The sequence below is a fragment of the Bradyrhizobium sp. USDA3516 genome (assembly GCF_057651995.1).
In genome coordinates this window covers 1,074,514-1,131,267 of the sequence record NZ_JBYGYN010000001.1, presented here as the reverse complement: position 1 = coordinate 1,131,267, position 56,754 = coordinate 1,074,514, and the positions used below count along the sequence as shown (strand labels likewise).

Annotated in this window: 47 protein-coding genes and 1 pseudogene (1 of these 48 only partly in view); 17 read left to right on the top strand and 31 right to left on the bottom strand. The window is 65.7% G+C overall.

Annotated elements, in window-relative coordinates; genetic code table 11:
• Nucleotides 1-77: 77 nt before the first annotated feature.
• The 3 genes from AC24YW_RS05400 to AC24YW_RS05390 form a co-directional block, all read right to left on the bottom strand.
• Complete coding sequence (locus AC24YW_RS05400; protein ID WP_487481731.1) at nt 78-539, bottom strand: hypothetical protein; 462 nt, start codon at nt 537-539, stop codon at nt 78-80.
• 244 nt (nt 540-783) lie between these two features.
• Complete coding sequence (locus tag AC24YW_RS05395; RefSeq protein ID WP_487481730.1) at nt 784-1,665, bottom strand: alpha/beta fold hydrolase; 882 nt, start codon at nt 1,663-1,665, stop codon at nt 784-786.
• Between the two features lie 9 nt (nt 1,666-1,674).
• Nucleotides 1,675-3,294 carry a GMC family oxidoreductase gene (locus AC24YW_RS05390; RefSeq protein WP_487481729.1) on the bottom strand — a complete coding sequence of 540 codons (1,620 nt, stop codon included), beginning with the start codon at nt 3,292-3,294 and terminating at the stop codon, nt 1,675-1,677.
• Between the two features lie 172 nt (nt 3,295-3,466).
• Between AC24YW_RS05390 and AC24YW_RS05385 the strand changes: the two genes are divergently transcribed.
• Nucleotides 3,467-4,639 (top strand): M20 aminoacylase family protein, encoded by a 1,173-nt coding sequence (locus tag AC24YW_RS05385; RefSeq protein ID WP_487481728.1) that lies wholly within the window; start codon nt 3,467-3,469, stop codon nt 4,637-4,639.
• A 197-nt stretch (nt 4,640-4,836) separates the two neighbouring features.
• On the opposite strand, the gene AC24YW_RS05380 is transcribed toward AC24YW_RS05385, so the two are convergent.
• From AC24YW_RS05380 to AC24YW_RS05370, 3 genes are all read right to left on the bottom strand, one after another.
• The gene (locus AC24YW_RS05380) at nt 4,837-6,465 is read right to left on the bottom strand and encodes an inorganic phosphate transporter (RefSeq protein WP_487481727.1); all 1,629 of its coding nucleotides are present in this window, start codon (nt 6,463-6,465) and stop codon (nt 4,837-4,839) included.
• A gap of 117 nt (nt 6,466-6,582) precedes the next feature.
• On the bottom strand, nt 6,583-8,025 hold the full coding sequence (locus AC24YW_RS05375; protein WP_487481726.1) for a UdgX family uracil-DNA binding protein: 1,443 nt from the start codon (nt 8,023-8,025) through the stop codon (nt 6,583-6,585).
• Entirely contained in the window at nt 8,025-9,260 is a 1,236-nt protein-coding gene (locus AC24YW_RS05370) for a putative DNA modification/repair radical SAM protein (protein ID WP_487481725.1), read from the bottom strand. Before AC24YW_RS05370 ends, AC24YW_RS05375 begins: the two co-directional genes overlap by 1 nt.
• 161 nt (nt 9,261-9,421) lie before the next feature.
• Between AC24YW_RS05370 and AC24YW_RS05365 the strand changes: the two genes are divergently transcribed.
• Genes AC24YW_RS05365 through AC24YW_RS05355 form a run of 3 tightly spaced genes read left to right on the top strand, consistent with a single transcriptional unit; the run spans nt 9,422 to nt 15,175 of the window.
• Nucleotides 9,422-10,210 carry an ImuA family protein gene (locus tag AC24YW_RS05365; RefSeq protein ID WP_487481724.1) on the top strand — a complete coding sequence of 263 codons (789 nt, stop codon included), beginning with the start codon at nt 9,422-9,424 and terminating at the stop codon, nt 10,208-10,210.
• Nucleotides 10,107-11,702: a Y-family DNA polymerase gene (locus tag AC24YW_RS05360; RefSeq protein WP_487481723.1), complete on the top strand. Its 1,596-nt coding sequence runs from the start codon at nt 10,107-10,109 to the stop codon at nt 11,700-11,702. The genes AC24YW_RS05365 and AC24YW_RS05360 overlap by 104 nt, the downstream gene beginning before the upstream one ends.
• Entirely contained in the window at nt 11,699-15,175 is a 3,477-nt protein-coding gene (locus tag AC24YW_RS05355) for an error-prone DNA polymerase (protein WP_487481722.1), read from the top strand. Before AC24YW_RS05360 ends, AC24YW_RS05355 begins: the two co-directional genes overlap by 4 nt.
• Nucleotides 15,176-15,375: 200 nt before the next feature.
• On the opposite strand, the gene AC24YW_RS05350 is transcribed toward AC24YW_RS05355, so the two are convergent.
• A complete protein-coding gene (locus AC24YW_RS05350; RefSeq protein ID WP_487481721.1) occupies nt 15,376-16,146 on the bottom strand; it encodes an SDR family NAD(P)-dependent oxidoreductase in 771 nt (256 codons plus the stop codon).
• A gap of 199 nt (nt 16,147-16,345) precedes the next feature.
• Entirely contained in the window at nt 16,346-16,633 is a 288-nt protein-coding gene (locus AC24YW_RS05345) for a hypothetical protein (RefSeq protein ID WP_487481859.1), read from the bottom strand.
• A 90-nt stretch (nt 16,634-16,723) separates the two neighbouring features.
• Here AC24YW_RS05345 and AC24YW_RS05340 point away from each other — a divergent pair.
• The 3 genes and pseudogenes from AC24YW_RS05340 to AC24YW_RS05330 form a co-directional block, all read left to right on the top strand.
• Nucleotides 16,724-16,939 (top strand): annotated as a pseudogene (locus tag AC24YW_RS05340) (CoA transferase); the annotation flags it as partial.
• A 151-nt stretch (nt 16,940-17,090) separates the two neighbouring features.
• Nucleotides 17,091-18,341, top strand: a complete 1,251-nt coding sequence (locus AC24YW_RS05335; protein ID WP_487481720.1) for an efflux RND transporter periplasmic adaptor subunit — start codon at nt 17,091-17,093, stop codon at nt 18,339-18,341.
• 28 nt (nt 18,342-18,369) lie between these two features.
• Nucleotides 18,370-21,486 (top strand): efflux RND transporter permease subunit, encoded by a 3,117-nt coding sequence (locus AC24YW_RS05330; protein ID WP_487481719.1) that lies wholly within the window; start codon nt 18,370-18,372, stop codon nt 21,484-21,486.
• Nucleotides 21,487-21,489: 3 nt separating this feature from the next.
• Here AC24YW_RS05330 and AC24YW_RS05325 read toward each other — a convergent pair whose 3' ends face one another.
• The 5 genes from AC24YW_RS05325 to AC24YW_RS05305 form a co-directional block, all read right to left on the bottom strand.
• A complete protein-coding gene (locus AC24YW_RS05325) occupies nt 21,490-22,452 on the bottom strand; it encodes an amidohydrolase family protein (protein WP_487481718.1) in 963 nt (320 codons plus the stop codon).
• 51 nt (nt 22,453-22,503) lie between these two features.
• Nucleotides 22,504-23,061, bottom strand: a complete 558-nt coding sequence (locus tag AC24YW_RS05320) for a P-loop NTPase family protein (RefSeq protein WP_487481717.1) — start codon at nt 23,059-23,061, stop codon at nt 22,504-22,506.
• Nucleotides 23,062-23,086: 25 nt separating this feature from the next.
• Nucleotides 23,087-24,529 carry a TolC family outer membrane protein gene (locus AC24YW_RS05315; protein WP_487481716.1) on the bottom strand — a complete coding sequence of 481 codons (1,443 nt, stop codon included), beginning with the start codon at nt 24,527-24,529 and terminating at the stop codon, nt 23,087-23,089.
• Nucleotides 24,530-24,717: 188 nt separating this feature from the next.
• The gene (locus AC24YW_RS05310; RefSeq protein ID WP_487481715.1) at nt 24,718-25,497 is read right to left on the bottom strand and encodes an enoyl-CoA hydratase; all 780 of its coding nucleotides are present in this window, start codon (nt 25,495-25,497) and stop codon (nt 24,718-24,720) included.
• Nucleotides 25,498-25,604: 107 nt separating this feature from the next.
• Nucleotides 25,605-26,249 carry a hypothetical protein gene (locus AC24YW_RS05305; protein WP_487481714.1) on the bottom strand — a complete coding sequence of 215 codons (645 nt, stop codon included), beginning with the start codon at nt 26,247-26,249 and terminating at the stop codon, nt 25,605-25,607.
• A gap of 286 nt (nt 26,250-26,535) precedes the next feature.
• On the opposite strand from AC24YW_RS05305, the gene AC24YW_RS05300 reads away from it, so the two are divergent.
• Both AC24YW_RS05300 and AC24YW_RS05295 read left to right on the top strand, forming a co-directional pair.
• Entirely contained in the window at nt 26,536-27,081 is a 546-nt protein-coding gene (locus AC24YW_RS05300) for a sigma-70 family RNA polymerase sigma factor (protein WP_487481713.1), read from the top strand.
• 2 nt (nt 27,082-27,083) lie between these two features.
• Nucleotides 27,084-27,722 (top strand): NrsF family protein, encoded by a 639-nt coding sequence (locus AC24YW_RS05295; RefSeq protein WP_487481712.1) that lies wholly within the window; start codon nt 27,084-27,086, stop codon nt 27,720-27,722.
• 10 nt (nt 27,723-27,732) lie between these two features.
• On the opposite strand, the gene AC24YW_RS05290 is transcribed toward AC24YW_RS05295, so the two are convergent.
• Together AC24YW_RS05290 and AC24YW_RS05285 are read right to left on the bottom strand one after the other, a co-directional pair.
• Nucleotides 27,733-28,836 (bottom strand): DUF2336 domain-containing protein, encoded by a 1,104-nt coding sequence (locus tag AC24YW_RS05290; protein ID WP_487481711.1) that lies wholly within the window; start codon nt 28,834-28,836, stop codon nt 27,733-27,735.
• A gap of 63 nt (nt 28,837-28,899) precedes the next feature.
• On the bottom strand, nt 28,900-30,057 hold the full coding sequence (locus tag AC24YW_RS05285; protein WP_487481710.1) for a GGDEF domain-containing protein: 1,158 nt from the start codon (nt 30,055-30,057) through the stop codon (nt 28,900-28,902).
• Nucleotides 30,058-30,494: 437 nt separating this feature from the next.
• Between AC24YW_RS05285 and AC24YW_RS05280 the strand changes: the two genes are divergently transcribed.
• From AC24YW_RS05280 to AC24YW_RS05265, 4 genes are all read left to right on the top strand, one after another.
• Nucleotides 30,495-31,064 carry a sigma-70 family RNA polymerase sigma factor gene (locus AC24YW_RS05280; RefSeq protein ID WP_036006024.1) on the top strand — a complete coding sequence of 190 codons (570 nt, stop codon included), beginning with the start codon at nt 30,495-30,497 and terminating at the stop codon, nt 31,062-31,064.
• The gene (locus AC24YW_RS05275; RefSeq protein WP_487481709.1) at nt 31,061-31,756 is read left to right on the top strand and encodes a hypothetical protein; all 696 of its coding nucleotides are present in this window, start codon (nt 31,061-31,063) and stop codon (nt 31,754-31,756) included. The genes AC24YW_RS05280 and AC24YW_RS05275 overlap by 4 nt, the downstream gene beginning before the upstream one ends.
• A 16-nt stretch (nt 31,757-31,772) precedes the next feature.
• A complete protein-coding gene (locus AC24YW_RS05270) occupies nt 31,773-33,482 on the top strand; it encodes a S8 family serine peptidase (protein WP_487481708.1) in 1,710 nt (569 codons plus the stop codon).
• A 481-nt stretch (nt 33,483-33,963) separates the two neighbouring features.
• On the top strand, nt 33,964-34,737 hold the full coding sequence (locus AC24YW_RS05265; protein WP_487481707.1) for a TIGR03809 family protein: 774 nt from the start codon (nt 33,964-33,966) through the stop codon (nt 34,735-34,737).
• Here the strand turns inward: AC24YW_RS05265 and AC24YW_RS05260 are convergent.
• The 6 genes from AC24YW_RS05260 to AC24YW_RS05235 all read right to left on the bottom strand — a co-directional run bounded on the left by AC24YW_RS05260 (nt 34,734) and on the right by AC24YW_RS05235 (nt 41,145).
• Nucleotides 34,734-36,104 carry a TIGR03808 family TAT-translocated repetitive protein gene (locus tag AC24YW_RS05260; protein ID WP_487481706.1) on the bottom strand — a complete coding sequence of 457 codons (1,371 nt, stop codon included), beginning with the start codon at nt 36,102-36,104 and terminating at the stop codon, nt 34,734-34,736. The two genes, AC24YW_RS05265 and AC24YW_RS05260, sit on opposite strands and share 4 nt — an antisense overlap.
• 173 nt (nt 36,105-36,277) lie before the next feature.
• The gene (locus AC24YW_RS05255; protein WP_487481705.1) at nt 36,278-36,934 is read right to left on the bottom strand and encodes a pyroglutamyl-peptidase I; all 657 of its coding nucleotides are present in this window, start codon (nt 36,932-36,934) and stop codon (nt 36,278-36,280) included.
• Nucleotides 36,931-37,920 (bottom strand): methylmalonyl Co-A mutase-associated GTPase MeaB, encoded by a 990-nt coding sequence (meaB, locus tag AC24YW_RS05250; protein ID WP_487481704.1) that lies wholly within the window; start codon nt 37,918-37,920, stop codon nt 36,931-36,933. Before meaB ends, AC24YW_RS05255 begins: the two co-directional genes overlap by 4 nt.
• Nucleotides 37,921-37,972: 52 nt before the next feature.
• The gene (locus AC24YW_RS05245) at nt 37,973-39,484 is read right to left on the bottom strand and encodes a tripartite tricarboxylate transporter permease (protein ID WP_487481703.1); all 1,512 of its coding nucleotides are present in this window, start codon (nt 39,482-39,484) and stop codon (nt 37,973-37,975) included.
• A 3-nt stretch (nt 39,485-39,487) separates the two neighbouring features.
• Nucleotides 39,488-39,979 carry a tripartite tricarboxylate transporter TctB family protein gene (locus tag AC24YW_RS05240; RefSeq protein ID WP_487481702.1) on the bottom strand — a complete coding sequence of 164 codons (492 nt, stop codon included), beginning with the start codon at nt 39,977-39,979 and terminating at the stop codon, nt 39,488-39,490.
• Between the two features lie 173 nt (nt 39,980-40,152).
• Nucleotides 40,153-41,145: a tripartite tricarboxylate transporter substrate binding protein gene (locus AC24YW_RS05235; protein ID WP_487481701.1), complete on the bottom strand. Its 993-nt coding sequence runs from the start codon at nt 41,143-41,145 to the stop codon at nt 40,153-40,155.
• A 217-nt stretch (nt 41,146-41,362) separates the two neighbouring features.
• Between AC24YW_RS05235 and AC24YW_RS05230 the strand changes: the two genes are divergently transcribed.
• On the top strand, nt 41,363-41,842 hold the full coding sequence (locus AC24YW_RS05230) for an SRPBCC family protein (RefSeq protein WP_487481700.1): 480 nt from the start codon (nt 41,363-41,365) through the stop codon (nt 41,840-41,842).
• Between the two features lie 141 nt (nt 41,843-41,983).
• Here the strand turns inward: AC24YW_RS05230 and scpA are convergent, their stop codons facing one another.
• The 8 genes from scpA to AC24YW_RS05190 all read right to left on the bottom strand — a co-directional run bounded on the left by scpA (nt 41,984) and on the right by AC24YW_RS05190 (nt 49,305).
• On the bottom strand, nt 41,984-44,140 hold the full coding sequence (gene scpA / locus AC24YW_RS05225; RefSeq protein ID WP_487481858.1) for a methylmalonyl-CoA mutase: 2,157 nt from the start codon (nt 44,138-44,140) through the stop codon (nt 41,984-41,986).
• A gap of 23 nt (nt 44,141-44,163) precedes the next feature.
• Nucleotides 44,164-44,628: a GFA family protein gene (locus tag AC24YW_RS05220; RefSeq protein ID WP_057027174.1), complete on the bottom strand. Its 465-nt coding sequence runs from the start codon at nt 44,626-44,628 to the stop codon at nt 44,164-44,166.
• Nucleotides 44,625-46,496 (bottom strand): methylmalonyl-CoA mutase family protein, encoded by a 1,872-nt coding sequence (locus AC24YW_RS05215; RefSeq protein WP_487481699.1) that lies wholly within the window; start codon nt 46,494-46,496, stop codon nt 44,625-44,627. The genes AC24YW_RS05220 and AC24YW_RS05215 overlap by 4 nt, the downstream gene beginning before the upstream one ends.
• Nucleotides 46,497-46,577: 81 nt before the next feature.
• Nucleotides 46,578-47,069: a 2-amino-4-hydroxy-6-hydroxymethyldihydropteridine diphosphokinase gene (gene folK, locus AC24YW_RS05210; protein WP_487481698.1), complete on the bottom strand. Its 492-nt coding sequence runs from the start codon at nt 47,067-47,069 to the stop codon at nt 46,578-46,580.
• Between the two features lies 1 nt (nt 47,070).
• Nucleotides 47,071-47,439 carry a dihydroneopterin aldolase gene (gene folB, locus AC24YW_RS05205; RefSeq protein ID WP_487481697.1) on the bottom strand — a complete coding sequence of 123 codons (369 nt, stop codon included), beginning with the start codon at nt 47,437-47,439 and terminating at the stop codon, nt 47,071-47,073.
• The gene (gene folP / locus AC24YW_RS05200; protein WP_487481696.1) at nt 47,436-48,296 is read right to left on the bottom strand and encodes a dihydropteroate synthase; all 861 of its coding nucleotides are present in this window, start codon (nt 48,294-48,296) and stop codon (nt 47,436-47,438) included. Before folP ends, folB begins: the two co-directional genes overlap by 4 nt.
• 211 nt (nt 48,297-48,507) lie before the next feature.
• A complete protein-coding gene (locus AC24YW_RS05195) occupies nt 48,508-48,915 on the bottom strand; it encodes a DUF4332 domain-containing protein (protein WP_036005985.1) in 408 nt (135 codons plus the stop codon).
• 24 nt (nt 48,916-48,939) lie between these two features.
• Nucleotides 48,940-49,305: a DUF2267 domain-containing protein gene (locus tag AC24YW_RS05190; RefSeq protein WP_128262632.1), complete on the bottom strand. Its 366-nt coding sequence runs from the start codon at nt 49,303-49,305 to the stop codon at nt 48,940-48,942.
• Between the two features lie 350 nt (nt 49,306-49,655).
• Here AC24YW_RS05190 and AC24YW_RS05185 point away from each other — a divergent pair, with 350 nt between their 5' ends.
• From AC24YW_RS05185 to AC24YW_RS05175, 3 genes are all read left to right on the top strand, one after another.
• Entirely contained in the window at nt 49,656-51,275 is a 1,620-nt protein-coding gene (locus AC24YW_RS05185) for a helicase HerA-like domain-containing protein (protein ID WP_487481695.1), read from the top strand.
• A gap of 142 nt (nt 51,276-51,417) precedes the next feature.
• The gene (locus AC24YW_RS05180; RefSeq protein WP_487481694.1) at nt 51,418-52,746 is read left to right on the top strand and encodes a glycosyltransferase family 87 protein; all 1,329 of its coding nucleotides are present in this window, start codon (nt 51,418-51,420) and stop codon (nt 52,744-52,746) included.
• 26 nt (nt 52,747-52,772) lie between these two features.
• Complete coding sequence (locus AC24YW_RS05175; RefSeq protein ID WP_487481693.1) at nt 52,773-54,167, top strand: M20/M25/M40 family metallo-hydrolase; 1,395 nt, start codon at nt 52,773-52,775, stop codon at nt 54,165-54,167.
• 213 nt (nt 54,168-54,380) lie between these two features.
• Here the strand turns inward: AC24YW_RS05175 and AC24YW_RS05170 are convergent, their stop codons facing one another.
• Both AC24YW_RS05170 and AC24YW_RS05165 read right to left on the bottom strand, forming a co-directional pair.
• Nucleotides 54,381-55,160, bottom strand: coding sequence for a class II aldolase/adducin family protein (locus AC24YW_RS05170; protein WP_271545238.1), 780 nt, complete (start codon nt 55,158-55,160; stop codon nt 54,381-54,383).
• A 186-nt stretch (nt 55,161-55,346) separates the two neighbouring features.
• Nucleotides 55,347-56,754: the 3' portion of an ArnT family glycosyltransferase gene (locus AC24YW_RS05165; RefSeq protein WP_487481692.1), read on the bottom strand. The gene runs 242 nt beyond the window's last position; 1,408 of the gene's 1,650 nt are visible here — the last part of the coding sequence; the start codon falls outside the window, past its right edge; its stop codon occupies nt 55,347-55,349.

Genomic DNA, 56,754 nt, shown 5'->3' with positions numbered 1-56,754 from the left:
CGCGCGACGTTTCATCCGGGGTGGCCAGACTGCCGCGCGGGCGGCGTGATGGCGTAGCGCAGGACGCGTCCTGCGCGTCAGTCAGCAAACACGGTATTGAACATCGCTGCGGCATCGCCGTCCTTTGCGATAGCGAGGATTGCGCGGCGCTGCGTGCCGTAGAAGAGCGGAATATCGATCCAGTCCCTGCTTCTGATCAGGCGCCGGTTCGCCGATGCGTTCTGCACGACGCCGGACATGCCGATCAGAAAGTGTGTGTCGTCAATCTTTACGGATATTGCGTCGATCGGAACGCCTTTGGCCTGCTCACTTGTTTTCAGCATCAGGCCCATCACTTGCTCGATGCTGCCGCCCGCGAAGTCGACAGGAGGTTTGAAATCGACCTGAACTGTGTGGCTGGCGGAGAGTGATGAATCGAAGTTTCGACGAAAAGAGACCGTCATCCGCGCGCCTCGGGAAGGGATCACGATGTCGCCCCATATCGTGATGTCGTCGGGTGGCGCCGAAGGATCGGCCGTCCGCTCCGTCCGCCAGGTCACTTGGCCCTCAGCCTTATCGCCCTGTCCTACGCCTTCTTCGTATAGAACAGCTCGCCGCGCGACGTTCTGTGTCGCTCTTGCGCGAGCGCTGTAGCAGCCCAGGCAAGAGCTGCAGCAACAACGAGAATTTGCTTCATGACATTGCACTAGCAATGTGCATCGGCTGATGCAACCGGGAGCTGTGGTTTGCTCCTGCTGCGGGTCTGCTCAGCAGCCTTGCACGCTGCAGCGCGCGTCCGAGAACCTATTTTGCGAAATCCCGCACAGCCTGCACGACAACCCTCGGCCTTTCCTGCGCGACGCAGTGCCCGGAGTTCTCGAAGACCAGCGCACCGGCGCGCGGAATCAGCGACACAGCGCGTTTCGCCATCTCCCAGTAGATCGGGCCCGACTTCGCGGCTGTCGTGACGCGCACCGGGCAGTCGATTTCGCTGAGCATTCCAAACGGATTGCCGCGGGCATCGCCAGTGTAAACCTGCTCCATCGCCTCGTAGATGGGACGCAAGATCGCGGCTTCGATTTCGGGCGTGCAGCAGAGGCGGATACGGCCGTCATCCAGTGGCACGAAGCCGTGACGCACATACGCCCCTAGTGAGGTTTCGGTCCATTCCGCAAACGCCGGTGCTGCGCGGTAACGTTCCAATACTGCGTTGCGACTGTCGAAGTCGGCTCGCCGGCGCAGCGTGCCCTGCACGCGCGCGAGAGATTCTTCACTCAATCCGCCGGAGCGAGCCGCGCGCGGGTCCATGACGGTCGGCTCCATCACGAACAGGCGTGAGAAGCGACTGGGCAGAAGTCTCGCAGCAAGAAGGAGATCGGTCGCACCCGCGCTGTGGCCGATCCCGTAGATGTCGCGGAGATCGAGCGCATCGATTACCCGGCAGACGTCGGCGGCGTAATCGAGGAAGTGATAGGCGCCGGGCTTGTGGCTTGCGCCATGACCGCGGCGGTCGAGAGCATAGACGGTGTAGGTCGATGCAAGCTCGCGCGCGACCTCGTCCCAGACGGCGGCGACGAAGCCCGTGCCGTGGACGAGCAGGGCTGGTGGCCTGCCGCTGTCGCCCCATTGCAGCATGGCGATCTCTGCGCCGGCGGGGCCGATTGAGAAACGGTGCGGATTGATCATGAGCGATGGCTACTTCGCATCCTCCAAGATCATCGTCGCACCCTTCTCCGCGATCATCGCGGTCGGCGTGTTGGTGTTGCCCGAGGTGATCGTCGGCATGATCGAGGCATCGACGATGCGCAGATTGCCGAGGCCGTAGAACCGCAGGCGTTCGTCCACCACGGCCATCGGATCGTTCGCCGTGCCCATCTTCGCGGTGCCGACCGGATGGAAGATGGTGGTGCCGATGTCGCCGGCGGCCTTCGCCAGAGAAGCGTCGTCGTCGCCGACCGTCGGCCCCGGCAAATATTCGCTGGGCCGATATTTGGCCAGTGCCTTCTGCTGCATCAGGCGGCGCGTGGTGCGAATGGCGTCCGCGGCGACCTGGCGGTCATCGTCGGTCGACAGGTAGTTCGGCGCAATGACCGGCTTCTCCTCGGGGCTCGCCGAACGAAGCCGCACGTTGCCGCGCGAGGTCGGCTGCAGATTGCAGGCGCTGACGGTGATTGCGGGAAAGCGATGCAGGGGATCGCCGAACTTGTCGAGCGACAGCGGCTGCACGTGGAACTGGATGTTGGCGCGGGCGCGCGTCGCATCGGAGCGCGTGAAAATGCCGAGCTGCGACGGTGCCATGGTCAGCGGACCGCGGCGGCGGAAGGCGTAGTCGAGCCCCATCAGGCCGCGGCGCAACAGATTGTAATAGGTCTCGTTCAGCGTGCGCACGCCCTCGACCTTGTAGATTGCGCGCTGTTGCAGGTGGTCCTGCAGATTGCGCCCGACGCCGGGCTTGTCCATGACGATGTCGATGCCGAGCGGGGACAGCCAGTCGGCCGGTCCAATGCCGGAGCGATGCAGCACCTGCACCGAGCCGATGGAGCCTGCCGAGAGGATCACCTCGCGCTTCGCCCGCGCCTCGACGATCTCGCCGTTCCGGATGAAGCGCACGCCGACGGCGCGGCCCCGCTCGATGATGAGGCGGTCGACCAGCACGTGCTTCTCGAGCCGCAGATTGGGGCGCCTCAAGGCCGGCTTGAGGAAGCCGCGCGCCGACGACCAGCGCCGGCCGCGCTTCTGGTTGACGTGGAAATAGCTGGTGCCTTCGTTGTCGCCGGTGTTGAAATCCGGGATGCGCTTGATGCCCATCTCCTCGGCGGCGTCGCCGACCGCGTCGAGGATGTCCCACGCGAGCCGTGGCGCCTCGATGCGCCAGCCGCCGCCGGCGCCGTGATGTTCGCTCGCGCCGAGAAAGTGGTCTTCCAGCCGCTTGAACAGCGGTAGCACGTCGTCGTAGCCCCAGCCGGTCATGCCGAGCTGGCGCCAATGATCGTAGTCGGCGGCCTGTCCGCGCATCGAGATCATGGCGTTGATCGCCGAGCAGCCGCCGATCACCTTGCCGCGGGGGTAGGCCAGCGAACGGCCGTTCAGGCCGGGCTCGGCCTCGGTCTTGAACATCCAGTCCGAACGCGGATTGCCGATCGCGAAGAGATAGCCGACCGGGATATGGAACCAGATCCAGTTGTCGTCGCCACCCGCTTCAAGGATGAGAACGCGGTTGCCCGGGGCGGCCGACAGCCGGTTGGCGACGATGCAGCCCGCGGTGCCGGCTCCGACGACAATGTAGTCAAACTCACCTTCAAGTCGCCTCGGCATTCTGCTTCCACCCGGATGGTCTCTTTGCTTTCCGTTAATAGGCAGACGCAGCCGACCGGGACAAGCCCGGCCATGCCGGGTGAACAGGGCTAGGCCCCGATTGCCGGCGGTTGGGTGGACCGACGCTTGCATGGTAGACAGACCTTGCATTTCCAACAGCTCGAGACCTTCCATGCCCATCGTGAACCGCGTCGCCGACCTTCAACCCGATATCCAGGCCTGGCGGCGGGACATCCATCAGCATCCCGAGCTGCTGTACGATGTCCACCGCACCGCAGCATTCGTTGCGGACCGGTTGCGCGAGTTCGGCTGCGACGAAGTCGTGACCGGTCTCGGCCAGACCGGCGTCGTCGGCGTGATCAAGGGCAACAAGCCCGCCGGCGAAGGGCTCAAGGTGATCGGCATGCGTGCCGACATGGACGCGCTGCCGGTCGAGGAGCAGACCAATCTGCCTTACGCCTCCAAGATCCCCGGCAAGATGCACGCCTGCGGCCATGACGGCCATACCGCGATGCTGCTCGGGGCGGCCCGCTACCTCGCCGAGACGCGTAATTTCGCCGGCGATGCCGTGGTGATCTTCCAGCCCGCCGAGGAGGGCGGCGCCGGCGGCGCGGCCATGGTCAAGGACGGCCTGATGGAACGCTTCGGCATCGAGCAGGTCTACGGCATGCACAACGGCCCGGGCATCCCGGTCGGCTCGTTCGCGATCCGGCCGGGCCCCATCATGGCGGCGACCGACGAGGTCGACATCATGATCGAGGGCGTCGGCGGCCATGCCGCGCGGCCGCACAAATGCGTCGATTCCGTGCTGGTCGGCGCGCAGGTGATCACGGCCCTGCAGTCGATCGTCTCGCGCAGCGTCGATCCCCTGGAATCGGCGGTCGTATCGATTTGCGAATTCCACGCCGGCAACGCCCGCAACGTCATCCCGCAGACCGCGACGCTGAGAGGCACCATCCGCACGCTGTCGCCTGACGTGCGCAAGCTGGTCGAGAAGCGCGTGCATGAGGTCGTGGCGGGCGTGGCGCAGATCACCGGCGCCAAGATCGACTTGCACTACAAGCGCAATTATCCGGTCGTGAACAATCATGCGGCGGAGACCGAAGTGGCACGGCGCATCGCCACGCAGGTTGCGGGCGAGGCCCATGTCCACGACATGGCGCCGCTGATGGGCGGCGAGGATTTCGCCTACATGCTCGAAGCGCGGCCCGGCGCCTTCATCTTCTGCGGCAACGGCGACAGCGCCGGCCTGCATCACCCCGCCTACAATTTCAACGACGAGGCGATCGTCTACGGCACGTCCTATTGGGTGAAGCTGGTCGAGGAGCAGCTCGCGGCGTCGTAAGGGCGGTGCTTCACTTACCTCGCCCCGCTTGCGGGGAGAGGTCGGAATGCGCGCGTCGCGCGGATTCCGGGTGAGGGGACTCTCGGCGAGTGCCCCTCTCACCGTGATCGCCGAAGCAGCCCCTCACCCTAACCCTCTCAGCGCGAGCGAAGCTGGTCGCGGCCCCGTAAGAACGGGAGGGGGAGAAAGCAGCACCTTCAGAACATCTGCGAGAAGATCACGTAGAGCGTGGCCGACAGCATGATTGCGCAGGGCAGCGTCAGCACCCAGGCCATCAGCAGGTTGCGGATCGTCGACCATTGCAGACCCGAACCGTTCGCCGCCATGGTGCCGGCGACGCCAGACGACAGCACATGCGTGGTTGAGACCGGCAGGCCGAACACGTCGGCGGCGCCGATCGTGCCGGCGGCGACGAGCTCCGCGGACGCCCCTTGCGCGTAGGTGAGATGGCTCTTGCCGATCTTCTCGCCGACCGTGATGACGATGCGCCTCCAGCCGATCATGGTGCCGAGGCCGAGTGCGATCGCGACCGCGATCTTCACCCAGTTGGGGATGAACTTGGTGGCGGCGTCGAGCGATCCCTTGTAGGCGTTCAGGACTGCGATCTCCTCTTTGTTGAGATCGTTCTCCTTATCCTTCATCAGGAAGCGGATCGCTTCCGAGGTCATGTACATGTCGTTGCGGGTGTTGCCGACGGCTTCCGCAGGCAGCTTGTTCAGCGTGCCGTATTTGGCGACCTGATCACCGACCTCCTTCACCAGCACGGCGAGCGAGGGATAGGTGCCCTCGTTGATGTGGCGCAGCGTGATGTACTGCGTCACGGCGGGGCGGGGATCGCCGATGATGCTGTGGCCGGCGCCCTTGGCCGAGATCACCTTGGCGGCGGCATCGGAGGTCTTCTGGAACTGGACGACCTGCGATTCCGGCAGCGCGCGGTTGAGCGCATAGGCCGTCGGCACGGTGCCGATCAGGATCAGCATGATCAGGCCCATGCCCTTCTGGCCGTCGTTCGAGCCGTGTGCGAAGCTGACGCCGGTGCAGGTCGCGATCAAGATGCCACGGATCCACAGCGGCGGCGGCTTGTTGCCTTCCGGCGCGGAATAGAGCGCCGGGTTGCGCACGATGAACTTGAGCAGGAGCAACAGCGTGGCGGCACAGATGAAGCCGAACAGGGGCGACAGCAGCAGCGCGTAGCCGATCTCGGTCGCCTTGGTCCAGTCCACGCCCGAGGTGCCGTCGCGGCCGCGCATGACGGCGTTGGCGACGCCGACGCCGATGATCGATCCGATCAGCGTGTGCGAGGAAGAGGCGGGCAGGCCGAAGAACCAGGTGCCGAGGTTCCACAGAATCGCGGCGATCAACAGCGCGAACACCATGGCGAAGCCGGCGCTGGAACCCACCTGGAGGATCAGTTCGACCGGCAGTAGCGAGACGATGCCGAAGGCGACCGCGCCGGAGGACAAGAGCACGCCGAGGAAGTTGAAGAAGCCCGACCACATCACCGCGACCTCGGCCGGCAGCGAATGGGTGTAGATCACCGTCGCCACCGCATTGGCGGTGTCATGGAAGCCGTTGACGAATTCGAAGCCGAGCGCGATCAGGAGCGCGATGAAGAGGAGGATGTAGGGCAGATAGGTCGTCACCCGCGCGCCGGTGGCATTGACGTCGACATAGATGCTGTAGGCGACGAACAGCAGGCCCCCGGCGAGCACGCCGAAGAACAGGATCATCGTCAGCGGGTTGAAGCCCTTGTCGAGATTCGGCCGTGAGGCCGGCTGGATCGGTGCGGGATCTGCTACTGCGCGGTCGAATGCAACGTCTGTCATGTCGGGACGCCCCTTAACTTTCGGTCGAGGGCATTGTCCGCGATGGATTTGAAGGCTGCATGACAACCAAGGCGCGAAAGCGCCTTGCCTGCCAGTATGTCGATGTCCTGCCAGTGCTCAGGCGGCCCGTGCGGCCTTCTTCTGCAGGCCGGCAGCGATCTTCAGATCATCGACAAAGCGTCGATACTCCAGCACCTTGGCTTCGGGATCCGGCAGCCGCAGCAGATAGGACGGATGCACCGTCACGAGCGCTTTGCGCCCGTCGGGAAGATCGATCAACCGGCCGCGGTTCTTGCCGATGGGAGTGATCTTGCCGAACACGCTTTGTGCGGCGGTGGCGCCCATCGCCACGATGAGTTCCGGCTGGATTGTCGAAACTTCCCGCTCATACCACTGCCGGCACGCCCGGATCTCGGGTGTGTTCGGCTTCTGGTGCAGGCGGATCTTTCCGCGCGGCACGAATTTGAAATGCTTCACCGCGTTGGTGACATAGACCTTCTTGCGGTCGACGCCGGCCTCCTCCAGCGCGCGATCGAGCATTTGCCCGGCCGGGCCGACGAAGGGATGGCCGGCGAGGTCTTCCTTGTCGCCGGGCTGCTCGCCGACCAGCATGATGTTGGCATTCTCAGGCCCTTCGCCGAACACGGTCTGTGTCGCGTCCTTGTAGAGATGGCAGGCGCGGCAATGCGCGGCCTCCTCGCGGAGCGCTTCGAGATCGTCGGCAGCTGGCTTGCGTTTCATCGGAGCCTCCGGCCGCTTCTGAGGCTTGTGCGGATCGGTTGCGGCATTGGCGATCATGGCGCCGGTCATGCGCTCGGCGTCCTCGATCAAGGGCTTAATGATCGAAGCCTCGGGCAGGTTCCTCCAATATTTCTTCGGCATCTCGGCCTGCATCGCCTTCACCTTGAGCCGGGCCGGATTGAAGATGCTGGCATAGTAGCGCCGCCAGGTTTCCTCCAGCCGGTCTTCGCCCGGCGCCTCGCTCTTGCTGACGCCCGGCGTGAAGGAGAGCGCATGGCCGTCCCAATGCGCGCAGAGGTCCGGCGTCAGGATCGACCAGGGCATGTCGGCGAAGCGCTTGGCGAAGAACGGCGCGGCGAGCTCGACGACGTGATGCTCCGGCTCGAACCAGGCGACGTAGTGCGCCTGGCGTTCCCGGCCGATCTCGCGGAAGCGCACGAAGGCATGCATCTTGTGCTCGTCGCGATAGACCGCTTTCGCCATGGCCGTGACAAGCGCGACATCGGGGTCGGTCGCAACCTCGAGGAGATCGTGATTGTCCTTCAGCCGGAACAGCAGGCGAAAGAGGATCGCAAAGCGTTCGTCATCGCGATGCAGGATCGCCGCCTTGGCGAGCTCGACGAATTTGCCTGGTACGTTGAAGGTACCGTCGTTCACCTCGAGGATCGGAGACGGCAAGGACGGTGCGAACAGCTCGGCTTCGCGGCCCTGTACGGTCCAGGTGACGTCGCCGGGCGGCACGTGATGGAGCACGAGGCTGCGCGCGGCCTTGCGCCAGCCGTCGAAGTCGGTTTCGGTGTCGAGCATGATGTACTGCATCAGAAGCCAAATCCCAGTTGCGTTGCCTTGGGCTTGAACCGTTCGATCAGCCCGGCTGCATCGAGACGATGCGGTGAGGGACGGTGATCGCTGAGGACGATGAACGGCAGCGCCTTGTTGCGGGGCACATGCAGCCGCGCGAGATCGGCGAGGCGGATCGTGGTGGTGCGCCGCGTCGCGAGGATGCGTTCGACCGTCCTGGTGCCGAAGCCCGGCACGCGCAAAAGCTCCTCGCGGCTGGCGCGGTTGACGTCGAGCGGGAAGCGGTCGCGGTGGCGCAGCGCCCAGGCCAGCTTGGGATCGATGTCGAGCGGCAGCATCGCACTGTCGTCGACGATCTCGCCGACGTCGAAGCCGTAGAACCGCATCAGCCAGTCGGCCTGGTAGAGCCGGTGCTCGCGCAGCAGCGGCGGCGCCCGCAGGGGCAGGGCGCGGCTGGCATCAGGGATCGGGCTGAACGCGGAGTAATAGACGCGCCGCAGGCGGTAGGCGCCGTAGAGATTGGCGCTGGTGTGGAGAATGGTGTGATCGGAGGCGCTATCTGCGCCGACGATCATCTGCGTGCTCTGGCCGGCCGGCGCAAAGCGCTGCGGCTTGGCCTTTGTTTGCGTTGTGCGGTTCTCCTCGGCCTCGTCCAGCTTGAGCCGCAGCCGGCCCATGGTGCGGCGGATCGCGCGCACGTCCTTCTCCGGCGCGAATTGCTGCAGACTGGTCTCCTCAGGCATCTCGATGTTGATCGAAAGACGGTCGGCATATTTGCCGGCCTCCACGATCAGCGCGTCGTCGGCCTCGGGAATGGTCTTCAAATGGATGTAGCCGCGGAAATGATGCTCCTCGCGCAGCTTTCGCGCGACGCTCACCACTTGCTCCATGGTGTAGTCGGGGCTGCGGATGATGCCGGAGGAGAGAAACAGGCCCTCGATATAGTTGCGCCGGTAGAAGTCGAGCGTGAGCTTGACCACTTCGTCGATGGTGAAGCGGGCGCGGGCTACGTTCGAGGAGGCGCGGTTGACGCAATAGAGGCAATCGTAATTGCAGGCGTTGGTCAGCAGCACCTTGAGCAGCGAGATGCAGCGTCCGTCCGGCGCGTAGGAATGGCAGATGCCCATGCCCGGCGCGGTCGAGCCCATGCCCTTGCCGTCGCTGGAATCCCGCTTCTCGGTGCCGCTGGAGGCGCAGGATGCGTCGTATTTGGCGGCGTCCGCCAGAATCTCCAGCTTGCGTTGTACGTCCATGTTTGATCTCTTTGATTCCGCTCATGAATCTTTGGATGCGCCAATTCGATTGACTCTGTCGGCGCCGTTAGCTTTATATTAGAACATATCATGAACAAATGAGCCAGCTGCTGGTTCTCTTTTTGAGAGCCATCGGCAATCACCTCTGAGGAGCGGCGAGCATGAGCGGCGCACGTATGAGCGCGCTTGCGACCTTGCGTAGCCAGATCGAGCGCATCGAGACGGCGGAAGTCGTGCATCCGCACGATCGCATCGCGCTCGGCCATGGCGCGGCCGACGCCGCGCTGAAGGGCGGGCTCGCGCGCGCGGCGATCCACGAGGTGTTTTGCGAAGGGCGTCAGGGCGCGGCCGCGACGGGCTTTGTCATGGGCCTTGCGGGACGCGTGAGCGCACGCCGGCCGCTATTGTGGGTGCGGCAGGATTTTTCGGAGCGCGAAACCGGCGCGCTGTCGATGAGCGGGCTATCCGAGCTCGGCCTCGATCCGCGCCGTGTGGTGATGGTGCGCGCCGCCAATGTCGAGAGCGCGCTGCGCACCTCGGCCGACGCGCTTGCCTGCGATGCGCTCGGCGCCGTCGTGCTCGAGCTCTGGGGCGAGACCAGGCAGTTCGATCCGGTAGCAAGCCGCAAGCTGACGCTGGCCGCGCAAGGCTCGGGCGTCACCGGCCTCTTGCTGCGGATGGCCGCGCAGCCGCTGCCCTCGACCGCGGAGACCAGGTGGATGCTGCGTGCGGCGCATTCGCCGCCGGGCTCGGTGTGGAATGCCTGGGGCGCGCCGGTGTTCGATGCCGAGCTCTTGCGCAATCGTCATGGCCCATGCGGCCGGTGGATCATGGAATGGAATTGTGATGAGTGCCAGTTCAGTGAACCCTCGACGTATCCTCAGCCTGTGGCTGCCGCGCCTGCCCATCGACAGGATCCAGCGGTTCGTTGGCAGCGCCGGGCTGGGTAAAACCAATCCTGAGCCCGATATCGTCGTCATCAAGGACAACAATGCGCTGGTGATCCATGCGCTGGACGAGGCCGCCGAGCGCCTCGGCCTGTATATCGGCCAGCCGCTCGCCAATGCGCGGGCGATGTGCCCGGACTTGCGTGTGTTCGACGCCGATACCGTGGCCGATGCGAAGACGCTCAGCGATATCGCCGATTGGTGCGACCGCTTCACGCCGCTGGTGGCGCTCGATCCGCCGCACGGGCTGTTCCTGGATATCACCGGCTGTGCGCATCTGTTCGGCGGCGAGGCCACATTGTTGCGGACATTGGTCCGCGCATTGGGCCGCCAAGGCTTTGCCGTCAGCGCGGCGATCGCGGGCACCTCGATCTGCGCCCGCACGCTGACGCGGCAGGTAGCCGGCTCCATCGTGGCCGATGGCGGCGAGGCGGAAGCGATCAGGTCGTTTCCGGTCTCCGCGCTCGGCGCGGGTGAAGCCATCACCACCGGCCTGCGCCGCGCCGGGCTGAAGACCATCGGCGACGTCGCCTCGCGCAGCGCCTCCGAGATCACGGCGCGGTTCGGTGCGCGCTTCTCCACGCTGCTCGCCCATGCGCTGGGGCAGGGCGATACGCCGATCAGCCCGCGCAAACCGCTGCCCGACTATATCGTGGAAAAACGCTTTGCCGAGCCGATCGCGACCGACACCATGATCGCGATGACGCTGTCGCGGCTGGCCGACACGTTGATCGCGTCCATGGAGAAGCAGGGCAAAGGCGCGCGGCGGCTTGAAGCGGCGTTCTTCCGCACCGACGGTGTGGTGCGTATGATTACGGTCGAGACCGGACGTCCGGTAACGCGAAGCGCCGTGGTCGACCGCTTGTTCCGCGAGCGGCTCGATGCACTCGCCGATCCCCTCGATCCCGGCTTCGGCTTCGACATGGTGCGATTGTCGGCCAGCCGCACCGAGATCGTGGTGCAGGAGCAGCGCGATCTCGATGCCCATGTCCACGACAATGACGAGCTCGCCGCGCTGATCGACCGCATCGCCGCGCGCATCGGCGGCAAGCGTGTCGTCGTGCACCTGCCGCAGGATACCCATATCCCCGAAAGCGCGGTGCTGGCCGCATCGGCGCAGCATCATCTCGCTGCCGCCATGCAGGCCGAATGGCCGGCGCGCGTCGCGAGCGAGCCGCCGCTGCGTCCGTTGCGGCTGTTCGACAAGCCGGAGCCGATCAAGGTGCCGTTCGCGACCGTGCCCGATGGCCCGCCGCATCAATTCACCTGGCGGCGCGCGCTGCATGCGGTGGTGCGGGTGGAAGGGCCCGAGCGCATCGCGATGGAATGGTGGCGGCAGGACGGCAAGCAGCTGACACGGGATTATTTCCGCATCGAGGATGCCGAAGGCCTGCGCTTCTGGATCTTTCGCGACGGTCTCTATGAGGGAGAGGTGTTCGATGGTGACGGCAAGCCGGCGTCTCCCGGCTGGTATGTGCATGGTCTTTTCGCATGAACAGCCCCGCTTATGCCGAGATCGGCATCACCACCAATTTCTCTTTCCTGCGCGGCGGCTCGGATCCGCGCGCCTATGTGCATCAGGCGAGCGCTTTAGGAATTCCGGTGATCGGCATTGCCGATCACAACACGCTCGCGGGTGTGGTGCGGGCCTACAAGGAGCTCGACAATGACAAAGTGCTGCACAAGCCTAAGCTGCTGATCGGTGCGCGCATCGTCTTCAGCGACGGCACGCCCGACATCCTGGTCTATCCGCGTGATCGCGCGGCCTATGGCCGGCTGTGCCAGCTCCTGACAAGGGGCAAGCGCGGCGACGACATCACGCGGATCGAGAAGGGCGAGTGCCATCTCACCCTCGCCGATCTCCTGGAATTCTCGGAAGGCCAACTCCTGGTGTTGACGCTGCCGCATCGTTTCGAGCCGGCGCGGGCGCTGGATGTCCTCGCAAAGCTGAAGGCGAGCCGTGCCGAGGGCGTGTGGCTGGCGGCGAGCCTGCTCTATCGCGGCGACGACAGGCGTCGTCTCTCGCGGCTCGATGATCTCGCGGCAAAGGCCAAGGTGCCGCTGCTCGCGACCAACGAGGTGCTGTATCACGATCCCGGCCGCCGTCCGCTTCAGGATGTGCTGACCTGCATCCGGGAAAAGACCACGATCGAGGCGATTGGGCGGAAGTTAGAGGCCAATGCCGAGCGCTTCTTGAAGACCCCGCGCGAAATGGCGCGGCTGTTCCGCGATTTTCCCGAGGCGATCGCGCAGACCATGCGCTTTGCGGACGTAATCGAGTTCTCGCTCGATCAGCTCAAGTACCAATATCCCGACGAGCCGGTGCCGCCGGGCAAGACTGCGCAAGGGCATCTGGAGGATCTGACCTGGGCGGGCGTCGACAAATATTTCGGCGGCAAGATCGAGGACAAGCTGCGCGCGACGCTCAACAAGGAGCTCGCGCTGATCGCCGAGCTGAAATACGCGCACTACTTCCTCACCGTGCACGACATCGTGCATTACGCACGCAGCCAGAACATTTTGTGCCAGGGCCGCGGCTCAGCGGCGAACTCGGCCGTGTGCTACGTGCTCGGCATCACCTCGGTCGACCCGACCAAGGTGGACCTCTTGTTCGAGCGCTTCATCTCCAAGGAGCGGCTGGAGCCGCCCGACATCGACGTCGATTTCGAGCATTCGCGCCGTGAGGAGGTAATGCAATATGTCTATCGCCGCTACGGCCGACACCGCGCCGCGATCATCGCCACCGTCATCCATTATCGCCCGCGCAGCGCTATCCGCGACGTTGGCAAGGCGCTCGGCCTGACCGAGGACGTCACCGCCGCACTCGCCGATACCGTCTGGGGCAGCTGGGGCAAAGGCCTCAACGACATGCAGGTCCGGCAGGCCGGGCTCGATCCCGGCAATCCCATGATCAACCTCGCGGTCGAGCTTGCGACCGAGCTGATCGAATTCCCGCGCCATCTCTCCCAGCATGTCGGCGGCTATGTGCTGACCCAGGACCGGCTCGACACCTATGTGCCGATCGGCAATGCCGCGATGGACGACCGCACCTTCATCGAATGGGACAAGGACGACGTCGACGCGCTTCGTATGATGAAGGTCGACGTGCTCGCCCTGGGCATGCTGACCTGCATCCGGAAATGTTTCGATCTGATCGACCAGCACAAGGGCGAGCGTTTTGTGCTGGCGAGCGTCCCGCAGGACGACCCCAGGGTCTACGACATGCTGTGCCGCGGGGAATCGCTCGGCGTGTTCCAGGTCGAGAGCCGCGCGCAGATGAACATGCTGCCGCGCTTGAGGCCGCGTACCTTCTACGATCTCGTCATCGAAGTCGCGATCGTGCGCCCCGGTCCGATCCAGGGCGACATGGTGCATCCTTATTTGCGGCGGCGGAACGGCCTGGAAAAAGTGAGCTATCCGTCTCCGTCACCGGATCACGGCGACAAGGACGAGCTTTACAATGTGCTGCACAAGACGCTTGGTGTCCCGCTGTTCCAGGAGCAGGCGATGCGCATTGCGATCGAGGCCGCACATTTCACCTCCGAGGAAGCCAACGGCCTGCGCCGCTCGATGGCGACCTTCCGCAATGTCGGCACCATCGGCCAGTACGAGGAGAAGCTGATTGGCAACATGGTCGCCCGCGGCTACGATCCCAACTTCGCCAAAAGCTGCTTCGACCAGATCAAGGGATTCGGCTCCTACGGCTTTCCGGAGAGCCATGCCGCGAGCTTTGCACAGCTGGTCTACATTTCGTCGTGGCTGAAGCACTATCATCCCGACGCCTTCTGCTGCGGGTTGTTGAACTCGCAGCCGATGGGCTTTTATGCGCCGGCGCAGATCGTCGGCGATGCCCGCAAGAACGGCGTCGAGGTGCGCGACATCGATGTGTCCTACAGCTTTGCGCAGAACACGCTGGAGCAGGGGAGCGGCAAATACTGCGCCGTGCGGCTGGGCTTCCGCCAGATCGATGGATTCCACTGGCTGGACGAGGACGAGGAGCGCCTGAAGCGCTCTCAGCTGTCATTCCGGGGCGCGCCATTTGGCGCGAGCCCGGAATCCATTGGGCCGCATTTGCCTGGAGGAATGGATTCTCAGATGCGCAATTGCGCATCAGAGCTCGATGCTGACGCATCGCCCCGGAATGACAAGAGAGAGGACTGGGCCGACCGCATCGTCGCCGCGCGCAACCGTCGTCCCTTCACCTCGCTGGAGGATTTCGCCCGCGACACCGGCCTGCCCAAACGCGCGCTGATCCTGTTGGCGGATGCCGATGCGTTCCGCTCGCTCGGGCTCGACCGCCGCGAAGCGCTGTGGCAGGTGCGGCGGCTGCCCGACGACGTGCCGCTACCGCTGTTCGAGGCGGCGACCGCGCGCGAGCAGCCGGACGAAGGCGCAAAGCCGCTGCCGGTGATGCCGCGCGCAGAGCAGGTGGTTGCCGATTACCAGACCATCCGCCTGTCGCTGAAGGGACATCCGATGGAATTCCTGCGCGAGATGTTGACGCGCGAGCGTATCGTCGCCTGCAAGGAGATCAGCCATGAGAACGAGCGGCGCCGCGTCCGCTGCGCCGGCGTGGTCCTGGTGCGACAGCGGCCGGGCAGCGCCAGCGGCGTCGTGTTCATGACGCTGGAGGACGAAACCGGCATCGCCAATGTCGTGGTCTGGCCCAAGATCATGGAGCAGTACCGGAAAGAGGTGATGGGCGCGCGCCTCATCCTGGTCGAAGGCTACATCCAGAGCAGCCCGGAGAAGGTGACGCATCTCATCGCCCAGCGCATGGTCGACCGCTCGCACGATCTGGTCGGATTGGCCAACGATGCGCTCGGCCGCAAGCATCCGCTGCCCGCAGGCGCCACCGTGGTCGAACCGCTCAACGAAGATCCGCGCGCGCTTGCGGATAGCCCAGCGCAAAAAATCCGCCACCCCCGCAACGTCCGCATCCTGCCGCCGTCGCGGGATTTTCATTGACGTATTGAGCGAGCTTTCCGCCTCACCGTCATTGCTTCGCTGTGCTCGCAATGACGAGAGTGTTGAGCGACCATGCACCACACTCGCAGTCGTCATACCCGCGAAAGCGGGTATCCACTACGCCACGGCCTCTCGGCTCAATCACAACCGCCTCTGGGATCTGGATCGCCCGGTCAAGGCCGGGCGATGACAGTGCGGCCTCAAAAATTCACCCGGTTCGAGATCGCTCCGTCCACCACCAGATTCGATCCCGTCGTGAATCCCGACACCGGGCTGGCCAGAAACACCGCCGCGCTCGCGATCTCCTGCGGCGTCGCCATGCGGCCGGTCGGGTTGCGCTTCATCGCGTCCTGGTACCGCTCCGGCATGTTCTTCTCGATCATTTCCCAGACGCCGCCCTTGAAGTAGACGGTGCCGGGTGAGACGACATTCACCCGGATCTTCTTCTTCGCGTATTGCCGCGCCAGCCCCTTGGCCATGTGGATCAGCGCGGCCTTGACCGGGCCGTAGGAGCTCGCCGTGTCCGCCTGCGCCGCGGCGATCGACGAGATGATCACGAAGGCCGCATCGCCGCCTTCGGCGCCGCTTGTCTCGAGGGACGGCCGTGCGGCCTCGAAGGCGTGCACGGCGCCGAGCACGTCGAGCCGGAAATTCTGCTCCCAGGACGCGGGATCGTGCCCTTGCGCCATTGCGCCGGCATTGGAGAACAGCATGTCGATGCCGCCGAGCTCCTTCGCTGCCGTCTCGATCCAGCTCTTCAGTGCCGCGCCGTCGGTGACGTCGACCGTGCCGCCGGTGGCGTTGATGCCGCTCGCCTTCAACTCCGCGACGGTGGCCGCAACCTGATCGGCGTTGCGTGCGCACACCGCGACATTGGCGCCTTCACCCGCCAGCGTCGCCGCAATCGCCCGCCCGATGCCGCGCGTGCCGCCGAGCACGACGGCGTTCTTGCCTTTGAGACCGAGATCCATTGTTGGCTCCTTTTTGTTGGTGTTGCGAGTGTAGCTGTTTCGCGAGGCGCCCAGAAGCCTCCACGTCGTCATTGCGAGGAGCTCTTGCGACGAAGCAATCCAGACTGCCGCCGCGGAAAGATCCTGGATTGCCTCGCGGAGCCTGTCATCGGGCCGCGCTGCGCGCGGACCCGTTGGCTCGCAATGACGCGGAGAGACTTCACTCCGGCGCCGCCCCGACCGGCGGGCCGCCGGGCGGGCGGTGCAGGAAGGTCAGCGAGGCATAGGCGCCGGCCCAGGAGCCGATCGCCGCAAAGGCGACATAGAAGACATTTTCGGTGTAGCTGATCACGGCGTAAGAGGAGAGCAGGTACCAGATCGCGCTCCAGTTCGCCGCCGGGATACGCTTGCGCGCGATCACGGCCGAGGTGAACATGACATAGACGGCGTCGGTGGCCGCGGTCGCGATGAACACGGCACCTGCGATGAGGGGATCGATGGCGGCCATTGCAATCCTTTCTGCGATCATGACGTGGTCGCGAAAAGTACAGCAAACGGGCAGGGAGAGAAGCGGCCATGCAAAGCCTCGCCGATATCCTGGCTGTGGAATCTCGGCCGGCTCGAGGGCGGATTGAATACCCCGGATCTTACGGCAGAGGCCGTACATGCTGCGTTCATAGAGCACATGCAATCTGGCTTCGGCACGTTGAAGGCGGTGCAGCATTCCGCACGTCTGTCGAAGACACCGGCGCAATGGAGCCGTCCGGCGATGCCGCTGGGCAGTCATCCGGCACAATGGCCGGCCCGAAGCTGACATGAAGCTGACATGTCGGAGAATTTTAACGCAAACGGAAAGGGCCGACGCGTTTTTTAGGTTGTTTGAAATCCCAGTTCGGCACTATTAGCGATAGCGCGACCGGTGAGGCAAACATTTGCCGAGATCGTCGCAGACACGACCGGGCCCCATGGCAGTTGAGAATACCAAGCGATTGCACGCGATTGCAAAACAACGGGTGATCGCATCCGTAGTTTTACTAGCTCTCGCCGGCGCCGGTGTCGGAGCGTACGGCTTGTTCGCTTCGGGCGCGAAGGCAAAGAAGCACTCCGAGATCTCCAGCCAGTCGCGCAGGAGTGCGCAGACCTTCACGCCGACGCCGTCCGAATGGGCGACGCTGACGATCGAGCCGGTCGCCGCCAGGAGCTTCCGCGCCGAGTACGTCACCGAGGGCAAGGTCGCGGTCGACGAGGACCGCTCGACGCCGGTGTTCTCGCCCTATGCAGGCCGTGTCACCAAGTTGCTCGCCAAGCCGGGCGAGACGCTGAAGCAAGGGCAACCGCTGTTTACGATCGAGGCCGCCGACACCGTGCAGGCTCAGAACGATTTCATCGCGGCGATGACCTCGCAGAACAAGGCGAAGTCGGCGCTCGAGCTTTCCGACATCCAGTTCAAGCGCGCCAAGGACCTCTACGAGGGCCATGCCATTCCGCTCAAGGATTACCAGCAAGCGGAAGCGGCTCAGGTGCAGGCGCGCAATGACATGCGCTCCTCGGTGACGGCGCTGGAAGCCGCGCGCAACAAGCTGCGCATCCTCGGCTTCACCGACGAGGCCATCAAGACATTCCAGGAAAAGGGCGTCATCGATCGGGAGATCACGATCAATTCGCCGATCGCCGGCACCGTCGTGCAACGCAAGATCGGCCCGGGCCAATACGTCAATTCCGGCGCCAGCGATCCGGTCTTCGTGGTTGGCGACCTCTCCACCGTCTGGCTCACCGCCTTCGTGCGCGAGAGCGATGCGGCCGCGGTGTGCATCGGGCAGGATATCACCGTCAACGTGATGGCGCTGCCGGGCCGTCCGTTCAGCGCCAAGATCAACTACGTTGCCGCCGCGATCGACCCCGCCACCCGCCGCCTTCTGGTCCGCGCCACGATCGACAACAGGGACGGGCTGCTCAAGCCGGAAATGTTCGCGAACGTCACGATCTATTCGGCCGGCGACCGCGCCGCGCCGGCGGTGCCGAAGCAGGCTCTGATTTATGAAGCCGACAAGGTCCGCCTCTGGGTCGCGCGCGAGGACAAATCGGTCGAGCTGCGCCAGGTCAAGATCGGTCTCATCAACGGCAACCTCGTCGAGGTCACCAGCAATCTGAAACCCGGCGAGCAGATCGTCACCAAAGGCAGTCTGTTCATCGACCGCGCGGCGTCCGGCAGCTGATCGACGACCCAAGAAATTGAAGACCTGAATGGATCGTCTCGTTGCCCTTGCCGTCAACCGGCGGTTCCTGATGGTCGGCATGTTCGCCGCCGTGCTGATCGGCGGTCTGATCGCGTTCAACCGGCTCAACATCGAGGCCTATCCCGACCCGACCCCGCCGATGGTCGATATCGTGACGCAGAGCCCGGGCCTGTCGGCGGAGGAGATCGAGCGCTACATCACGATCCCGATCGAGACCCAGGTCGCCGGCCTGAAGAACATCACGACCATCCGCACTATCTCGCTCTACGGTCTGTCCGACGTCAAAATCCAGTTCTCCTTCGCCTACACCTATGACGAGGCGCTGCAGCAGGTGCTGAATCGGCTGGCGCAGCTCTCGCCGTTGCCGGGCAACGTGCAGCCGCAGATCTCCCCGCTCAGCCCGATCGGCGAGATCTTCCGCTATCGCCTGGTCGGTCCGCCGAACTACAGCGTGCTCGACCTCAAGACCATCCAGGACTGGATGCTGCAGCGCCGCTTCCGCGCGGTGCCCGGCGTGATCGACGTCACCGGCTGGGGCGGCAGGAGCAAGACCTACGAGATCCAGGTCGACTTCAACAAGCTGGTCGCTAACGGCCTGACGCTGCCGCAACTGCTCCAGGCGGTCGGCAATTCCAACGTCAATGTCGGCGGCAACACCGTCGATATCGGCCAGCAATCCGCCGTCGTGCGCGGCGTCGGCCTGATCCGCTCGATCGACGACCTCGCCAACACCATGGTGGCGCAGACCGGCGGCAATCCGGTGCTGGTCAAGGACGTCGCCACCGTCACCGTCGGCCAGAAGCCGCGTCTTGGCATTGCCGGCCTCGACGATTCCGACGACATCGTGCAGGGCATCGTCCTGATGCGGCGCGGCGAGCAGAGCTCACCGACCATCAAGCGCGTCCACGAGCTCGTTCAACAGATCAACAATTCCAGCATCCTGCCGCCAGGCGTGCGCATCGAGCGCATCTACGACCGCGGCGACCTGATCGAGCTCACCACCCACACCGTGCTGCACAACATGGTGGTGGGCATTCTGCTGATCGTGCTGTTGCAATGGATATTCCTCGGCGATCTCCGTAGCGCCTTGATCGTCGGCGCCACCATCCCGTTTGCGCTGTTCTTCGCCGTCATCATCCTGGTGCTCCGCGGGGAATCGGCCAACCTCCTGTCGGTCGGCGCGATCGATTTCGGTCTCATCGTCGACGCCACCGTGATCATGGTGGAGGCGATCTTCCGCCGCCTGACGCAAACGACGCCGATGTCGGAATCCGAGCATATGTCGCCCGAGACGCTGTTCGGCATGAAGATCCATGCCATTCTCAGCGCGGCCGCCGACGTCTCGCGATCGATCTTCTTTGCCGCGGCGATCATCATCGCGGCGTTCCTGCCGCTGTTCACGCTGTCGGGCGTGGAGGGCAACATCTTCGGGCCGATGGCGCGCACCTATGCCTATGCGCTGGCCGGCGGCCTGCTTGCCACCTTCACCGTGACTCCCGCGCTGTCCGCCATCATCCTGCCGGCGCATGTCGAGGAGACCGAGACGAAGGTGATGCTGATCCTGCACCGGCTCTACATGCCTGTGCTGAACTGGGCGGTCGCCAACCGCAACATCGTCCTCGGTGCCGCGGTCGGCCTGGTGTTGATGACGGTCGCGCTCGCCCGGCTGCTCGGCCTCGAATTCCTGCCGAAGCTGGAGGAGGGCAATCTCTGGATCCGTGCCACGCTGCCGCCGACCATCTCGCTCCAAGAAGGCAACAGCTACGTCAACGAGATGCGCAAGGTGATCCGCGCTCGGCCCGAGGTGGAGTCTGTCGTGTCGCAACACGGCCGTCCCGACGACGGCACCGACGCCGCCGGCTTCTTCAATGCCGAGTTCTTTGCGCCGCTCAAGCCCGTGAGCCAGTGGCCCGGCACCCGCGACAAGGAAGAGCTGACCGCGCAGCTGCTCAAGCAGCTCGACGATCGCTTCCCAGGCGTTGAATTCAACTTCTCGCAATATCTCCAGGACAACGTCTCCGAAGCCGTCTCCGGCGTAAAGGGCGAGAACTCGATCAAGCTGTTCGGAAGCGATCTCCAGGCGCTCACCGACACCGCCAACAAGATCAAGCAGGTGCTGTCGACCGTGCAGGGCGTCACTGACCTTGCGGTGTTCACCTCGCTGGGCCAGCCGACCGTTCAGATCGACATCGACCGTGCCAGGGCCGCGCGCTACGGCCTTGCACCGGGCGACATCAACGCCACCATCAAGGTCGCGATCGGCGGCGACACCGCCGGCGACCTCTATGAACCCGGGAGCGACCGCCACTTCCCGATCATCGTCCGCCTCGCGCCGGAATACCGCCGCAGCGCCGAGGCGATCCAGAATTTGCGGATCGGCGCGCCCGGGCCGAACGGCACCGTCACGCAGATTCCGCTGAGCGAGGTTGCGACCATCAGCCTCGTCTCGGGTGCGGCCTACATCTATCGCGAGCAGCAGGAGCGTTATCTTCCGATCAAGTTCTCGGTGCGCGAACGCGATCTCGGCAGCGCGATCAGCGAGGCGCAGCAGAAGATCGCCGCGCAGGTGCAGCTGCCGCCGGGCTCGCACATGGAATGGGTCGGCGAGTTCGGCAATCTCCAGGACGCGATCCGGCGGCTCTCGATCGTGGTGCCGATCTCGCTGGCGCTGATCGGCGTGCTGCTCTGGTTCAATTTCGGCTCGATGACCGACACGCTGCTCGCGATGAGCGTGATTCCGATGGCGATCTTCGGCGGCGTGCTGGGCCTTCTGATCTCCGGCACCGCGTTCAGCGTCTCCGCGGCGATCGGATTCATCGCGCTGTTCGGCATCGCGGTGATGGATGGCATCATCATCCTGTCGCAGTTCAATCAGCTGATCGAAGAGGGCATGGACCGCATGAGCGCGGTGGTGCGCACCGGCGAGCTGCAGCTCCGGCCCGTGCTGATGACCTGCGTCGTCGCGGGCGTCGGCCTCTTGCCGGCGGCGCTGTCGGAAGGCATCGGCTCGCAGGTGCAGAGACCGCTCGCTGTCGTCGTCGTCACCGGCATGATGCTGGCGCCAGTCGTGATCCTGGTGACCTTGCCGGTGCTGATCTCCTTCTTCTCCCGCCGCGCGCGCTGACCGTCAGAACCCGTAGAGCCGCGCCGGATTGTCGACCAGGATCTTCTTGCGCACCCCGGCATCCGGCGCCCACACCGGAAGCTGGTTGAGCAGGCGGCCGTCGTCGATCTGATAGAGCGGCGCGATGTCGGTCGGCTTGCGGCCCTCGACGCGGCTCGAATCCGGATGCGGCCAGTCGGTGCCCCAGACGATGCGGTCCGCATTGGCCGCGATCAGCGCGCGGGCATAGGGCACCATGTCCTGATAGTCGGGCGCGAGCTTCGACGAGCGATAGGCGCCGGAGATCTTCACATAGGCCTTGCCGGACTTCACCAGCGCGACGAGATCGGAGAAGCCCGGCTGCTCGAGGCCGAGCGAAGCGTGAAGGCCGCCGAAATGGTCGAACACGACCGGCACCGGCGCCGTCTCGACGAGGTCCTTGATCGCGGAGATCATGGCCAGCGTGGTGTAGAGCTGCACGTGCCAGCCGCGGGCCTTCATGCGCTCGACGGCGGCGGTGAAGCGCGGCCGCCCGACATTGGGATCGTTGACGCCGCCGGTCGCCAGATTGAGGCGGATGCCGCGGAAGCCGTCCTGGTGCATCGTATCGAGTGCGCTCTCCGGCGTGTTGTCGTCGATCACGGCGACGCCGCGCGCGGTCGCGCCGCGTGCCTTCATGCCGAACAGCGTGGAGGAATTGTCGGTGCCGTAGACGCTCGGCGTCACGATCACCACGCGCTCGATATGCAGCGCCTTGTGCAGTGCCGCCATTTCTTCCGGCGAAGCCGGCTCCGGGGTATAGACGCGCCCGGCGAAGAACGGAAACTTTTCGACATCGCCGTGAATGTGGGTGTGGCAGTCGCAGGCATGCGCCGGGACCTCGAAATTGATCGGCGTCGCGGGCTGCGCGGCGCGGGCATGGGCTTTGCTGGTCATGGCTACTCCGGCCGCGAGGGAGGCAAGCAGGACGCTGCGTCGGCTGAGCACGGTTTCTCTCCCGGTTTGTTTCTTATCGGCGAGTGGGAGGAGAATATCACATCAGCCGGGTAGCCGCTCCGCTTCGCTGCATAGCTGCTCGACGAGGGCCGCAAGCGGACGTGAGCCGTCCACGCGCACGACCGGGCAGGGCAGGCCCGAGAGCCACGCGTCGTGCTTGGCGAGACTGCGGCCTTCGCGATCACCGGCTTCGTAATGGGAGGCCCATGCGACGAAGTCTTCGGTCTCGCCATGGCGCCAGCCGCCCGGCGCGACGGCATCAGCGCCGAAATGGGCGGCCTCGCGGGCGCGCAATCGTTGCATCCGGATCTCGCGCGGCGCGGTCACGAAGACGACCAGGTCGAAGTACGGAACGAGCTCTTCGCCCCAGCCGGTGACGGACCCGCTCAGCACCCAGTCGAGACGCGGCAAGAACATCTCGCGCATCAGGCGCACGCGGTCGGCGGCCGGGCGGGTCGTCTGATAGGGCGGCACGGTGGGCAGCCAGAAATAGTCGTCGCTGTCGTGATGCGGCAGGGCCAGCCGGCCCGCGAGCGCGCGACCGATCGTGGTCACGCCGGAGCCCGAGGCTCCCGTCAGATGGATGCGGCGACTTTTCATCGGCCTCCACCAGAGAGATTTGAGGCTACTGCCCCGACGGCGTGCGCAGGCCGTGCCAGGCGTCGCGGACCTGGTGGTAGTGCACCTCGGGCAGATAATCCGGCGTGTTCAGGTTCAGCGTCTTGACGTCGAGATGGCCGATGGCGCTGAGCAGCGTGTAGGAGGCGATCACGCGGTCGCGTTGCGCGCCGATCAGGCGGGCCTTGGCCTGGATCAGGTCGGCCTGCGAGTTCAGAACGTCCACGGTCGTGCGCTGGCCGCCTGCCGCCTCGCGCTGCACGCCCTGCAGCGCGACGGTGGCCGCCTTCACCTCGGACTCCGAGGCCGAGACCGTGATCTTGGCGCCTTCATTGGCAACCCAGGCGCTGACCGCCGCCGTGCGTGCCTGGTTGCGCACCTGGTCGAGCACGAGGCGGCTCTGCGCCGTGATCTCCTTGGCCTGCCGGGTCTGCGCCGCGGCCTGGCCGCCGTCGTAGATCGGCGCGGTGACATTGGCGACGATCGAGGCCTGGTCTTCGGCGAAGGTGCCGAGCGTCGGGTCGTTGTTGCGGCTCTTGCTGGCGCTGCCCTGAATGGTCGCGCTCGGCAGCAGCGTGCCTTCGGCGATGCGGACGTTGGTGGAGGCGACATCGACGTCGAAGCTGGCGGCCATCACCGCCGGATGCTGGCGGATCGCCATCGTCATGGCGTCCTCGCGGCTCTTCGGTAGATAGCGGTCGACGGCCTCGGCAGGCCTGAGCTGCGAGGGCGCATTGCCGATCACTTGCGCATAAGTGGCCTGGCTGACCGCAAGCGCGACCTCGGCCGCGTTGAGATCGGCAAGGCCACGATTGAGGCGGGCCTCGGCCTGCGCGGTGTCGGTCGGCGTGACGTCGCCGGCATTGAGCCGGCGCTGGGTGACGGAGAGCGTCTCGCGCAGGAAGGCGACGTTGGAGCGCTGTGCCTCGACCAGCGACTGGTTGGCGAGAACATTGGTGTAGGCGGTGACCGCATCGAGCAGCACGCCCTGGCCGACATTGCGCAGCGCTTCGCGGCCCGACTGCACCTGGAGCTCGGCAGCCCGGACGCCGTTGGCTGTGCGGAAGCCGTTGAACAGGCTCTGCGTCACGGTGACGCCGATGATCCAGGGCTTCAGATTGCCGGTCTGGATGGTGTTGTCGGGCAATAGATTGCGCACAGATTGCAGGCCGGCGCTGAGGCTCGCTACGATCTGCGGCCGGTAGCCGGCCAGCGCCTGCGGCACGTTCTCGTCGGTGGCGCGCTGGCGCGCACGCTCGGCGTTGAGCTGCGGATTGGTCTGATAGGCTTTTGCCAGGGCGTCGGGCAGGGCTTCGGCCCATGCCGCGGAGGGCAGGGCGCAAGAGAGCGCGCACGAGAGCGCCAGCGTGGTCCATGTCGCAAGCACATGACCCGCGCCCGATCGACGCCGCGTCACCCCGCGACCAGCTCTGGCGGTACGCCCAATCATGTAATCCCGCTTAACCCCGGCTGTCCGCCCCCGCCGACGATGGCCTCTTAACTGTTTAGCCAGCCGGGGTCGCGCAGGCAAACTGCCGCGGGCAAAAACCCCATGTATTCCGTGCTTGTTGCAGGCGCGTCACAGGGATGTGCGCGGGAAAGCGCCAGAGCCTGACACCTGTCTGACTGGCTCGCGCGCTACCGGTTCTTGTTCACCGGCTTGCGCTTCTCGATGAACGCCGCCATGCCCTCCGAGCGGTCCTCGAGTGCGAAGGTCGAATGGAACAGGTTGCGCTCGACGCTCATGCCTTCGGCGAGCGTGGTCTCGAAGGCGCGGTTCACCGCCTCCTTGGCCATCGCGGCCGCCGGGCGCGACATCGCCGCGATCTTCTCGGCTGCCGCCATGACCTCGTCCATCAGCTTGTCGGCCGGTACGATCCGGCTGACGAGGCCGCTTCGCTCGGCTTCCGCCGCGTCCATCATCCGGCCGGTGAGGCAGAGATCCATGGCCTTGGACTTGCCGATCGCGCGTGTCAGCCGCTGAGTACCGCCGATGCCGGGAATGGTGCCGAGCGTGATCTCGGGCTGGCCGAACTTTGCGGTGTCGGCGGCGATGATGAAATCGCACATCATCGCGAGCTCGCAGCCCCCGCCGAGCGCGTAGCCGGCGACCGCGGCGATGGTCGGCTTGCGGCAGCGCGCGATGCGGTCGCCGCCGATCGCGGCGAAATCCTCGGAGAACATGTCGATGAAGCCCTTGGGCTGCATCTCCTTGATGTCGGCGCCGGCGGCAAAGGCCTTCTCGTTGCCGGTCACGACGATACAGCCGATGGCGTCATCGGCCTCGAGATCGTCGACCGCTGCGGCGATCTCGCGGAAGACGCCGAACGAGAGCGCGTTGAGCATCTTCGGCCGGTTCAGCTTGACGATGCCGACCGCGCCGACGCTCTCGACGATGATGTGTTCGAACGTGCTCATGCTCCACCCACGCTTTCGATTGAGCGGGCAATGTGCCTGCTGGCGCGGATGCCTTCAAGGGGGCCGGAGGCGGGACGCGCTGGGGCGCGTCCCGGCGGAACTGGCCATCAGGCCATGAACATCCGCGCGGCGGAGGCCAGGGTCAGCAACGTGCCGACGCCGATGAAGATCTTGCCGATCAGGGAGCTCTGGTCCCAGGCCGAGCTCTGCTGGCTGCTGGCCATCACCGGCGCCGGCCGTGGCTGCGCCTCGGTTGCGGCAATCACCGCCTTCTGCGGCGGGCTCTCCTGCGAGGCGCGATCGATGTCGTTGAGCTGATCGGCCGCGACGACCTGGCTTTCGGAGTTCTCGGCGTTGGCATTATCGGCGGCCGCCTGGACGTTGTCGTTGGCGCGGTTCGTCATCGCGGCCGCGGCGCTCGGCGCATCGGCGAACTGCGCATTGGCGTTGGCGACCTCCGGGGCCAGCTGGTTCGAGGCCGGCACCTGGCTGTCGGTCTTGTCGTTCTTGGCCTCGTCGGGCTCGGCCACCGTCGCCTTCTTGCCGGCCTTGTCCTCGGATTTCTGCACCGTCTTCCTGTTGTCTGTGCGGCGCGAGTCGTGGCGCCGGTGCTTGGCCGTATCGGCCACCTTGTCCGCGCTCTCCGATTTGTTGCCTGCGGCCGAGTTCGGCGCCGCCTGTGCGAGGCCTCCGGACAGCAGGACAAGCCCGGCCAAAACGATCAGGGCCGCGCGCGTGCTGGCTTTCATCATGTCGACGATCTCCCCAATTCCGCCCGTCCCGGCAGCGAACAGAGACCCCGGGGCGTGACGACAGCGGGGCAGAAAATGGGAATCTTCTGGCTACACCCGGCAAAAACGCGGCAACCCCCCTCCCGCCGCCCGCCCGATGCAGGACACACCGATCGGTGTTATGAGCCGTCGCAGATGTTTGCGGCCGCATCGGTCGCGCGGCCCGGGTCTCGATCACGAATTCGTGATCTTGGCGGCACCCGCGTAACAAATTGAAAGAGCGGCCGAATTGCAGTGAGGGGCGCGGGTGCGCGGACGTGAGGACGAATGGACCGGCCTAATGCGGTCGGCCATGGCAGGCGATGATGCGGCGTATCATCGCCTGTTGAAGGCCGTCACGCCGGTGCTGCGGGCCGCCGCGAGGCGCGGCCTGGCGCGAGCAGGTCAGCCGCCCGACCAGGCCGAGGATATCGTGCAGGAGATTCTGTTGGCGGTGCATCTGAAGCGGCATACCTGGGACAGCGAAGCCCCCTTCGCGCCCTGGCTGTTTGCGATCGGCCGCAACAAGCTGATCGATGCGCTCCGCCGGCGCGGCAGGCGCGTGTTCGTCAACATCGACGACTTCGCCGAGACGCTGCCTGGCGAGGCGCCGCAGGAGACCGCTTCGGCCGGCGAGGTCGCCGCCCAGCTCGGAACCCTGCCGCAGCGTCAACGCGACGTGCTGCAGTCGATCGCCGTCGAGGCCACCTCGATCAAGGATACGGCGGCAAGGTTGTCGATGAGCGAGGGTGCGGTCCGGGTCGCGCTGCATCGCGGACTTGCGGCGCTGACCGCCAAATTGCGGGACCATTGATCATGGACACCGATCAACTCATTCGCTCGCTCGCCGCCGACAATCCGCACCGCGCGCCCCGCGTCGGCGCCGTGCTGAGCATGGCGCTGCTGGTGGCTGCGCCGCTGTCGATTCTGATCTTTGCGACGTTCTTCGGCGTGCGCGCCGACGTCATGAGCGCCATGCGCAACCCGTTCTTCGACATGAAGTTCGCGGTGACGTTGTCGCTCGCGATCCCCGCCATCATCGTCAGCCTTCATTTGTCGCGTCCCGAAGCCCTGCTGCGCGGCTGGGGCTGGCTGCTGCTGCTTCCCGTCGGGCTGCTCGCCGTGGCGATTGGCAGCGAGGCGATGATGGCGCCGGCGATGCCGATGACGATGCGCCTGGTGGGTAAGAACTCCAGGGTCTGCCTGGTCGCGATCCCCGCAATGTCGCTGCCCCTGCTTGCGGGGGCGCTGTTCGGGCTGCGCCACGGCGCGCCGTCCCGCCCCGCGCTCGCCGGAGCGCTCGCCGGGCTGGTGTCGGCCGGACTTGCGGCGACCCTCTACGCCTCGCACTGCACCGACGATTCCCCGCTGTTCGTCGCGACCTGGTACACGCTCGCGACCGCGCTGGTGACCGCAATTGGCGCGCTGGTCGGATCGAGGGTGTTGCGGTATTAGCGCGCCGGCCTCACGCTCCCGGCGTCGCGTGCAGCTGCATGCGGTGGAAGCGCAACGCCTGTTGCGCGGTCGATGAGCGCAGCGCCTCGTAGCCGTCGCGCAGCTTCAGCATGTCGGTCTGCGACCCGCCGGAGAGCTTTTCGCGCAAGGCGATGATGGCGCGCACGCTCGACCATTGCATGCCCGCGGCCTTGGCGAGGATCATCACGCCTTCGGTGCGGCTCTCGATCATCATGGTCTCGGCGGTCTCGACCGCGACCCCTGCGAGTGCGGCGAGCGCCGCATTGGTCTCGTCGAACTTGCCCTGCTCGGCGAAGGTGGCGACCTGGAGCTCGGTGAGACGGCCGTCCTCGTGCAGCGACTTCACCAGCGCGCGAGCCATCTCCGTCTGCTTCGACCTGGCGACGGCGCGAACCCGTTGTGCCGCTTCCTCGACGGCTTTCGACACCTCGTCCGCGAGCTCGGGATGCGCGGCCGCGAGCTTCCTGCGCACGTTCGAGGATGCCTTGGCGACCAGTTTCAGATAGTGATGCCGCGGCAGGTCGGGCCGCAGGCCGATGCAGCTGGCGAGGCCGTCGTCGCGCTCGGCGCGGACGACGAGGTCGGCGAAACTGTCCTCCGAGAAACGCGCGCCCGGATTGCCGACCGCCGACTGCACCACGTCCTCGTTGCCCCGCGCCACCAGCACGTCGGTCAGCGCTTCCGACAGCGTCCGCCGCAGCGAGATCGCCTTGAGATGGGCCTGGCCCCTGGTGCGTGCGATCTCGACCAATGTCGCCTCGTCCAGCCGCTCCGACTTCGACAGCACCGGGCCGGAGACCTCGATCACCTCGTCGAGCGCGAGCGCGCGGATGATCTGCGGCGGCGCAGCTGCGATCGGCGCGAGCCGTTCGGCGAGCAGCGCTTTGGCCGACGTCTCGATCTGCTCGATCAGGCACTGGAACACGTCGTCGAACACGCGGATGTGGTCGTCGGAATAGTCGACCGCGTTGCCTACGAAGAGATCGGTGACGCGGCGCAGCGTCTCCACCCGGCGCGCGACGGTGCCGTGCGAGAGGGTAGCCTGCAATTCCTCGAGCAGACTTTCGGATGATCTTGCGGAATAGGATCTCATTGCTCTGTCCTGGAGCGTTCGGCCCGGCGGCGGCGTCTGTCGTGCCGGAGGAAAAAGGATCGGTCAGCTCGCTGCAACGCAGTTGCGCCCTTGCGCCTTGGCGGAATAGAGCGCGCTGTCGGCGCGCGCGAGAAACGTGTCGGCAGTATCGACGTCGCGCAGCGTCACGACGCCCGCGGAAATGGTCACCCGCATGCTGGGGGAGAAGGCGCCCCAGTCGAGATCGGCGACGATGCCGCGCAGGCGCTCGAGCATGCGGAGCGCGACGTCGCCCGGCGTGTCCGGCAGCAGCAGCAGGAATTCCTCGCCGCCGTAGCGGCCGAAACTGTCGGCCGGGCGGATGTTGGCGAAAATCGTGATCGCGAAGGTACGCAGCACCTCGTCGCCGACTGGATGGCCGTAAGCGTCGTTGATGCGCTTGAACCAGTCGAGGTCGATCAGCGCGATCGAAAAATGCGTGGATGCTTGCCGGGACCTTTCGATCCCGGCGTCGAGGAGCCGCATGATGCAGCGGCGATTGTAGGAGCCGGTGAGCTCGTCGAGCTCGGCCAGTTCCTCGATGCGTCGATAGGCGGCCTTCAATTCGATGCTGCGCTTGTACAGGATCTTGCGTAACGTGGCGCCGAACAGGCCGAGGAAGGCGCACTGTCCGATCACCAGCACGAAACAGAGCATCGAGGCGGTTCGCTGCAGCCGGGTCGCGACCGGCAGTCCGATCGGCAGGTCCGATCCCAGGAATACCGCGGTGAGCCCGCAGGTGGCGAGGCCCCAGGTGAGGATGGCCTGGCTCGACGTCATCCGCAGCGTGCCGAACGCGAAGATCAAAAACAACACGGCAAGGAACGCGACCCCGATGGTCGGCACCGCGAGCAGGAACACCAGCTGCAGCGCCATATGCGCCGAGATCTGATAGACGGTGAGGTAATGGTCGTCGAAACGGTCGCCGAAACCGGCCTCCGACAGTACCGTGAAGGTCCCGATGATCAGAAGGCCGCCGAACCAGAACAGCGTCGGAACGGCCATGGAGACCGCGCCGTCATAAGCGTAGAGCAGCAGAACCGCGCCGCCCAGCGAGTAGCTCGCGACCTGGCCGATATACATCTGACGACGCTGCCAGGCGCGGCGCGCCCTGACTTCGGGAGCCGTCGTCTCGGGCGCGAGGACGAGATCCGCGACCTCTGCGGCATTCCTCTCCGGAAAGGACGTCGCGGCCGTACTCATGATCCCGCCAATGGTGGATGTCAGCGTAAAAACCTACGTGGCAAGCCTTTAGGTTTGGTATCCTTCGAAATCGAATCTGAACGGTGCAGCAGGGAACAAGGCGATCATCCAGCGTGAGAATTTTACCGGTTGTCACGCATCGTGTGCGCTGCGGTCGAGCCGAAGCAAAGCCTGGCGCGACAAAGGTGGTACGGGGCTGCTATGGAACCGGATAAAGCGGGGGGCTTCTGAGCCCGGGTAGGCATCCGCAGGGAATATCTCAGTATTATGATACCGATTCGGACTGGCGACGCTGACCACCGCGGGTGGGACAAGAAAGATGCCCGTATGTGGCGTAGCTCACACAAGCCCCCGTATGAGTGCGGTAGGTTGAACAATTTTGCCCCCCTCGTCGAACCGTCTACCGCATCGACCCGACCAACCTTGCGAGACGGCCATTGAGCGCGACACAGGCGGCTTCAGACGAAATCCTGATCGCCAGGATCGCTCAAGGTGACCGGCTCGCCATGCAGGTGCTGTACGGGCGGCACCATGTCAGGGTTTACCGGTTCGGGCTGAGGCTCGTGCGGGACGAGCAGGCGGCGGAAGACCTCATCAGCGAGGTGTTTCTCGACGTCTGGCGTCAGGCCGGCAAGTTCGAGGGCCGATCCGCCGTTTCCACCTGGCTGCTGGCAATCACCCGATTCAAGGCCCTGTCTGCGCTCCGGCGCAGGAAGGATTTCGAGCTGGACGAAGACGCCGCCAACGCGATCGAGGATACGTCCGATGATCCGGAAACGGTGGTGCAGAAGAAGGATACCAGTGAGGCGTTGCGGGAGTGTCTGACGGGCCTCTCGCCGGATCATCGGGAAATCGTCGATCTCGTCTACTACCACGAGAAGTCCGTGGAAGAGGTGGCCGAAATCGTCGGGATACCGGAGAACACTGTGAAGACGCGCCTGTTCTATGCGCGCAAGAAACTGGCCGAACTGCTGAAGGCAGCCGGCGTCGAGCGAGGCTGGCCATGATGGCTTTGAGCAAGAAGATGCTGGAGCAAGAGCCCAGTGAAATTGAACTGCTGCTGCCCTGGCACGCTGCCGGCACGCTGAACGCGCGCGATGCGCGCCGCGTCGAGGAAGCGCTGGGGCGCGATCCGGACCTGGCGAAGCAATATGCGGCGATCCGCGGCGAGTACGAAGAGACCATTCATCTGAACGAGAGCCTGGGCGCTCCGTCGGCGCGCGCGATGCAGAAGCTGTTCGCCGCGATCGATGCCGAGCCGGCGCGGGCGAGCGGCTCGCTGCCGCTGTCGGCGCGTATCTCGACCTTCTTCGCGAGCCTGTCGCCGCGCACGCTGGCGTGGTCGGCGAGTCTCGGTGCCGTCGCGCTCGTGCTGCAGGCCGGCATCATCGGCGCCGTGCTGATGAAGAACCAGCCGGCGACCTTCCAGACCGCTTCGCTCTCGACCAGCGCACCGATCACGCGCGAGCTTGGCAGCGCGGCCGCGCCGGCGCGCGCGCTGGTGCGCTTCACCCCCGAGGCGCGCGTCGCCGACATCACCGCGCTGCTCGACAGCTATCAGGCTTCGATCATCGGCGATGCCAAGGGTGGCATGTTCCGCCTCCAGTTCGACAAGGCGATGAGCCAGGACGAACTCGCTTCGCTGCTCGGCAGGATGCAGCGCGAGAAGTTCATCAACCTCGCCGTCGCGGCGCCCTAGGCGCGCCGCCGAGCCGATGACGAGCAAATCCGAGAGCAGGGTGCGCGCCGGGGCCCGCGCTTCATCCGTCGGCGTTGCGCTTCTGGTCGCCTCCTGTTTCGGCGTGGAGCTTGCGCAGGCGCAGGCGATCATGCGCACGCCGACGATCAGCGTGCCCTCGCGCACGCCGACCGTCTCGCCCAACATCACTCCGCGGGTCAGCCCGAACATCGCTGCGCGCGCGGTGAGCGTCGATCGCGGCCCGCGGACGATGGCGACCATTCCCACGACCTCGCGGATCCGCCCGACGACGCCGGTGCTGCCCCATGCGCGTTACTCGCCGAACCTCTATCCGGCCTGCACCGCGGCCCATCGCGGTGCAGACGGCGAATGTCTGGCGCAGCCGAACGTGGGCGGCGAGGGCACCGGAAAATCCGGCAAGAAGAGCGCCGGCAAAGGGCGCGGCAACAACACGCCGGTCGCGGCGACTTCGCGCAGCTTCGCAGGCGAATTCGTCGCCGAGATCGCCGGCGCGCTGTCGACGGCCGAGGCCGACGAGCTGGCGCGTCGCCACGGCCTGACCCGCCTCGCTTCCGAGAATTTCCCGCTGATCGGAGCCACGTTCGGCCTGTTCCGCATCACCGACGGCCGGCCCTATGAGACCGTGCGGCGCGAATTCGCGGCCGACGGCAGCGTGCGCTCGCTGCAGCCGAACTTCCGCTACGTGCTCCAGGACCAGAAATCGGCGGCCGCGACCGAGGGCGATTCTGCGCAATATGCGCTGGCAAAGCTGCGCCTGCCGCAGGCGCATACGCTGGCGCACGGGGCCAACGTCACGATCGCCGTGATCGATTCCGGCATCGACGCCGGGCATCCCGAGCTCGCCAATTCCGTCGCCGACAATTTCGACGCGCTCGGCAGTGCCGAAGGGCCGCACGTCCATGGTACCGGCATCGCCGGGGCGATCGCGGCCCATGCCCGTCTGATGGGCAGCGCGCCCGAGGCCCGCATCATCGCCATCCGCGCCTTCGGCGGTGCCAATGGCGGCGCCGAGAGCTCGTCCTACATCATCCTGCGCTCGCTGAATTACGCCGCCGAGCACGGCGCGCAGATCGTCAACATGAGCTTTGCCGGTCCGAAGGACGCCGTGATCGAACGCGCGATCGCGGCGACGGCCGCGCGTGGTCTCGTGCTGATCGCGGCCGCCGGCAATGCCGGCGCGAAATCGCCGCCGCTCTATCCGGCGGCCAACCCCAACGTGATCGCGGTCAGCGCGACGGATCGGCAGGACCGGCTGTTCGCCGCCTCCAACCGCGGCAACTACATCGCCGTCGCGGCCCCCGGCGTCGACATCTTCCTGCCGGCGCCGGACGGCAAATACCAGGTCACGTCGGGAACCTCGTTCTCGGCCGCCTATGTCTCAGGCGTCGCGGCATTGCTGCTCGAGCGCAATTACGCGCTCAAGCCGGAAGCGCTGCGCATGACGCTGGTGAAGACCGCACGCGACCTCGGTTCTCCCGGGCGTGACGACCTCTTCGGCGACGGCCATGCCGACGCGTTTGCCGCCGTCATGGCTGTTCCTGCCGATAGCGCGACGCCGGTCGCGGCTGCCTCCGGTACAACAAAACGTGAAGATGCTCCGAAGCGTCGCGACGAGCCCGGCATCCGCGCGATCGAGCAGCCTTCGCTGTCGAGCGCGGAGGATAAATCCGCGGTTTCTCAGGCAGATAGGCCGGCGGCGCGATAGCGGCCGCGACAAGGCTGCGCGACGGGACGGCGTCAAAAAAGCAAACCCCGCATTGAACGTTCAGCCCACTGCCACGACCAACTGATGTGGGAGCGGTCATCCCTCCCCATCAGTCATATCAGGCGCGAGCGCCCATCCACCCCAAGCGCCCATATGGCTCGACCCGTCCGGTTGTCCCCCCGGACGGGTCTCTTCTTTTGGGCGTCCGATTTTTCGAAGCTTCCAATCCGTTCAGCTTGCAGTTGAAGATCGCCGTGGCCTCGATCGCCGTCGCCCGCGCGTCTCGCCGCAACTCCGTCATGCTTGTGCGAAGCTTGACTCGAAAACGCGGAAAATCACCGCACGACTACGGTGTTTGACGACGAATGCCGCGTCGTTGCTGGACAAGTCAAAACTTTTCCACAAAATATTCATGTCGCGTCTAAATTGATTCGTGTGCGTTGCGTCCCCCGCGTCCGTGTTTCTCCTGACGGGCTGGTTCATGACACATCGCCAAGAATTTGTTCGCGAAGAGTTCGTTCGCGACGCGGCTGGCAGCCGCCAAATCGCAGCGCGCTGGTGCGCTCTCGCCGAGCAGCGCCTGCAACATCTCTCCGAGATGTTCGAGACCGGCCGCTGGCGCCGGTATCATTCCGAGATCGCGTTTCTCGAAAACATCCAGGAAGCCAAGCGCGCCGTTCAGACCTGGCGCGCGCTTGCGACGGGCGGCGATGTCGCCGAGGCGGCTGCAAGCGTGACGCCGGCATTCGGTTGGTCGCCGGCGACGATGCCACGCATGGCGCAGCGCGAGCAGGCGCAGACCTTGCAGCCCAAGACCTTGCAGCCAAAGGCCGTTCACATCGCTCCCGAGGCCGCCACGCCGGTCAGGCTCGATTCGAAACCCGACGTGCTCGCGGAGATCACCGAGGCCTCGATCGCGCCGCTTGCCATGCCGGCAGCTTGGCCGTCGTTCACCGCGCCTGCCGAGATGCCATCGCTGAGGGCACCCGCTGCGAAGGCACCGTTCACCGCGCCTGCCGTGAGATCACCGCTCGCGGAGCCGGCCGCCACCGCGCCATTCGCCGCGCCGGAAGTGAGGCCACCGGTGCCTGCCGCGAAGCCGCCGAAGACAGCGCCTGCAGCGATGGCGACGCTGCTGCCGCAGTTCGCCCCGCCCGCCGAGGAAATCGTCGCCGCCCCCGAGCGCGTCGTCGAATTCACCTTCAGCCTCGACGGCCTGGAAGCGAAGTACCCGCTGCTGCGGAACGCCTTCTAACGCCGCACCGCATTGCCGCCGACCACCAGCTGCGCGAAGCGTTGTGCGCCGTCGGCCGACAGATCCGACGTCACCGCGCGGGCGTGATCGAGGCCGACCACGGCGCCGCGCGGCGTCTCGGAGATCATGTTGTTGTTGACGAGCGCGGTGCCGGCGCCCGGCACGACGGAGACGCCGACGCCGGCCAGCGCCTTGCGGATCACGTTGCCTGTGATCGCGACGTCGCGCAGATATCTGCCCCAGCCGGCGACGATGCCGTAGGACGGCGCGTTCTCGATCACATTCCCGGTCACCGAAGAATCCGCCTCGATGTAGATGCCGACGCCGGCGTCGTCGTCGGGCGCCGTCCCGATCGGCCGCTTCGGGATCAAATTGCGGATGATGTTGCCCTGGACCACCGCGATGCGGCCGCCCTCGTTGAAATTGCAGACGGAGACGCCGACGGCCGCGCCGTCCACGATGTTGTTGGCGATCACCGCGGCCTCGAACGCGAACTCGGAATAGAGCGCGACCTCGCGCACGTCGCTGACGCTGTTGCCACTGATGTGGATGTTCGAGGCCGAGTTGCCGCGCACCGCCGAATAGTCGCAATTCCTGATGCGGTTGCCGCGCACGATCACGTTGCCGGCGCGAAAGGCGTTGATGGCATTGCCGTACTGGCCCGAGCCGCCGGGGCCGGCCTTGATGTTCTCGATGCGGTTGTCGGCGACCAGCGTGCCGTCATCGCCGATCGCGGTGCGCAGGATCTCGATCCCGTTGTCGTTGGTGCCGAGAATGGTGTTTCGGCAGACGCTGAGGCCTCTGGCGTCGAACGACACGACGGCCGTCAACGCGATGTCGGTGAGGATATTGCCGGAGATGTCGCCCGCGACCTGCTCGAGCCAGATGCCGCTGCCGCCCGAGCTCGTGATCGTGCAATCAGTGATGCGGACGTCGCGCCCGCCGAGGACGTGGATCAGGCCGCGCCGTGTCGGCAGCGGGATGCCGCCGCCGTCGAAGGTGATGCCGGTGAGGCCGATCGCATCGGAGCCGTCGCTCTGGAGCGCCGAGGCGCCGCCGGTGAAGACGAGCTTGGTCGCGCCGCGCACGCCGATCAGCTGCGCGCCGTTCGGGAGCCGCAACAGACCGGTCCGGTACACGCCGGATGGCAAGGCGAGCGGCAATTGCGCCCGCGCGGCCTCGTCGATGGCACGCTGCAGCGCGCGGGTCTGGTCCTCGCTGCTGCCGGGCCGCACGCCGTATTGGGTGGCATCGCGGCCGAGCAGCGACGTCAGCGGCGCGGCGCGCGCGGCATCAACAGGCATGGCCAGCGCACCGGCAATGCCCGCGGTCGAAGCCCCGATGAGATGACGGCGAATGAGGTCCATGATGCGTCCTCCGGCGGACGCGGGAGGTGTCCGCAGCGGTTTCGTAGCGCAGCACGGCGAGGACCGTGAGGATTGTTCGCGGTAGGGTTAAATGTTTACCGCAAAGAGAGGCGCTGCCTACCACTGTCAGCGCCCAAGCGGATGCATGGTGGGCACGGCGCGTTACGCCTTTGCTAGGAGGCCGGCGTGTTCCGCGCCTTGCGCGCCAACTGCACCATCTCCATCAGCATCGCTTCCCCCGCATCCACCAGTTCCTCCAGCGTGATGCGGGCGGCGCGCTTGCGGCGCGCGCCGCCGCTGCGCGCGAGCAGGGGAATGTGGATGAACGCCGCGAGCCTCGGTCCGCCTGCCTTCACGTGCTCGATCGCGCGCCAGCTCAAGTAGTTGCAGAGATAGGCGCCGGCATCGCGCGAGGGGCGGGCGTCGATGCCGGTGAGGCGCGCGGCGCGCAGCAGCCTTGCGGTGTGCGGGCCGAACATCATCGCGCCGGCATGGCCGGCGATGCCGCGCTTGGTCGAGCGGGTGTTGGCGGCATCGGGCCAGAGCATGGTGACAGCATTGCGCGCCCGCGTCTCGACGCGCAGATAGGGCGTGCGGGCGGCGAGGCCGAACATCAGGAGCGCGTCGGGCTTTTGCGCAGCGAGCACGTCGGGCAATTGCCGGTCGACCGCGGCATAGGTGACCGGGAAGATGTGGCTCGAGAGCGCGACATCGTCGAGCGCGGGCCGGCGCAATTGCGCCAGCCGCGCCACCAGCGGCTGGGTCGGATTATGGGGCGCGCCGGGAAACGGACCGAAGCCGGTGAGAAGAATGCGGAGCTTGTCGCTCATTGCAGCAGCTCCAGCATCTGCTCGGCAGCGAGCGCCGGCGTGAGATGGCCATCGGCGACCTCGGCCTCGATCTTGCGCACCTTGGTCCGCACCGAGGCCTCGCTGCGCAGCCGTGCCAGCATGCGTTGCTCCAGCATTGTCCACATCCACTTCACCTGCTGCTCGCGCCGCCGCGCGGTGAAATCGCCGGACGCGTTCATCGCCTTGCGGTGGTCCAGAACCTTCTGCCAGATCTTTGCGATGCCCTCGCCAGTCAGCGCCGAATAGGTTTCGACCGGCGGATGCCAATGCTCGGACCGCGGCGCCAAGATATGCAGCGCGCCGCGATAATCCGCCGCGGTGATCTTGGCGCGCTTCAAATTGTCGCCATCGGCCTTGTTGATCGCGATCATGTCGGCGAGCTCGACCAGGCCCTTCTTGATGCCCTGCAGCTCGTCGCCGCCGCCCGGCAGCATGAGGGCGAGGAAGAAGTCGGTCATGTCGCAGACGGCGGTCTCGGACTGGCCGATGCCGACGGTTTCCACCAGCACGACGCCGAAGCCGGCGGCCTCGCACAGCAGCATCGCTTCGCGCGTTTTCGCCGCGACACCGCCGAGCGTGCCCGAGGACGGCGAGGGCCGGATGAAGGCGTCGTCCGAGGCCGACAGCCGCGCCATCCGGGTCTTGTCGCCGAGGATCGAGCCGCCGCTGCGCGCCGAGGACGGATCGACCGCGAGCACCGCAACCTTGTGGCTCTGCTCGATGAGATACGTTCCGAGCGCATCGATCGTGGTGGATTTGCCGACACCCGGCGATCCCGTGATGCCGACGCGATACGCCTTGCCGGTGTCGGGCAGCAGCATCTGCACAAGCTCCCGCGCCAGCGCCTGGTGATCGCTGCGCCGGCTCTCCACCAGCGTAATGGCCCGGGCGAGGGCCGCGCGACTGCCGGCGCGCACGTCGCGGGCGAGGGTCTTGATGTCGAGCGAGGCCTTCTTCTCAGTCATGCCTCTGCTTTACAACGCCGAGGCGGGGCAGGCGAGTGCCGCCCGCCCGATATCACCGGGATGCTGCCGCCGCCGTCTGCGGCTGTTTCAGCTTGCGCCACACCCACACCATGACCGGCCAGAGCAGCGCGCCGATCGCCATCGCGGCGAGGATGGCCGCGACCGGGCGCTCGAAGAACGGCAGAATGCTGCCGTCCGACTTGATTAGCGAGGTGACGAAGGCCTGCTCCACCATGGTGCCCATGACGATGCCGAGCACCATCGCGGCCACCGGATAGCCGTTCGTCTCCATGACATAGCCGATCACGCCGAAGGCGGCGACGGTGACGACGCCGAACATGTTGTTGCCGATCGCGAACGAGCCGACCGCGCAACACAGCATGATGATCGGCATGATGGCCGAGCGCGGCGCCAGCAGGATGTAGGTGGCGACGCGGATCATGGCGATGCCGAGCGGGATCATCAGGATGTTCGCGATGATGAACATCAGGTAGATCGCGTACATGCTCGACGCCTTCTCGGTGAACAGCGTCGGGCCGGGATTGAGCCCCTTCATGTAGAGCACGCCGATCGCGATCGCGGCGATGGTGTCGCCGGGAATGCCGAACAGCAGCGAAGGCACCCAGCCCGAGGCGATGCTGGCATTGTTGCTGGCGCCGGCCTCGACCAGGCCCTCGACATGGCCGGTGCCGAACTTTTCCGGCTCCTTGGAGAAGCGCTTCGACATCGCATAGGAGACCCAGGCGGCCATGTCGGCGCCGGCGCCGGGCAGCACGCCGATGATGATGCCGACGATGTTCCCGCGCGTCATCTGCCAGCGATAGAGCTTGGTCAGCTTCCACTGGCCGGCCATGATGCTTCCGAACTTGCGCCGCGGCAGCGGCGGCGGCTCGGGCGTCAGCATCGCGCGCATCACCTGCGCCACCGCGAATACGCCGACCAGCGCCGGGATCGGCTCGATGCCGCCGAACAGGTCCGTAAGCCCAAAGGTGAAGCGCGGGACGCCGCCGGGATTCTCGATGCCGATGCACGCCACCAGAAGGCCGATGAACATGCCCGCGATCGCCTTCACCGGCGAGGAGCGCGCGACCAGCGTGGCGCACATCAGGCCGAGCAGCGCCAGCCAGAAATATTCGAAGGTCGAGAACGACAGCGCGATCTCGGCGAGGGGCGGCGCCAGGATCATCAGCGACAGCACGCCGGCAATGCCGCCGACGGCGGAGAACCAGACGCCGGCCCCTAACGCCAGCTCGGCCTGGCCCTTGCGCGTCATGGCGTAGGCTTCATCCGCATAAGCCGCGGATGCGGGCGTGCCCGGGATACGCAGCAGCGCGCCGGGTATGTCGCCGGAGAAGATCGCCATCGAGGAGGCCGCGACGATGGTCGCGATCGCCGCGATCGGCGACAGGTAGAAGGTGACGGGAACGAGCAGGGCGGTCGCCATCGTCGCCGACAGGCCCGGCAGTGAGCCGATTACCAGCCCGTACACGGAGGCGGCAAACATCGAGATGATGACCTCCCAGGTGGAGATCAGGGCGAACGCATCAATCAGGGTCTTCAGCATGAATCACCAGGGCGTCGGCAACAGGCCGGCGGGCAGCGGCACGCGGAGCAGCTTGCCGAAGATGAGGTGGATGGCGAATGGCGAGAGCATCGCCAGCGGCAGGGCCAGCTTCCACTTCGCCCCGAGCGCGGTCGAGGTCACGTAGACCATGATCGCCGCGGTGATGATGAATCCGAGCCGGTCGGCGGCAAAGACGTAGAACAGCAGCAGCGCCGGCGGCAGCAGCGCGCGCAGGCCGTAGAGCCTGCTCTGCGGCGGCGGGGCTGCCGCCTGGCCGTCCTCGAACGGGACGAGCTCTTCCTCCTCCTCGAAGGAACGGCCGATGCCGAACACGATCGCGAGCCCGCACAGCGCGAGGCCGCAGCCGATCACCAGCGGAAACACGTTGGGGCCGACCGGCTGCCCCGGCACCGGCGGCAGAATGTAGCCGCCATAGGCGGCAGCCGCGCCGAGCACGACGAGAAACGATCCCATGACGGAGTCGGGAAGACGCATAGGGAGTCCTGTACGCTTTCTTCTCCCTCTCCCCGTTCTTACGGGGAGAGGATTGGGGTGAGGGGACTTTCCGCGCGAACGGTGAGAGCTGGACTCGCGGAGACTCCCCCTCACCCGAATTCGAACAAAGCTCGAATTCGACCTCTCCCCGCAGGCGGGGAGAGGTGAAAACATCACGCCTTGCTCAGGCCCGCGGCCTTCATCGCCTCGCCCATCTGGGCGTCGCCCTTGTCCATGAAGCCCGCGAAATGGGCCGCATCGCCCCACACGGTGCCGAAGCCGCGATTGCTCATGAAGTCCTTGAACTCGGCGGAGTCGTAGACCTTCTTCAGCGCGGCGGTGAGCTTGGTTGCGATCTCCGGCGGCAGGTTTTTCGGCCCCGCAATGCCGCGCCATGCACCGGTTGCGTAGTCGATGCCCATGGCCTCCTTCAGCGTCGGCACGTCCTTGAACACCGGGTTGCGCGCGGGCGCCATGATGGCAAGGCTCCTGGCCTTGCCGGCCTCGATGATGGCGCGCGCCTCCGGCACCGAGCAGGTGGTGAGGTCGACACCGCCGGCCGCGAGATCCTGCATCGCGGGTGCCGCGCCGTTCGACGGCACCCAGGCGACCTGGTTGGCGGGCAGGCCCATCGCCTGCATCCAGCCGACGAGTGCGAGATGCCAGATGCCGCCCTGGCCGGTACCGGAGGCCTTGAACTTGCCGGGAGGCGCCGCCTTGATCGCGTCGGCGAGCTCCTTGACCGTCTTGTAGGGCGAGGAGGAGGAGACCTGGATGCCGGGCGGATCCTCGTTCATCAGCGCCAGCGGCGTATAGCTCTTCGGCGTCAGGTCGGTCAGGCCCTGCCAGTGCATCATCGAGATTTCGACCGTGAGCATGCCGATGGTGTAGCCGTCGGGCTGCGCGGTCGCGATCGCGCTATGGCCGACCACGCCGGAGCCGCCGGTGCGGTTGACCACGTTGAAGGGCTGGCCGAGGTCTTTCTCCAGCAGTGCTGCGACGATGCGAGCGGTGGCATCGGTGCCGCCGCCGGCACCCCAAGGCACGATCACGGTGACGGGCCGCGCCGGATAGGCTTGCGCGAGCGCGGGCTTGAAGCCGAAAGCGGCGGAGGCCGCGATAGCGGCGGTGGAAACCGCAAAGCTGCGGCGCGAAATCTTGGACATTGAATGCCTCCCAGCGGCGCCCGTGATGTCGGACGCTCTTGTCAACGCCGGCATTCTAGTCGGCTTTGCGTCGCCGCCGCAAGGTAGCGCTACCAACTGGAAGTGTCATGTTGTGTGAAAGCAGATGACCCGTCGAAGGGGCGGTCGGAAATCGGGTGGGTTTTGTCCGTGCGAGTAGCCAACCTCTGCGCGTAACGAAACCAAAGGCAAGCCACCGATGACCCAAGCCTATTACAGCGCCGTGCTGGACCACCCGCTCGACGACGTCTGGTCGCTGATCCGCGATTTCAACAACTACCCCGCTTATATCGACGGGGTGAGCGAGAGCGAGATCGAAGACAACAGGCGCGGCGATGAAGTCGGGGCGATCAGGCGCTTCTGTTATCTCGGACACTGGATCCGCCAGCGCCTGGTCGATCACTCGGACCGGCAGCACACACTGACTTATGCCGGTCTGGAAGCGATACCCTATCCGCACGACGACGGCGGCCCGAGTCCGGCGCCGGCGCGCTACCAGGGCACTATGCATCTGCGTCCGATCATCGAAGGCGACCGCACCCTCATCGAATGGTCGGTCGCGCTCGAAACTGAACCTGCCGACGCCGAGCGCTGGAAAGCCCTGTTTGCGTCCTGGATTCCCGATTGGACGGATTCCCTGGCGCGGACACTGGCCCGGACTCGTCCGCGATCCGGCTAAAGCATGATGCGATTAGGCGTGATTGCGCCACCCGCGGGCACTCCCTCTCCCGCGAGCGAGCGGGAGAGGCGAACGAGCGCCGAGCCAATCGGCGCGAGAAACGTCACGCAGAGCCTTCTTGTCGGAAGTTCGATGGCGAAGCTACTCCGCCGCCTCGCTATGCCCGAGCCGGGCATTCAGCTTGCGGATCAGCTCCTCGGCCGCTTCCGCGATCACCGTGCCCGGCGGGAAGATCGCCTCGGCGCCTGCGGCATAGAGCGCATCGTAATCCTGCGGCGGCACCACGCCGCCGACGATGATCATGATGTCGTCGCGGCCTTGCTTCTTCAGCGCGGCTTTCAGCTCAGGCACCGCGGTGAGGTGGGCGGCCGCCAGAGAGGAGACGCCGAGGATGTGCACGTCGTTCTCGACCGCCTGCCGCGCGGCTTCGTCGGCGGTGGCAAACAGCGGCCCGATGTCGACGTCGAAGCCGATATCGGCGAACGCCGAGGCGATCACCTTCTGGCCGCGGTCGTGGCCATCCTGGCCGATCTTGGCGACCAGAATGCGGGGGCGACGGCCCTCGGCCTCCTCGAAGGCGTCGATCAGCGCCTGAACCTTCTCGACCTGGGTGCCCATGCTGGACGCCTCCCGCTTGTAAACGCCGGTGATCGACTTGATCTCGGCGCGGTGCCGGCCGAACACCTTCTCCATCGCGTCAGAGATTTCGCCGACGGTCGCCTTGGCGCGTGCGGCGTCGATCGCGAGCGCGAGCAGATTGCCGTTGCCTTCGCCGGCCGAGCGCGTCAGCGCGGCGAGCGCGGCATCGACCTCCTGCTGGTTGCGCTCGGCTTTCAGCCGCTTGAGCTTGTCGATCTGAAGCCGGCGCACATTGGTGTTGTCGACCTTCAGGATCTCGATTTTGTCCTCGTCGGTCGGCTTGTACTTGTTGACGCCGATCACTGCCTGCTTGCCGGCGTCGATCCGCGCCTGCGTCTTGGCCGAGGCCTCCTCGATGCGCAGCTTCGGCACGCCGGCTTCGATCGCCTTCGCCATGCCACCGAGCTCCTCGATCTCCTGGATATGGCCCCAGGCCTTGGCGGCGAGGTCGCGCGTGAGCCGCTCGACATAGTAGGAGCCGCCCCAGGGATCGATGATGCGGGTGGTGCCGCTCTCCTGCTGCAGGAACAGCTGGGTGTTGCGGGCGATGCGCGCCGAGAAATCGGTCGGCAGCGCCAGCGCTTCGTCGAGCGCGTTGGTGTGCAGCGATTGGGTGTGGCCCTGGGTGGCCGCCATCGCCTCGACCGTGGTGCGCATCACGTTGTTGAAGACGTCCTGCGCGGTCAGCGACCATCCCGAGGTCTGGCTGTGCGTGCGCAGCGACAGCGAGCGCGGGTCTTTCGGGTTGAAGGGCTTGAGCAGCTTCGCCCAAAGCAGGCGCGCCGCGCGCAGCTTGGCGACCTCCATGAAGAAGTTCATGCCGATCGCCCAGAAGAACGACAGCCGCGGCGCGAAGCGGTCGACGTCGAGGCCCGCGGCAAGGCCGGCGCGCAGATATTCGACGCCGTCGGCCAGCGTGTAGGCGAGCTCGAGGTCCTGCGTCGCGCCGGCCTCCTGCATGTGATAGCCGGAGATCGAGATCGAATTGTACTTGGGCATCTTTTGAGAGGTGTAGGCGAAGATGTCCGAGATGATCCGCATCGAGGGCGCCGGCGGATAGATGTAGGTGTTGCGCACCATGAACTCCTTCAGAATGTCGTTCTGAATGGTGCCCGACAGCTTTTCCGGCGGCACGCCCTGTTCCTCGGCGGTGGCGACATAGAGCGCGAGGATCGGCAGCACCGCGCCGTTCATGGTCATGGACACGCTCATCTGGTCGAGCGGAATGCCTGCAAACAGCGTGCGCATGTCGTAGATGGAATCGATGGCAACGCCGGCCATGCCGACGTCGCCGCCGACGCGCGGATGATCCGAGTCATAGCCGCGGTGAGTGGCGAGATCGAAGGCGACGGAGAGGCCCTTCTGCCCCGCCGCGAGGTTTCGGCGGTAGAACGCGTTGGAATCCTCCGCCGTGGAGAAGCCGGCATATTGCCTGACCGTCCAGGGCTGGTTGACGTACATGGTCGGATAGGGGCCGCGCAGATATGGCGCGATGCCCGGATAGGTCTCGAGGAAATCGAGCCCGGCCAGATCAGCCTCGCCATAAGCGGGCTTCACCAGAATGCCCTCCGGCGTCAGCCACGGCTCGGCGCTGCCGGCAGGTCCTGCGACGGCCAGCCGCTCAAAGGCAATGTCGGCGAAATTCGGGATGCGGCTCATGGCTTCAACCATATCGTAGACGCTCAATCATGATCCGGATGCTGATGGCTGACGATCGTCGCCATCTTCTCCGGTCCGTAATTCTGCTGCGTGGTCTGGCTCGGCAAATTGGCGATGCCGACGACCCAGCCGAGGCGGGATTCGATGCCGAACTGCCGCGTCGGCACCACCCGGTCGGGGCGATCGAAGGTGCCGGTCATGATCTCGATCCGGTCGCCGTCGATGCGGCCGAAGCTCAGCGGCGTGCCGCAGGCGGCGCAATAGCCGCGATCGGCGATCGAGGAGGAGCGGAAGAACGACGGCTTGCCCTTGGTCCAGGCGAAATCAGTCTTGTTGATGTCGGCCAAAGAGGCGAACGGCGCGCCGCTCGCCTTCTGGCACATCCGGCAGTGGCAGATCGAAATCCTGGTCGGCGCCGTCATGACCGCAAATCGCACGGCGCCGCATTGGCAGCCGCCGGTCAGAACGGGCTTGCTGGTGTCCGTCATGGCTGCTCCATCCGTCGGTAGGCGTCCTGCAGTGTCGCAAGCGCATCGCCTCCGGCGAAGACAAAGCCTGTGACGCCGGCGGCCCGCAGCGCCGCCTCGGCCTCAGCCGGGCGGCCCGCCAGATAGATATGTCGCCCACCGGCTGATTGCAGGGCCTTTGCCGCGGCTTGCGCGTGTTCCGCATAGACCTTGTCGCTGGAACACAGACAGGCCAGCTCGGCGCCGGAGGCCTTGAAGGCCTCAGCCAGCTTGGCCGGATCGGCAGAGCCCTCGCTGCCCGTGGCCTCAATGCCGCCTGCTTCGAAGAAGCTCTTCGCGAACGTCGCGCGCGCGGTGAAATCGGCGGGGGTGCCGAGATTGGCCAGGAACAGCTTTGGCCGTGCGCCCCGCGCCTTCAACATCGCGTCGGACTTGTCGCGCAGCGACTCGAACGGTTCCGCCAGGCGGATCGGCGGCAGCGCCGCGAACTTGTATTTCTGTTCGCCGTAGGGCGGAAGCGCGATCGGCGTTGCCTTCAGCACAGTGGCTTCGCTCTCGTGGAGGTTCGGAAACTCGCTGGCGCCGGTCAGCACGTCGCGGCGCTTTGCGATATTGGCCTCGCGCGCCTTGCGCGTGGCCGCGACCTTGCTCTGGAACACACCCTGCTGAAGCGCGGCGAACGCGCCACCGGCTTTCTCGCTCTCCTGGAACAGCGCCCAGGCCGCTTCGCACAGCTGCGCCGTCAGCGTCTCGATGCCGCCAGCCCCCGCCGCGGGATCGCTGACCTTGGCGAGGTTGCTTTCTTCCAGCAGCAGAAGCTGCGTGTTGCGCGCCACGCGCCGCGCGAACGGATCGGGTAGGCCGAGCGCCAGCGTATGCGGCAGCACTGTAATGGCGTTGGCGCCGGCAAGTCCCGCAGCGAACGCCGCCATGGTGGCGCGGAGCATGTTCACGTAGGGATCGCGCTGCGTCAGCATACGCCAGGCCGTGTCGGCGGCGATGAACAGCGGTTTCGGCGTCAGCCCGCAAGCGGTCTCGATGCGCGCCCATAGCAGCCGCAGGGCGCGGAACTTGGCCATGGTCAGGAATTGGTCGGCATCAGCCGCGAGCCGCGCATAGACCATGCCCTGCGCCTGCTCAAGGGGAATGCCCGCGCCTTCGATCGCGCGCAAATAAGCGAGGCCGCAGGCGAGCACGAAAGCGAGCTCCTGCACCTCCGAGCCGCCGGCATCATGGATCACGCGGCCGTCGGCGCAGGCGAACGGCCCCTGGAAGCCGAGCCCGGCGAGGCCCTTGATGGCGCCCGTGATCGCGGGGGCGATTTCGTCCCAAGTGTAGGGGCTATGGCCCCACACCGCGCCTGCCGCGAGCGGATCGAGTCCGAAGCGAATGTTGCAGGCGGCGGGGTCGAGCCCTTTGCTCTTCACATATTCCGCGACATGGATCGCGGCCATCCGCGATTGCGGTCCGACCTCGAGCTCGATGCCGATGCCGGCGTCGAGGTGAATGTCTTTCAGGATCTTGGCCACCGCCTCGGCCGATGGTTCCAGGCCGAAACCGCGCGCGCCATTGGCGCCGGCAAACACCAGCGCGAGCCCGGTCGCGCCATTCTCCAGATCCTGCAGCGCCTGCGCATTCGCGAGCGCCGCATCGGGATGGTCGATCCGCTGCACGACCTGCCATGGCGCAGCCGGCGGCCGGCCCACCACCGGCGCAACGCCCTCCGCGCGCGGATAGAGCGGTTCGATCTTGATGCCGTCATAGGTCTTGCCGACCAGCTTCTCGAACGGGGAGCCCTTCAGCACGCCGTCGACCAGCTTGCGCCAGTCCTCGAGGCTGGCCTTGGGAAAATCCGCCGCCAGCGGCAGGTCGTCAGTCACGGAGGTCATGCGGCGCGGGGCTCCCGAACGTCTTGTTATTCGCAGGCGAAATTGCCACGGCGGACCGTTCCTGCAAACGGTTGTTTTTGGTTAACCGGTATCCGGGAGCCGCTCAATGCCGCCGCTGGAAACGCCGGCGAGCCCGTCACGCACACGAACGCCCGAGATCACGCGGTCGGGTGCGATTTCGGCCAGCGGCACCAGCACGAACGCGCGCTCGAACAGGCGCGGATGCGGCAGCGTCAGGTCGGGCTTCTGCAAGGAGACGTTGTCATAGGCGATCATGTCAAGATCGAGCGTGCGCGGGCCCCAGCGCCGCTCCTTGGTTCGCGTGCGGCCGAATTTCTGCTCGACTTTCTGCAGCACGAACAATAGCGCATGCGGATCGAGGCTGGTCTCGATCTCGATGCAGGCATTGATGAAGGGATCCTGGTCCTCGTCGCCCCAGGGCGGGGTGGCATAGTCGGACGAGCGCGCGATCAGCGCCGCCTGTGCCATGCCGCAGATATGCGCGATCGCCCTTTTGAACGTCGTGCGGACATCGCCGACATTGCCGCCGAGTGCGATCAGCACGCTCGCCATGCTAGGGATGCCGCGAGCGCGTCAGCACGATGCCGACATCGTCGAAGATCGCGGCGATCGGCGCGTGCGGCTTGTGCACGGTGATCTTCACGGCGCGGATGCGCGGGAAGTGCGACAGGATGGCATCGGCCACCGCGCCGGCCGCGCGCTCCAGGAGCTTGTAATTGGTGTTCTTGAACGCCGCCGTCGTCGTCGCCACGACATCGGCGTAGGACACCGTGTCCGCGAGCCGGTCGCTGCGCGCAGGCTCCGACAGGTCGGTATAGAGCTCGAGATCGATGACGAAACGCTGGCCGACCTCGGTTTCGTGATCCATCACGCCGTGGCGGGCATGGATCGACAGGCCGGTGACGAAGATCGTATCGGTCATGGCTTGCTCTCGATGGCCTGCGCCACCCGCAGGGCCTGCAGGGTTTCGGCGACGTCGTGGGTTCGGATGATCTTGGCGCCGCGCTGCGCGGCGATCAGATGTGCCGCGATCGAGCCGGCGAGCCGCCCCGATGGTTCCGACGGCGACACGGAGGCGATGAAGCGTTTTCGCGATGCGCCGACCAGGATCGGCAGGCCGAACATGTCGAGCTCACGCAAGCGCGCCAGCGCGGTCATGCTCTGCTCGGCGGTCTTGCCGAAGCCGATCCCGGGATCGAGCACGATTTTTTCGCGCGCGATGCCTGCCTTCGCGGCAATATCGAGCGAGCGCAGGAAGAATGTCTTGATGTCCGCGACGATGTCGATGGCGGGATCGACGCTGTCGCGGTTGTGCATGACGATGACCGGAGCACCCCTGGCGGCGATCAGCGATGCCATGCCGGCGTCGCGTTGCAGGCCCCAGACGTCGTTGGCGATCGCGGCGCCCTGGTCGAGCGCGAAAGCCACCACCTCCGCCTTCATGCTGTCGATCGAGACAGGCACACCGAGCGCCACGACGTCCGACAGCACCGGCTTCAGCCGCGCGAGCTCTTCCGCCGCCGTGACCGGCCGGGCGCCCTTGTAGGGCCGGGTGGATTCGGCGCCGATATCGATGATGTCGACGCCGGCGGCGATCATCGCCCGCGCCCGCTCCAGCGCCCGCGCCGGCGCGATGAACGCGCCGCCGTCGGAGAAGGAATCCGGGGTGATGTTGAGCACGCCCATCACCGCGGGAAGAGGCCGGCCGACGAGCGTCCGCAGCACGTCGATCCCGGCCGAGCCGGCCGGCGGGACGGAAGGGAAGGGCGAGGCGTTCATGCGGCCCGCTTTGCGCGGTCGCGAAGGGGGTGTCAAGACCAACACCCTCCCTGTCATTGCCCGCCTAGTGCGCAATTGCGCACAGGGGCGGGCAATCCAGTATTCCGAGGCAGTGCGGTGATACGGAGGAGCTACGGCGTACTGGATACCCGCCTTCGCGGGGTATGACACCGACAGCTAAGGCTGCAGGTCGTGCGCTGAGACGTCCCGGCTAATACGTGATCTTCGGCGGCAGCTTCTTGGCCTTGGCGATGATGTCGCCGACCGACTTCTCGGAAGGCAGGACGCGGACCAGCTTCTTCTTCTCGTTGGCCTCGCGCATGCTCTGCGCCAACCTCGCCGGATTTCGATAGGCGAGCTCGCGCACGGTGGTGACGCCGGCGGCGCGGACGAGCCCGACCTTCGCCCTGCCCATGCCGGGGATGCGCATGTAGTCGGAGACGTTGGCCCATTCCAGCAATTGCTGCTCGCTGATACCGGTCTTGGCCGAAAGCGCCTTGCGGCCCTTCACGGTGGAGGCCGCCTCGAGCAGCGCGTCGGTGGTGCGGATTCCTTGCGCCTTCAACTTGTTGGCGGCAAAGGCCGGCAGGCCCTCAATCTCGGAGATCGGATATGTCATGATACTCGATATGAAAAGCGTCGCTCAGGCGAACTGGCTGAGGCCCGGCGTCCCCGCGATGATCTTGCCCATCTGATCCGCTCCGATTTTGTCTCGCCCGTAGCGGAAAAGTTCACGTGCGACGTTCTGAATCTCGGACATGCCGAGCCCCAGGCCCATCAGGCGGGTGCCGACGGCCATCAAGCCGCCACCCATCAGCCGCGACAGGCCGCCACCGCTCCTGGACGCTTCGATTGCAGCTTCCGCTCCCGGAATCTGGTCGATCAGGGCCTGCACGCTGTCGGAAGGGCCCTCGTTGCGAAGGAAGGCCAGGATAATGCCGACGGTCTTTTCAGCGACAGCACCATCTATGCTGGCGTTTGTCGCCAGCCGTCCGATCAGCTCGTCCATAAGACCCCGCCCCTCAGCCGGTTTGCATGCCGGAATTTTGCTTTCGAAAATGATCTTGAGCCGGTGTGATGTGAAATACAAGCGATGAACGCACGCTCCGTCGCGATTCATCTTCGAACGCGCGAAAAGTGTTGCCGCCGTGCAAGAGCCTAGAACGAATCGAGGAAAAATTGCCGCTATGCGAACGCCTCGTTGCTACTTTGGGCTGATCACGTCCGTCGGTATCCGACAATGTCGCATGCGCGGGAGCCACTGAACCGATTTAATCGGCGCACGAGATGCGTTAAACTACGGAACTGGTGCATTCGGGTTTCGAGATGCGAAACTCGGCAGAGAGATCAGAGAGAATAATGACCGCACAGGACAGCAAGCTCGGCGATACCGACGACAAGATCTTCGTCGGCAAGGGAGACGAGCAGGCTTGGCTGACGCTCGCGCTGGCCAATCGCCACGGCCTCGTCACGGGTGCAACCGGAACCGGCAAGACCGTGTCGCTGCAAGTGCTGGCGGAAGGATTTGCGCGCGCCGGTGTTCCGGTCTTCGCGGCCGACATCAAGGGCGACCTCTCCGGCATCAGCCAGATCGGCGAGCCCAAGGATTTCATCGTCAAGCGCGCCACCGGAATGGGGCTGACATTCCAGCCCGATCAGTTCTCGACGGTGTTCTGGGACGTGTTCGGCGAGCAGGGCCACCCCGTGCGCGCGACCGTCACGGAAATGGGGCCGCTGCTGCTCGCGCGCATGCTCGATCTGAACGACGTGCAGGAAGGCGTGCTCAACGTCGCCTTCCGCGTCGCCGACGACAACGGTCTGACCTTGATCGACATGAAGGATCTGCGGGCGTTGCTCGACGCCATCGTTCCCGAGGGCGGAAAGAAGTCTGCGGACGCGGAGGAGAATCCGCTCGCCGCCATCCGCAAGGCCGCTCAGGGGTTCGGCAACGTCACCAAGGCGACGGTCGGCACCATCCAGCGTCAGCTGCTGGTGCTGGAGAACCAGGGCGGCACCAAATTCTTCGGCGAGCCGGCGCTGGCGCTGAAGGACTTCATGACGACCGACCGTGACGGCCGCGGCATGGTCAACATCCTGGTCGCCGACAAGCTGCTCGAGAGCCCCAGGCTGTACGCGACGTTCCTGCTCTGGATGTTGTCGGAGCTGTTCGAGGAGTTGCCCGAAGCCGGCGACCTGCCCAAGCCGAAGCTCGTGTTCTTCTTCGACGAGGCGCATCTGTTGTTCAACGACGCGCCCAAGGCGCTGCTGGACAAGATCGAGCAGGTGGTCCGCCTGATCCGCTCCAAGGGCGTCGGCGTCTACTTCGTGACGCAAAACCCGGTCGACGTGCCCGACCGCGTGCTCGGACAATTGGGCAACCGGGTGCAGCACGCACTGCGCGCCTTCACCCCGCGCGATCAGAAGGCGGTCGCCGCTGCAGCACAGACCTTCCGGCCCAACCCGAAGCTCGACACCGCGAAGGTGATTACGGAGCTCGGCAAGGGCGAGGCGATGGTGTCCTTCCTCGAGGGCAACGGCACGCCTTCGATGGTGGAGCGGGTGATGATCCGGCCACCCTCGGCCCGCATCGGAGTGATCACGCCGGAGGAGCGCAAGGCGATCATGGCGGCGAGCCCCGTGAAGGGCAAATACGACACGGCGGTCGATGCCGAGTCCGCCTACGAGATGATCCAGAAGCGCGTCGCCGGCACGGCGGCGACGGCCGAGGGTCCTGCGAGCGAAGGCGGCGGCGTTCTCGGCCAGATCGGCTCGATCGTCGGCACCATCTTCGGCACCAACGTCAAGCGAGGTCGTCTGTCGACCGGCCAGGTCATTGCCCGCGACGTGACGCGATCGGTCACCAACCAGGTGATCGGCGGGATGGCCGCCAATATCGGCAAGTCGCTCGGCGGCCAGCTCGGCGGCTCGATCGGCCGTACGCTGGTCCGCGGCGCGCTCGGCGGATTGCTGCGGCGTTAGGCAGTACGCCGCACGGGAAGGCAATGCTCCGACCTCGTCCGCGATCTGCAAGGGACGCCGAGCGTCACACATCTAGGTGAGGGGACTCTCCAAGCCCCTGCCGGTCTGCTAGGTCTGTGTCGTCTCCGCTCAGGACCACACCGTGACCCCGACCGCCCCGTTAGCCAAGCCTGACGCGCCCAGACGCCTGTCGCTGCGCGCGTCGCGGGATCTGCTTTTTCTGTTCTGCTGCGTCCTCCTGACCGCCGACGTGCTCGTCCCCGAGATCTTCGGGCGCGGCAAGACCAAGGACTATTCGCTCTGGTACTGGGCCGGCCAGCAGGTCTTGCAGGGCGGGCCGCTCTATCCTGCCTCGCCCGTCGAGCATTTCGATTTCATCTATCCGCCGCTGCCGGCGATCCTGCTGGCGATCCCGAGCTGGTTCGGCAAGATCCCGCTCTATGTCGTGCTGTCGATCTTGAACGCCGTGGCGTGGTGGTACACCGCGGCGTTCTCCCAGGTCATGACCGGCTCGAACCGCGCGCCGGATCCGTGGCTCGAGGCGCTGCCGGTCGTCGTCACCGTGGCCTTCGTGTTCGACATGTTCGACCTCGGCCAGCCCAACCTTCTCCTGCTGGCGATGATGCTCTACGGCTTCTGGTGCTTGCGGCATCAGCGATCGTGGCTCGCCGGCTTCATGTTCGCGCTCGCCGCCGCCATCAAGGTGTTCCCGATCGCCGTGCTGCCCTATCTGGCTTGGCGGCGCAAATGGGCGGCCCTGGTCAGCGCGATCGCCTTCACCGGCATTCTTCTCTACGTCGTGCCGGCACCGATCCGCGGCTTCGAGCGCAACGCGGCTGAGCTCGCGACCTGGTACCAGGGCATGGTCGGGACCAGCTCGGAAAAGGGCTTTGGCCAGCGCAGCGAGCAGAACTGGTCGTGGGTCAACCAGTCCCTCATCGCCGTCACGCATCGCCTGGTCCGGCCGGTCAACTACAACCAGGACGATCCCAACAAGCAGCCGCGCACCATGAATCTGATCGAGGTCGACTACAGGACGGCGAACTGGATCGTGCTCGCGCTGTCGGCGCTGCTCGGGCTCGGCTTCGTTGCGATCATGCCGCGGCAGGCGCGGCGGACGGCGCGCTCGGATGCCGAGGAGCTCGGCATCTTGTTCTGCCTCATGACGGTGGCCTCGCCTCTGGCCCGGCAATACTATTTCTTGTGGCTGTACTTCCCGGTGACGGTGTTGATGCATCGGGCCGCCTTCGACGAGCGAGCGCATGTGCGCCTGGGAACCTGGCTCGCCCTGGGTGCGGCGGGCATCCTCATGCTGCTGTCGCTGCCGTGGTTTCCGCTCGCCTTCCAGGCTTGGGGCAACAACCTCGCTGCGACCGCCGTCCTCGCAGGGTGCCTCGCCTGGCACATCCGCCATCCGCCGCTTGCGGCTGGCCCCGAGGCCGCACCGGCGCTAAAAGCCGGGACCTCCTAGAGACTCAACAACCAGGATTCGCAATCATGGCCAACGCGCAGCTCCAATCCGTGCTCGACCACATCGACAAGGATTTCGACAACAGCCTGCAGCGCCTGTTCTCGTTGCTGCGGATCAAGTCGATCTCGGCCGATCCCGCCTTCGCCGATGATTGCAAGGCTGCCGCCGAGCATCTCGCCAGGGACATCGCCAGCCTCGGTGTCGCCACCGAGGTGAGGCCGACCGCGGGCCATCCCGCCGTCGTCGGCAAGACCGGCGCGGGCGGGCGGCCGCACGTGCTGTTCTACGGCCATTACGATGTGCAGCCGGTCGACCCGCTCGATCTCTGGCACCGTCCGCCGTTCGAGCCCGTCGTCACCGATCATGCCGACGGCCGCAAGATCATCGTCGCGCGTGGCGCCGAGGACGACAAAGGGCAGGTGATGACGTTCGTCGAGGCCTGCCGCGCCTGGAAGAAGGTGACGGGCTCGCTGCCGGTCGACGTCACCTTCCTGATCGAGGGCGAGGAGGAGGTCGGCTCGAAGAACTTCGTGCCCTTCATCGAGGCCAACAAGAACGAGTTCAAGGCCGATTACGTGCTGGTGTGCGACACCGGCATGTGGGACCGCAACACGCCGGCAATCACGACCTCGCTGCGCGGCCTGCTCTATGAAGAGCTCAAGATCACCGCCGCCAATCGTGATCTGCATTCCGGCGTGTTCGGCGGCACCGCGATGAACCCGATCCGCCTGCTCACGAAGATCCTGGGCGGCCTGTTCGACGACGACAACCGCATCACCATCCCCGGCTTCTATGACGGCGTGAAGGACACGCCGTCCGATATCCTCGATCAGTGGAAGAAACTCGATTTCACGCCCGACACCTTCCTCAAGCCGGTCGGGCTGTCGGTCCCGGCTGGCGAGAAGGGCAGGCTGCTGGTCGAGCAGGCCTCGACGCGTCCGACCTGCGACGTCAACGGCATCTGGGGCGGCTATATCGGCGAGGGCTCCAAGACCGTGATCCCCTCGCATGCTTCGGCCAAGGTCTCGTTCCGCCTGGTCCAGGGCCAGGACCCGCAGAAGATCCGCAAGGCCTTCCGTGATTACGTGACGGCGCGCATTCCCGCCGACTGCAAGGTCGAGTTCGGCGACCATTCCGCCGCGCCCGCAGTTGCGCTCGACTGGACCATGAAGCCGCTCGCGGCCGCCAGCAAGGCGCTGGCGGAGGAATGGGGCAAGGAGACCGTACTGATGGGCTCCGGCGCCTCGATCCCGATAGTCGCCGACTTCAAGCGCACGCTCGGCCTCGACTCGCTGCTGGTGGGGTTTGGCCTCGACGACGACAACATCCATTCTCCGAACGAGAAATACGACCTGCAGAGCTTCCAGAAGGGCATCCGCTCCTGGGCCCGCATCCTCGCCGCGCTGGCGGAGGTGAAATAGGCACCGTTCTATCCACGTCATTGCGAGCGTAGCGAAGCAATCCAGGATCCCTCCGCGGAAGCAGTCTGGATTGCTTCGTCGCAAGGGCTCCTCGCAATGACGAGCGGAGAGGCCGCCGCACCCAAACAAAAACGCCGCCCGGAATTGGGCGGCGTTTCATTCCAAAAGGCGTAGAGGTTCGTTGCAGCTATTCTACACCAGATACCGAATATCTCAAGACCTGTAGCCGGGATTGACGCGGTCGAGCTTGCGCAGCAAGGGCGGCCACACGAGATTGGTGGCGCGCAGCTCGGCGCGGTCGCGGTTCGACAACAGCTCGGTGTTCTTCTCGATCGCGATCTCCTCGACCGGATAGACCGGCGTGCCGAGCGCGCGCGTGCGCACCTGCATCGAGCAGGCGCGCTCGAGATGGTACATGCGCTCGAACGCCGAGGCGACCGAGCGGCCGACCGTCAGCGTGCCGTGATTGCGCAGGAGCATGTGGTTGTGGTCGCCGAGATCCTTCTGCAGCCGCGGCCGCTCCTCGTGGTCGAGCGCGATGCCTTCATAGTCGTGATAGGCGAGGTCGTGGGTGACGAGCTGGGCGGTCTGGTTCAGCGGCAGCAGCCCTTCCGCGCTGCTCGACACCGCGGTGCCGTCGAGGGTGTGGAGATGCAGCACGCAGATGGCGTCCTCGCGCACCTCGTGGATCGCCGAATGGATGGTGAAGCCCGCCGGGTTGATGCTGTACTCGCTCTCGGAGAGCTGGTTGCCGTGCAGGTCGACCTTGACGAGGCTGGAAGCCGTGATTTCCTCGAACATCAGCCCGTAGGGATTGATGAGGAAGTGATGGTCGGGGCCGGGCACGCGCGCGGAGATGTGGGTGTCGACCAGATCGTCCCAGCCGTACAGCGCGACCAGGCGATAGCAAGCGGCGAGATTGACCCGTTGCTGCCACTCCGCCTCCGTCATGTTGGAGGGGACTTCCCGCAGGCGGGCTTCTGCTGGCGACATGGCTGATCTCTCCGAACCTCGTTGTTGCGGAGAAGGAGCGTAGTACCGCTCGCCGCTGGCAGCAAGGCGCGTCGGAAGCGCGGCAGTTCAGCGTAGCCCGCATGGAGCGAAGCGGAATGCGGGGCTGCTCGCGACACGGCAGGTCCCCGGACTACGCTTCATTCCATCCTGGCTACGGGGAGATGACTACGGCGCCGGGATCGACAGCAGGCTGGAAATGCTGCGGCCCCGGATATCGTAGACGCGCGCGAACACCACGTCGTCGCGCTTGATCTCGACCATGACCGGGGCGGTGAGGCCTTTGCAGTAGAATTCGCCGAGCGTCATGGCGAAATCGGCCGCGTTGGAATCCCAGCCGATGGTGAAGTCGGGCCCGAGCGCGACCTGGGCCGGGCGCTGCGGACCGCACACCGCGACCTTCCATTTGCGGTTGCCGGGCGGCACTTCCTGGCGCTCGACGAGCTGCTCGCGCAATCCGTCGGAGGCCTGCTTCAGGGCGAGACCCCAATAGTCCAGCATGAAGCGATCGTCGGCCCCGCGCACGGTGCCGGCGATGTGGTTGAAGTGCGTGTATTGATAGGGGTGCAGCCGGATCATCTCGGCGAGCGACAGCGCAAGGCCGAAGCAGAAGGTGGCGAGCACGACCGGCTGCCAGGTGCGATGATTGGCGCGCAGGCGCTCCATGGTCCAGGCGAAGGCGACGCCGCCGAGCACCGCCATCGGCGGGATCACGAAGACGAAATGGCGGATGCCGTTGTAGAGCGCCGGGCGCTTCACCATCGCGATCGCGAGCGGCAGGGTCGCCGCCAGCGTCAGCATCAGGAGGATGGTCTTGCGGCGCGCCGGAACATTGCGCCGCGGCAGCATGGCGAAAGTGCTGACGATCGCACCGCCCATCAGGACCAGCATCACCTCGGGCAGCTGCAGAGCGAACAGCGTCGGCAGATACGACCAGGGCATGTCGGGCACCGACACGATCGCACCGTCGAACATCTCCTTCCACGGCTTCTCGAAGAAATGCGAGAAGTAGGTCAGCGCCGCGAAGGGATTGCCCGGCTCCATGATCGACCACGGCCAGATCAGGCCCATGACGAGATAGCCGAGCACGAGGCCGGGCAGCAGCACATAGACGACGTGGGCGAAGCGGCGAACGGATTCGCGCAGACCTTCGGTGCGCAATTCCTCCAGGAACAGCGGCACGAAGCCGACCACGGCGTAGACGAGCGCCAGTCCGCCGAGAACACGGCAGCCGAGCGCAAGGCCGGCCCCCAATCCGACGATCAGGATCGTGCGCGGCGATGGCTGCGGATATTCCTCGGCGAGTCGGGCGAGGCCGAGCATCAGGACGACCATGGCGACCGCGAAGGGGGCATCCTTCGGGTTCATGAACATGTGGCCGTAAAAGATCGGGCAGAGCGCAAGTAGGAGGAGCGAGGCCAGACCGGCAAGGGGGCCGCCGATGCGGCGGCCGAGCCGCCACGTCACGGCAAGCCCGATCACGCCGACGATGGCGCCGACCAGACGGCGGGTCTCGAACAGCTCCAGCGGAATGACCTTGTGCAGCAGGGCCGCGACCATGTCGAAGCCGCCGCCA

What these genes read in the sequence shown, in the direction of transcription:
- AC24YW_RS05310 (WP_487481715.1), bottom strand. Translation starts at nt 25,497, where the DNA reads ATGAGCACGTTCGAACACATCATCGTCGAGAGCGTCGGCGCGGTCGGC.
- AC24YW_RS05285 (WP_487481710.1), bottom strand. Translation starts at nt 30,057, where the DNA reads ATGAGTACGGCCGCGACGTCCTTTCCGGAGAGGAATGCCGCAGAGGTC.
- AC24YW_RS05215 (WP_487481699.1), bottom strand. Translation starts at nt 46,496, where the DNA reads ATGACCTCCGTGACTGACGACCTGCCGCTGGCGGCGGATTTTCCCAAG.
- AC24YW_RS05220 (WP_057027174.1), bottom strand. Translation starts at nt 44,628, where the DNA reads ATGACGGACACCAGCAAGCCCGTTCTGACCGGCGGCTGCCAATGCGGC.
- AC24YW_RS05355 (WP_487481722.1), top strand. Translation starts at nt 11,699, where the DNA reads ATGAACAGCCCCGCTTATGCCGAGATCGGCATCACCACCAATTTCTCT.
- AC24YW_RS05395 (WP_487481730.1), bottom strand. Translation starts at nt 1,665, where the DNA reads ATGATCAATCCGCACCGTTTCTCAATCGGCCCCGCCGGCGCAGAGATC.
- AC24YW_RS05255 (WP_487481705.1), bottom strand. Translation starts at nt 36,934, where the DNA reads ATGAGCGACAAGCTCCGCATTCTTCTCACCGGCTTCGGTCCGTTTCCC.
- AC24YW_RS05170 (WP_271545238.1), bottom strand. Translation starts at nt 55,160, where the DNA reads ATGTCGCCAGCAGAAGCCCGCCTGCGGGAAGTCCCCTCCAACATGACG.
- AC24YW_RS05240 (WP_487481702.1), bottom strand. Translation starts at nt 39,979, where the DNA reads ATGCGTCTTCCCGACTCCGTCATGGGATCGTTTCTCGTCGTGCTCGGC.
- AC24YW_RS05330 (WP_487481719.1), top strand. Translation starts at nt 18,370, where the DNA reads ATGGATCGTCTCGTTGCCCTTGCCGTCAACCGGCGGTTCCTGATGGTC.
- scpA (WP_487481858.1), bottom strand. Translation starts at nt 44,140, where the DNA reads ATGAGCCGCATCCCGAATTTCGCCGACATTGCCTTTGAGCGGCTGGCC.
- AC24YW_RS05320 (WP_487481717.1), bottom strand. Translation starts at nt 23,061, where the DNA reads ATGAAAAGTCGCCGCATCCATCTGACGGGAGCCTCGGGCTCCGGCGTG.
- AC24YW_RS05335 (WP_487481720.1), top strand. Translation starts at nt 17,091, where the DNA reads ATGGCAGTTGAGAATACCAAGCGATTGCACGCGATTGCAAAACAACGG.
- AC24YW_RS05245 (WP_487481703.1), bottom strand. Translation starts at nt 39,484, where the DNA reads ATGCTGAAGACCCTGATTGATGCGTTCGCCCTGATCTCCACCTGGGAG.
- AC24YW_RS05390 (WP_487481729.1), bottom strand. Translation starts at nt 3,294, where the DNA reads ATGCCGAGGCGACTTGAAGGTGAGTTTGACTACATTGTCGTCGGAGCC.
- AC24YW_RS05175 (WP_487481693.1), top strand. Translation starts at nt 52,773, where the DNA reads ATGGCCAACGCGCAGCTCCAATCCGTGCTCGACCACATCGACAAGGAT.
- AC24YW_RS05315 (WP_487481716.1), bottom strand. Translation starts at nt 24,529, where the DNA reads ATGATTGGGCGTACCGCCAGAGCTGGTCGCGGGGTGACGCGGCGTCGA.
- AC24YW_RS05295 (WP_487481712.1), top strand. Translation starts at nt 27,084, where the DNA reads ATGGACACCGATCAACTCATTCGCTCGCTCGCCGCCGACAATCCGCAC.
- folB (WP_487481697.1), bottom strand. Translation starts at nt 47,439, where the DNA reads ATGACCGATACGATCTTCGTCACCGGCCTGTCGATCCATGCCCGCCAC.
- AC24YW_RS05265 (WP_487481707.1), top strand. Translation starts at nt 33,964, where the DNA reads ATGACACATCGCCAAGAATTTGTTCGCGAAGAGTTCGTTCGCGACGCG.
- AC24YW_RS05350 (WP_487481721.1), bottom strand. Translation starts at nt 16,146, where the DNA reads ATGGATCTCGGTCTCAAAGGCAAGAACGCCGTCGTGCTCGGCGGCACG.
- AC24YW_RS05290 (WP_487481711.1), bottom strand. Translation starts at nt 28,836, where the DNA reads ATGAGATCCTATTCCGCAAGATCATCCGAAAGTCTGCTCGAGGAATTG.
- AC24YW_RS05260 (WP_487481706.1), bottom strand. Translation starts at nt 36,104, where the DNA reads ATGGACCTCATTCGCCGTCATCTCATCGGGGCTTCGACCGCGGGCATT.
- AC24YW_RS05345 (WP_487481859.1), bottom strand. Translation starts at nt 16,633, where the DNA reads ATGGCCGCCATCGATCCCCTCATCGCAGGTGCCGTGTTCATCGCGACC.
- folP (WP_487481696.1), bottom strand. Translation starts at nt 48,296, where the DNA reads ATGAACGCCTCGCCCTTCCCTTCCGTCCCGCCGGCCGGCTCGGCCGGG.
- AC24YW_RS05190 (WP_128262632.1), bottom strand. Translation starts at nt 49,305, where the DNA reads ATGGACGAGCTGATCGGACGGCTGGCGACAAACGCCAGCATAGATGGT.
- AC24YW_RS05385 (WP_487481728.1), top strand. Translation starts at nt 3,467, where the DNA reads ATGCCCATCGTGAACCGCGTCGCCGACCTTCAACCCGATATCCAGGCC.
- AC24YW_RS05230 (WP_487481700.1), top strand. Translation starts at nt 41,363, where the DNA reads ATGACCCAAGCCTATTACAGCGCCGTGCTGGACCACCCGCTCGACGAC.
- AC24YW_RS05305 (WP_487481714.1), bottom strand. Translation starts at nt 26,249, where the DNA reads ATGATGAAAGCCAGCACGCGCGCGGCCCTGATCGTTTTGGCCGGGCTT.
- AC24YW_RS05195 (WP_036005985.1), bottom strand. Translation starts at nt 48,915, where the DNA reads ATGACATATCCGATCTCCGAGATTGAGGGCCTGCCGGCCTTTGCCGCC.
- AC24YW_RS05270 (WP_487481708.1), top strand. Translation starts at nt 31,773, where the DNA reads ATGACGAGCAAATCCGAGAGCAGGGTGCGCGCCGGGGCCCGCGCTTCA.
- AC24YW_RS05360 (WP_487481723.1), top strand. Translation starts at nt 10,107, where the DNA reads ATGAGTGCCAGTTCAGTGAACCCTCGACGTATCCTCAGCCTGTGGCTG.
- meaB (WP_487481704.1), bottom strand. Translation starts at nt 37,920, where the DNA reads ATGACTGAGAAGAAGGCCTCGCTCGACATCAAGACCCTCGCCCGCGAC.
- AC24YW_RS05380 (WP_487481727.1), bottom strand. Translation starts at nt 6,465, where the DNA reads ATGACAGACGTTGCATTCGACCGCGCAGTAGCAGATCCCGCACCGATC.
- folK (WP_487481698.1), bottom strand. Translation starts at nt 47,069, where the DNA reads ATGGCGAGCGTGCTGATCGCACTCGGCGGCAATGTCGGCGATGTCCGC.
- AC24YW_RS05235 (WP_487481701.1), bottom strand. Translation starts at nt 41,145, where the DNA reads ATGTCCAAGATTTCGCGCCGCAGCTTTGCGGTTTCCACCGCCGCTATC.
- AC24YW_RS05275 (WP_487481709.1), top strand. Translation starts at nt 31,061, where the DNA reads ATGATGGCTTTGAGCAAGAAGATGCTGGAGCAAGAGCCCAGTGAAATT.
- AC24YW_RS05375 (WP_487481726.1), bottom strand. Translation starts at nt 8,025, where the DNA reads ATGCAGTACATCATGCTCGACACCGAAACCGACTTCGACGGCTGGCGC.
- AC24YW_RS05185 (WP_487481695.1), top strand. Translation starts at nt 49,656, where the DNA reads ATGACCGCACAGGACAGCAAGCTCGGCGATACCGACGACAAGATCTTC.
- AC24YW_RS05365 (WP_487481724.1), top strand. Translation starts at nt 9,422, where the DNA reads ATGAGCGGCGCACGTATGAGCGCGCTTGCGACCTTGCGTAGCCAGATC.
- AC24YW_RS05370 (WP_487481725.1), bottom strand. Translation starts at nt 9,260, where the DNA reads ATGGACGTACAACGCAAGCTGGAGATTCTGGCGGACGCCGCCAAATAC.